The organism is Kocuria rhizosphaerae, from assembly GCF_044462265.1.
In the GTDB taxonomy this organism is placed as follows: Bacteria; Actinomycetota; Actinomycetes; order Actinomycetales; family Micrococcaceae; genus Kocuria; species Kocuria rhizosphaerae.
Window position 1 is genome coordinate 1 of record NZ_JBISWL010000146.1, and the last position, 53,917, is coordinate 53,917.

General features: G+C 72.6%; 57 protein-coding genes (1 of these 57 cut by a window edge). 20 read left to right on the forward strand and 37 right to left on the reverse strand.

Features of this window, described 5'->3' with window-relative positions:
- Window positions 1-4 precede the first annotated feature (4 nt).
- Genes ACH9EU_RS17280 through argC form a run of 6 tightly spaced genes read right to left on the reverse strand, consistent with a single transcriptional unit; the run spans window position 5 to window position 6,016 of the window.
- Entirely contained in the window at window positions 5-499 is a 495-nt protein-coding gene (locus ACH9EU_RS17280; protein WP_396415140.1) for an arginine repressor, read from the reverse strand.
- Window positions 496-1,476 carry an ornithine carbamoyltransferase gene (gene argF, locus ACH9EU_RS17285; RefSeq protein ID WP_396415141.1) on the reverse strand — a complete coding sequence of 327 codons (981 nt, stop codon included), beginning with the start codon at window positions 1,474-1,476 and terminating at the stop codon, window positions 496-498. The genes ACH9EU_RS17280 and argF overlap by 4 nt, the downstream gene beginning before the upstream one ends.
- The gene (locus ACH9EU_RS17290) at window positions 1,473-2,789 is read right to left on the reverse strand and encodes an acetylornithine transaminase (protein ID WP_396415142.1); all 1,317 of its coding nucleotides are present in this window, start codon (window positions 2,787-2,789) and stop codon (window positions 1,473-1,475) included. Before ACH9EU_RS17290 ends, argF begins: the two co-directional genes overlap by 4 nt.
- The gene (argB, locus tag ACH9EU_RS17295) at window positions 2,786-3,715 is read right to left on the reverse strand and encodes an acetylglutamate kinase (RefSeq protein ID WP_396415143.1); all 930 of its coding nucleotides are present in this window, start codon (window positions 3,713-3,715) and stop codon (window positions 2,786-2,788) included. Before argB ends, ACH9EU_RS17290 begins: the two co-directional genes overlap by 4 nt.
- 40 nt (window positions 3,716-3,755) lie before the next feature.
- Window positions 3,756-4,970, reverse strand: coding sequence for a bifunctional glutamate N-acetyltransferase/amino-acid acetyltransferase ArgJ (gene argJ, locus ACH9EU_RS17300; protein ID WP_396415144.1), 1,215 nt, complete (start codon window positions 4,968-4,970; stop codon window positions 3,756-3,758).
- Entirely contained in the window at window positions 4,967-6,016 is a 1,050-nt protein-coding gene (gene argC, locus ACH9EU_RS17305; RefSeq protein WP_396415145.1) for an N-acetyl-gamma-glutamyl-phosphate reductase, read from the reverse strand. Before argC ends, argJ begins: the two co-directional genes overlap by 4 nt.
- A 329-nt stretch (window positions 6,017-6,345) precedes the next feature.
- Here argC and ACH9EU_RS17310 point away from each other — a divergent pair, with 329 nt between their 5' ends.
- Both ACH9EU_RS17310 and ACH9EU_RS17315 read left to right on the forward strand, forming a co-directional pair.
- Window positions 6,346-7,314 carry a zinc-binding dehydrogenase gene (locus tag ACH9EU_RS17310; RefSeq protein ID WP_396415146.1) on the forward strand — a complete coding sequence of 323 codons (969 nt, stop codon included), beginning with the start codon at window positions 6,346-6,348 and terminating at the stop codon, window positions 7,312-7,314.
- Window positions 7,311-8,708: a M1 family aminopeptidase gene (locus ACH9EU_RS17315; protein ID WP_396415147.1), complete on the forward strand. Its 1,398-nt coding sequence runs from the start codon at window positions 7,311-7,313 to the stop codon at window positions 8,706-8,708. Before ACH9EU_RS17310 ends, ACH9EU_RS17315 begins: the two co-directional genes overlap by 4 nt.
- Window positions 8,709-8,784: 76 nt before the next feature.
- Here ACH9EU_RS17315 and ACH9EU_RS17320 read toward each other — a convergent pair whose 3' ends face one another.
- Together ACH9EU_RS17320 and ACH9EU_RS17325 are read right to left on the reverse strand one after the other, a co-directional pair.
- Window positions 8,785-9,210: a DUF302 domain-containing protein gene (locus tag ACH9EU_RS17320; protein WP_396415148.1), complete on the reverse strand. Its 426-nt coding sequence runs from the start codon at window positions 9,208-9,210 to the stop codon at window positions 8,785-8,787.
- A 69-nt stretch (window positions 9,211-9,279) separates the two neighbouring features.
- Window positions 9,280-9,537, reverse strand: coding sequence for a metal-sensing transcriptional repressor (locus ACH9EU_RS17325; protein WP_396415149.1), 258 nt, complete (start codon window positions 9,535-9,537; stop codon window positions 9,280-9,282).
- A gap of 131 nt (window positions 9,538-9,668) precedes the next feature.
- Here ACH9EU_RS17325 and ACH9EU_RS17330 point away from each other — a divergent pair, with 131 nt between their 5' ends.
- The 5 genes from ACH9EU_RS17330 (at window position 9,669) to ACH9EU_RS17350 (ending at window position 14,910) form a co-directional block, all read left to right on the forward strand.
- On the forward strand, window positions 9,669-10,262 hold the full coding sequence (locus ACH9EU_RS17330) for a rhodanese-like domain-containing protein (protein WP_396415150.1): 594 nt from the start codon (window positions 9,669-9,671) through the stop codon (window positions 10,260-10,262).
- Window positions 10,263-10,342: 80 nt separating this feature from the next.
- A complete protein-coding gene (locus ACH9EU_RS17335; protein WP_396415151.1) occupies window positions 10,343-11,206 on the forward strand; it encodes a TSUP family transporter in 864 nt (287 codons plus the stop codon).
- 221 nt (window positions 11,207-11,427) lie between these two features.
- A complete protein-coding gene (locus ACH9EU_RS17340) occupies window positions 11,428-12,780 on the forward strand; it encodes an MBL fold metallo-hydrolase (protein WP_396415152.1) in 1,353 nt (450 codons plus the stop codon).
- 122 nt (window positions 12,781-12,902) lie between these two features.
- Window positions 12,903-13,988, forward strand: coding sequence for a HoxN/HupN/NixA family nickel/cobalt transporter (locus ACH9EU_RS17345; RefSeq protein WP_396415153.1), 1,086 nt, complete (start codon window positions 12,903-12,905; stop codon window positions 13,986-13,988).
- Window positions 13,989-14,415: 427 nt separating this feature from the next.
- Window positions 14,416-14,910: a multicopper oxidase domain-containing protein gene (locus tag ACH9EU_RS17350; RefSeq protein WP_396415154.1), complete on the forward strand. Its 495-nt coding sequence runs from the start codon at window positions 14,416-14,418 to the stop codon at window positions 14,908-14,910.
- Between the two features lie 1,099 nt (window positions 14,911-16,009).
- On the opposite strand, the gene ACH9EU_RS17355 is transcribed toward ACH9EU_RS17350, so the two are convergent.
- Complete coding sequence (locus ACH9EU_RS17355; protein ID WP_396415155.1) at window positions 16,010-16,591, reverse strand: TetR family transcriptional regulator; 582 nt, start codon at window positions 16,589-16,591, stop codon at window positions 16,010-16,012.
- Between the two features lie 295 nt (window positions 16,592-16,886).
- On the opposite strand from ACH9EU_RS17355, the gene ACH9EU_RS17360 reads away from it, so the two are divergent.
- Entirely contained in the window at window positions 16,887-18,056 is a 1,170-nt protein-coding gene (locus ACH9EU_RS17360) for an MFS transporter (protein WP_396415156.1), read from the forward strand.
- A 250-nt stretch (window positions 18,057-18,306) separates the two neighbouring features.
- Here ACH9EU_RS17360 and ACH9EU_RS17365 read toward each other — a convergent pair whose 3' ends face one another.
- The 3 genes from ACH9EU_RS17365 to pheS all read right to left on the reverse strand — a co-directional run bounded on the left by ACH9EU_RS17365 (window position 18,307) and on the right by pheS (window position 22,748).
- Window positions 18,307-18,945, reverse strand: a complete 639-nt coding sequence (locus ACH9EU_RS17365) for a hypothetical protein (RefSeq protein ID WP_396415157.1) — start codon at window positions 18,943-18,945, stop codon at window positions 18,307-18,309.
- Window positions 18,946-19,121: 176 nt separating this feature from the next.
- The gene (pheT, locus tag ACH9EU_RS17370) at window positions 19,122-21,674 is read right to left on the reverse strand and encodes a phenylalanine--tRNA ligase subunit beta (RefSeq protein WP_396415158.1); all 2,553 of its coding nucleotides are present in this window, start codon (window positions 21,672-21,674) and stop codon (window positions 19,122-19,124) included.
- Window positions 21,675-21,677: 3 nt separating this feature from the next.
- On the reverse strand, window positions 21,678-22,748 hold the full coding sequence (gene pheS / locus ACH9EU_RS17375; protein ID WP_396415159.1) for a phenylalanine--tRNA ligase subunit alpha: 1,071 nt from the start codon (window positions 22,746-22,748) through the stop codon (window positions 21,678-21,680).
- Between the two features lie 194 nt (window positions 22,749-22,942).
- Between pheS and ACH9EU_RS17380 the strand changes: the two genes are divergently transcribed.
- Both ACH9EU_RS17380 and ACH9EU_RS17385 read left to right on the forward strand, forming a co-directional pair.
- Window positions 22,943-23,359, forward strand: coding sequence for a hypothetical protein (locus ACH9EU_RS17380; protein ID WP_396415160.1), 417 nt, complete (start codon window positions 22,943-22,945; stop codon window positions 23,357-23,359).
- 457 nt (window positions 23,360-23,816) lie between these two features.
- Complete coding sequence (locus tag ACH9EU_RS17385; RefSeq protein WP_396415161.1) at window positions 23,817-24,227, forward strand: VOC family protein; 411 nt, start codon at window positions 23,817-23,819, stop codon at window positions 24,225-24,227.
- Window positions 24,228-24,528: 301 nt separating this feature from the next.
- Here the strand turns inward: ACH9EU_RS17385 and ACH9EU_RS17390 are convergent, their stop codons facing one another.
- Both ACH9EU_RS17390 and ACH9EU_RS17395 read right to left on the reverse strand, forming a co-directional pair.
- Window positions 24,529-24,750, reverse strand: a complete 222-nt coding sequence (locus tag ACH9EU_RS17390; RefSeq protein WP_396415162.1) for a hypothetical protein — start codon at window positions 24,748-24,750, stop codon at window positions 24,529-24,531.
- 106 nt (window positions 24,751-24,856) lie between these two features.
- Window positions 24,857-25,141, reverse strand: coding sequence for a hypothetical protein (locus tag ACH9EU_RS17395; RefSeq protein ID WP_396415163.1), 285 nt, complete (start codon window positions 25,139-25,141; stop codon window positions 24,857-24,859).
- Window positions 25,142-25,316: 175 nt separating this feature from the next.
- On the opposite strand from ACH9EU_RS17395, the gene ACH9EU_RS17400 reads away from it, so the two are divergent.
- The 4 genes from ACH9EU_RS17400 (at window position 25,317) to ACH9EU_RS17415 (ending at window position 27,795) form a co-directional block, all read left to right on the forward strand.
- Window positions 25,317-26,108, forward strand: a complete 792-nt coding sequence (locus ACH9EU_RS17400) for a TetR/AcrR family transcriptional regulator C-terminal domain-containing protein (protein ID WP_396415164.1) — start codon at window positions 25,317-25,319, stop codon at window positions 26,106-26,108.
- The gene (locus tag ACH9EU_RS17405; RefSeq protein ID WP_396415165.1) at window positions 26,105-26,428 is read left to right on the forward strand and encodes a hypothetical protein; all 324 of its coding nucleotides are present in this window, start codon (window positions 26,105-26,107) and stop codon (window positions 26,426-26,428) included. The genes ACH9EU_RS17400 and ACH9EU_RS17405 overlap by 4 nt, the downstream gene beginning before the upstream one ends.
- A 31-nt stretch (window positions 26,429-26,459) precedes the next feature.
- Entirely contained in the window at window positions 26,460-27,395 is a 936-nt protein-coding gene (locus ACH9EU_RS17410; protein ID WP_396415166.1) for a diacylglycerol kinase family protein, read from the forward strand.
- Window positions 27,396-27,618: 223 nt separating this feature from the next.
- Window positions 27,619-27,795, forward strand: a complete 177-nt coding sequence (locus tag ACH9EU_RS17415; protein ID WP_396415167.1) for a hypothetical protein — start codon at window positions 27,619-27,621, stop codon at window positions 27,793-27,795.
- Window positions 27,796-27,844: 49 nt separating this feature from the next.
- Here ACH9EU_RS17415 and ACH9EU_RS17420 read toward each other — a convergent pair whose 3' ends face one another.
- The 4 genes from ACH9EU_RS17420 to ACH9EU_RS17435 all read right to left on the reverse strand — a co-directional run bounded on the left by ACH9EU_RS17420 (window position 27,845) and on the right by ACH9EU_RS17435 (window position 31,399).
- Entirely contained in the window at window positions 27,845-28,135 is a 291-nt protein-coding gene (locus ACH9EU_RS17420) for a GntR family transcriptional regulator (protein ID WP_396415168.1), read from the reverse strand.
- 178 nt (window positions 28,136-28,313) lie between these two features.
- A complete protein-coding gene (locus ACH9EU_RS17425; protein ID WP_396415202.1) occupies window positions 28,314-29,147 on the reverse strand; it encodes an ATP-binding cassette domain-containing protein in 834 nt (277 codons plus the stop codon).
- A gap of 87 nt (window positions 29,148-29,234) precedes the next feature.
- Window positions 29,235-30,206 carry an ABC transporter permease subunit gene (locus ACH9EU_RS17430; RefSeq protein WP_396415169.1) on the reverse strand — a complete coding sequence of 324 codons (972 nt, stop codon included), beginning with the start codon at window positions 30,204-30,206 and terminating at the stop codon, window positions 29,235-29,237.
- A gap of 164 nt (window positions 30,207-30,370) precedes the next feature.
- Window positions 30,371-31,399, reverse strand: coding sequence for a substrate-binding domain-containing protein (locus tag ACH9EU_RS17435; RefSeq protein ID WP_396415170.1), 1,029 nt, complete (start codon window positions 31,397-31,399; stop codon window positions 30,371-30,373).
- A 187-nt stretch (window positions 31,400-31,586) separates the two neighbouring features.
- Between ACH9EU_RS17435 and ACH9EU_RS17440 the strand changes: the two genes are divergently transcribed.
- From ACH9EU_RS17440 to ACH9EU_RS17450, 3 genes are read left to right on the forward strand one after another with little or no spacing between them, the layout of a single operon-like run.
- Window positions 31,587-32,615, forward strand: a complete 1,029-nt coding sequence (locus ACH9EU_RS17440) for a Gfo/Idh/MocA family oxidoreductase (RefSeq protein ID WP_396415171.1) — start codon at window positions 31,587-31,589, stop codon at window positions 32,613-32,615.
- Complete coding sequence (locus ACH9EU_RS17445; protein WP_396415172.1) at window positions 32,612-33,400, forward strand: TIM barrel protein; 789 nt, start codon at window positions 32,612-32,614, stop codon at window positions 33,398-33,400. The genes ACH9EU_RS17440 and ACH9EU_RS17445 overlap by 4 nt, the downstream gene beginning before the upstream one ends.
- A gap of 50 nt (window positions 33,401-33,450) precedes the next feature.
- On the forward strand, window positions 33,451-34,449 hold the full coding sequence (locus ACH9EU_RS17450) for a substrate-binding domain-containing protein (RefSeq protein ID WP_396415173.1): 999 nt from the start codon (window positions 33,451-33,453) through the stop codon (window positions 34,447-34,449).
- A gap of 208 nt (window positions 34,450-34,657) precedes the next feature.
- Here the strand turns inward: ACH9EU_RS17450 and ACH9EU_RS17455 are convergent, their stop codons facing one another.
- From ACH9EU_RS17455 to ACH9EU_RS17480, 6 genes are all read right to left on the reverse strand, one after another.
- Window positions 34,658-35,122: an NUDIX domain-containing protein gene (locus ACH9EU_RS17455; protein WP_396415174.1), complete on the reverse strand. Its 465-nt coding sequence runs from the start codon at window positions 35,120-35,122 to the stop codon at window positions 34,658-34,660.
- Window positions 35,119-35,994 (reverse strand): TrmH family RNA methyltransferase, encoded by an 876-nt coding sequence (locus ACH9EU_RS17460; protein ID WP_396415175.1) that lies wholly within the window; start codon window positions 35,992-35,994, stop codon window positions 35,119-35,121. Before ACH9EU_RS17460 ends, ACH9EU_RS17455 begins: the two co-directional genes overlap by 4 nt.
- Before the next feature lie 47 nt (window positions 35,995-36,041).
- Window positions 36,042-36,431 carry a 50S ribosomal protein L20 gene (gene rplT / locus ACH9EU_RS17465; protein ID WP_058858500.1) on the reverse strand — a complete coding sequence of 130 codons (390 nt, stop codon included), beginning with the start codon at window positions 36,429-36,431 and terminating at the stop codon, window positions 36,042-36,044.
- A 94-nt stretch (window positions 36,432-36,525) separates the two neighbouring features.
- Window positions 36,526-36,720 carry a 50S ribosomal protein L35 gene (rpmI, locus tag ACH9EU_RS17470; protein WP_017832891.1) on the reverse strand — a complete coding sequence of 65 codons (195 nt, stop codon included), beginning with the start codon at window positions 36,718-36,720 and terminating at the stop codon, window positions 36,526-36,528.
- A gap of 144 nt (window positions 36,721-36,864) precedes the next feature.
- Window positions 36,865-37,887, reverse strand: coding sequence for a translation initiation factor IF-3 (infC, locus tag ACH9EU_RS17475; RefSeq protein ID WP_396415176.1), 1,023 nt, complete (start codon window positions 37,885-37,887; stop codon window positions 36,865-36,867).
- 270 nt (window positions 37,888-38,157) lie between these two features.
- Window positions 38,158-38,454, reverse strand: a complete 297-nt coding sequence (locus ACH9EU_RS17480) for a DUF503 family protein (RefSeq protein ID WP_396415203.1) — start codon at window positions 38,452-38,454, stop codon at window positions 38,158-38,160.
- Window positions 38,455-38,540: 86 nt separating this feature from the next.
- Between ACH9EU_RS17480 and ACH9EU_RS17485 the strand changes: the two genes are divergently transcribed.
- Window positions 38,541-38,951, forward strand: coding sequence for a DUF1844 domain-containing protein (locus ACH9EU_RS17485; RefSeq protein WP_396415177.1), 411 nt, complete (start codon window positions 38,541-38,543; stop codon window positions 38,949-38,951).
- Here ACH9EU_RS17485 and ACH9EU_RS17490 read toward each other — a convergent pair.
- From ACH9EU_RS17490 to ACH9EU_RS17520, 7 genes are all read right to left on the reverse strand, one after another.
- Window positions 38,932-39,819 carry an SseB family protein gene (locus ACH9EU_RS17490; protein ID WP_396415178.1) on the reverse strand — a complete coding sequence of 296 codons (888 nt, stop codon included), beginning with the start codon at window positions 39,817-39,819 and terminating at the stop codon, window positions 38,932-38,934. The genes ACH9EU_RS17485 and ACH9EU_RS17490 overlap by 20 nt on opposite strands.
- 23 nt (window positions 39,820-39,842) lie before the next feature.
- Complete coding sequence (priA, locus tag ACH9EU_RS17495) at window positions 39,843-40,595, reverse strand: bifunctional 1-(5-phosphoribosyl)-5-((5-phosphoribosylamino)methylideneamino)imidazole-4-carboxamide isomerase/phosphoribosylanthranilate isomerase PriA (RefSeq protein WP_396415179.1); 753 nt, start codon at window positions 40,593-40,595, stop codon at window positions 39,843-39,845.
- 50 nt (window positions 40,596-40,645) lie between these two features.
- Window positions 40,646-40,807: a hypothetical protein gene (locus ACH9EU_RS17500; RefSeq protein WP_396415180.1), complete on the reverse strand. Its 162-nt coding sequence runs from the start codon at window positions 40,805-40,807 to the stop codon at window positions 40,646-40,648.
- Window positions 40,804-41,598, reverse strand: coding sequence for an imidazole glycerol phosphate synthase subunit HisH (gene hisH, locus ACH9EU_RS17505; RefSeq protein ID WP_396415181.1), 795 nt, complete (start codon window positions 41,596-41,598; stop codon window positions 40,804-40,806). The genes ACH9EU_RS17500 and hisH overlap by 4 nt, the downstream gene beginning before the upstream one ends.
- Complete coding sequence (hisB, locus tag ACH9EU_RS17510) at window positions 41,595-42,218, reverse strand: imidazoleglycerol-phosphate dehydratase HisB (RefSeq protein WP_396415182.1); 624 nt, start codon at window positions 42,216-42,218, stop codon at window positions 41,595-41,597. Before hisB ends, hisH begins: the two co-directional genes overlap by 4 nt.
- A 172-nt stretch (window positions 42,219-42,390) precedes the next feature.
- Window positions 42,391-43,494 (reverse strand): histidinol-phosphate transaminase, encoded by a 1,104-nt coding sequence (locus ACH9EU_RS17515; RefSeq protein WP_396415183.1) that lies wholly within the window; start codon window positions 43,492-43,494, stop codon window positions 42,391-42,393.
- Between the two features lie 132 nt (window positions 43,495-43,626).
- Window positions 43,627-44,052: a LysM peptidoglycan-binding domain-containing protein gene (locus ACH9EU_RS17520; protein WP_396415184.1), complete on the reverse strand. Its 426-nt coding sequence runs from the start codon at window positions 44,050-44,052 to the stop codon at window positions 43,627-43,629.
- 345 nt (window positions 44,053-44,397) lie between these two features.
- Here ACH9EU_RS17520 and lexA point away from each other — a divergent pair, with 345 nt between their 5' ends.
- Window positions 44,398-45,144, forward strand: a complete 747-nt coding sequence (gene lexA, locus ACH9EU_RS17525; RefSeq protein ID WP_396415185.1) for a transcriptional repressor LexA — start codon at window positions 44,398-44,400, stop codon at window positions 45,142-45,144.
- A 30-nt stretch (window positions 45,145-45,174) separates the two neighbouring features.
- On the opposite strand, the gene ACH9EU_RS17530 is transcribed toward lexA, so the two are convergent.
- Window positions 45,175-47,250 carry a helicase C-terminal domain-containing protein gene (locus tag ACH9EU_RS17530; protein ID WP_396415204.1) on the reverse strand — a complete coding sequence of 692 codons (2,076 nt, stop codon included), beginning with the start codon at window positions 47,248-47,250 and terminating at the stop codon, window positions 45,175-45,177.
- Window positions 47,251-47,278: 28 nt separating this feature from the next.
- On the reverse strand, window positions 47,279-48,931 hold the full coding sequence (hflX, locus tag ACH9EU_RS17535; protein WP_396415186.1) for a GTPase HflX: 1,653 nt from the start codon (window positions 48,929-48,931) through the stop codon (window positions 47,279-47,281).
- 109 nt (window positions 48,932-49,040) lie between these two features.
- Here hflX and ACH9EU_RS17540 point away from each other — a divergent pair, with 109 nt between their 5' ends.
- Window positions 49,041-49,703: a methyltransferase gene (locus ACH9EU_RS17540; RefSeq protein WP_396415187.1), complete on the forward strand. Its 663-nt coding sequence runs from the start codon at window positions 49,041-49,043 to the stop codon at window positions 49,701-49,703.
- A gap of 13 nt (window positions 49,704-49,716) precedes the next feature.
- On the opposite strand, the gene dapF is transcribed toward ACH9EU_RS17540, so the two are convergent.
- The 4 genes from dapF to ACH9EU_RS17560 form a co-directional block, all read right to left on the reverse strand.
- Window positions 49,717-50,679 (reverse strand): diaminopimelate epimerase, encoded by a 963-nt coding sequence (gene dapF, locus ACH9EU_RS17545; RefSeq protein ID WP_396415188.1) that lies wholly within the window; start codon window positions 50,677-50,679, stop codon window positions 49,717-49,719.
- 32 nt (window positions 50,680-50,711) lie between these two features.
- A complete protein-coding gene (miaA, locus tag ACH9EU_RS17550) occupies window positions 50,712-51,620 on the reverse strand; it encodes a tRNA (adenosine(37)-N6)-dimethylallyltransferase MiaA (RefSeq protein WP_396415189.1) in 909 nt (302 codons plus the stop codon).
- Window positions 51,617-53,140 carry a tRNA (N6-isopentenyl adenosine(37)-C2)-methylthiotransferase MiaB gene (gene miaB / locus ACH9EU_RS17555; RefSeq protein ID WP_396415205.1) on the reverse strand — a complete coding sequence of 508 codons (1,524 nt, stop codon included), beginning with the start codon at window positions 53,138-53,140 and terminating at the stop codon, window positions 51,617-51,619. The genes miaA and miaB overlap by 4 nt, the downstream gene beginning before the upstream one ends.
- 141 nt (window positions 53,141-53,281) lie before the next feature.
- A protein-coding gene (locus ACH9EU_RS17560; protein ID WP_396415190.1) for a RecX family transcriptional regulator crosses the window boundary here: on the reverse strand, window positions 53,282-53,917 show its 3' portion. Its footprint extends 9 nt past the window's final position; only the last 636 of its 645 coding nucleotides appear in the window; its start codon lies beyond the right edge, outside the window; it ends in the stop codon at window positions 53,282-53,284.

A 53,917-nucleotide genomic window follows, 5' to 3' on the forward strand; every position in this document is an offset into this window, starting at 1 on the left:
GGTCTCAGTCCGCGAGTTCCAGGAAACGGCGGGCCACGGCGTCGCCGCCGTCGGCCTCCCGGCAGACGACCATGATGGTGTCGTCGCCGGCGATGGTGCCGAGGACCTGCGGGAGCACCGAGCTGTCGATCGCGGAGGCGAAGTACTGCGCGGCCCCCGGCGGGGTGCGCAGCACCACGAGGTTGGCGCTGGCCTCGGCGGTCACGAGCAGCTCGCGGCACAGCCCGGTCAGCCGGGCGTCGAGGGCCTCCTGGGTGATGCCCGTCGCGGGCGACCGGTCGGCCCCGGCCTGCGGCACGGCGTAGACGAGCGCACCCGAGCCGTCGCGCACCCGCACCGCGCCGAGCTCCACGAGGTCGCGCGAGAGGGTCGCCTGTGTGACCTGCACGCCGTCGTGGGCCAGCAGGTCCGCGAGCTCGGCCTGGGAGTGGACGGCCCCACCGGTCACGAGCGCCACGATGCGGGCCTGCCGCGCGGTCTTGGTGGCGGGGATGCTCATGCCGTCGCCGCGGGGCCGCCGGGGACGGACAGGTCGTAGCGGCCGGACCGGGCCATGAGCCACACCAGCAGCCCCTTCTGGGCGTGCAGCCGGTTCTCGGCCTCGTCCCACACGACCGACTGGGGCCCGTCGATGACCTCGGCGGAGACCTCGGCGCCGCGGAACGCCGGCAGACAGTGCAGGAACAGGGCCGCGGGGTCCGCCCGGGCCATGGCCGCGGCGTCCACCGAGTACGGCCGGAAGATCTTCGCGCGGGCCTCCGTCTCGGCCTCCTGGCCCATGGAGACCCACGTGTCGGTGCACACCACGTCGGCGCCCGCGAGAGCCTCGGCGGGGTCGGTGGTCACGAGCACGGACCCGCCGGTCAGCGCGGCGCGCTCCTCGGCGGCCCGGACGACGTCGGGGTCCGGGAGGTACCCCTCGGGACCGGCCACGCGCACGTGCATGCCGGCCGTGGTCCCGCCGAGCAGGTAGGAGTGGGCCATGTTGTTCGCGGCGTCCCCGAGGTAGGCGAACACCCGGCCCGCGAGTTCGCCCCGGTGCTCACGGATCGTGAGCAGGTCGGCGAGGATCTGGCACGGGTGGTAGTCGTCGGAGAGCCCGTTGACCACGGGCACCTCCGAGACCGCGGCCATCTCCTCGAGGCCGGACTGGGCGTAGGTGCGCCACACGATCGTGGCGACCATCCGGGAGAACACCCGGGTGGTGTCGGCGATGCTCTCCTTCCCCAGCTGGGACTCCCCCGGGTTGACGACGAGGGGGTGGCCGCCGAGGTCGGCGATCCCGGCGGAGAAGGACACGCGGGTGCGCGTCGAGGTCTTGTCGAAGACCACCGCGACCGTCTGCGGACCGGCGTACGGGCGGTGCGCCCAGCGGTCGGCCTTCAGCGCGGCGGCGAGGTCGAGGACCTCGGCCTGCTCATGCTGCGAGAGGTCCGTGTCGACGAGGAAGTGGCGGGGGGTCGTGGACGGGTTCATGCTTCTTTCGGGGGGGTCTCGGCCGGCGTCGCGGCGGGGGCCGAGACGGCGGCGGTGGCGTCGCCCAGGATTCCGGGCAGGGCGTCGAGGAAGGTTCGTGCCTGCTCCTCGGTGAGGATCAGGGGCGGGGCGAGGCGCATGGTGCCCGGGCCGGTGGCGTTGACGATGAAGCCGGCCCGGCGGGCGGCGTCGACGACGGCGGGGCCGAACGGGCTCGAGGCCCCCTCCGGGATGTCGAGGTCCGCGCCGATGAGCAGGCCGTGCCGGCGCACCGCGCCGATCCCGGGCACGGCCCGCAGCCCGTCGCCCAGCACGGCGCCCACGGTCATGACGTTCTCCAGGAGGCCGTCCTCCTCGATGACCGTCACGGTCGCGAGACCGGCCGCGGTGGCCGGCGGGTTGCCGCCGAACGTGGTGCCGTGCTGGCCGGCTCCGAGCAGCCCGGAGACCTCGGCGCCGATGGTGAGCATCGCCCCGATGGGGAAGCCGCCGCCGAGCCCCTTGGCCAGGGTGATGGCGTCCGGCAGGTCGTCGCCGGTCAGCTCGGCGGCGGAGGCGAACCACCGGCCGGTGCGGCCCACGCCGGTCTGCACCTCGTCCACGATCAGCAGCGCCCCGTGCTGCCGGGTCAGCTCGCGGGCGCGCCGGAGGTATCCCTCGGGCAGCTCGCGCACGCCGGCCTCGCCCTGGACGGGCTCGACGATCAGGGCGGCGACCGTCCCGTCGAGGTGCTCCTCGAGCGCCTCGACCGTGGCGGGGATGTGCCGGACCCCTCCGGGCAGGGGCTCGAAGGGTGCCCGGTACGCCTCCTTGGCCGTCAGGGCCAGCGCGCCCATGGTCCTCCCGTGGAAGGCCGACTCGAGGGCCAGGACCGTGCCGCGCGGCCCCCCGTCCGGGCCCGGGTGCTCGTGGCCGTGGCGGCGGGCGAGCTTGAACGCGGCCTCGTTGGCCTCGGCCCCGGAGTTGGCGAAGAACACGTGGGACCCGGCGGGCGCTCCCGCGAGGGCGAGGAGCTTCCCCGCCAGGGCGATCTGCTGGGGCGAGGTGAAGAAGTTGGAGACGTGCCCGAGCGTGGCGAGCTGCCGGGAGACGATCTCCACCCACCGGGGGTGGGCGTGGCCCAGGGAGTTCACGGCGATGCCCGCGAGCAGGTCGAGGTAGTCGTTGCCGTCGGCGTCGGTGACCACCGCTCCCCGGCCGTGGGTCAGCACGAGCGAGGGCGCGCCGAAGACGCCGAGCAGCGAGTCGGCGTACTCCCCGAGCAGCGCGGTCTGGGCGGAGTACCGGGAGGTGGCGTGCTGGGCGGCGGTCATGGCGTGGCTCCGTGGTCGGGGACGAGCTGGGTTCCGATGCCGGTGTCGGTGAAGATCTCGAGCAGGCACGTGTGCGGGCTGCGCCCGTCCACGACGGACGCCCGGCGCGTCCCGCCCTCCACGGCCCGCAGGGCCGCCTCCATCTTCGGGATCATGCCGGCCTGCAGGCCCGGGAGCATCGCGCGCAGCTCGGAGACGGTGAGCGAGGCGATCAGCGAGTCCTTGTCCGGCCATTTCGCGTAGAGGCCCTCGACGTCGGTGAGGGCCACGAACTTCTCGGCCCGCAGGGCCACGGCCACCGCCGCGGCGGCGGTGTCCGCGTTGACGTTGAGGATCTCGCCCGTGGGGCGGCCCTCGTCGTCGACCTCGGGGGCCACGGAGGAGATCACGGGGATCCGCCCGGCGTCGAGCAGCTGGGTGACGGGCTCGGCGTTGACCCCGACCACCTCCCCCACGTGGCCGAGGTCCACCTCGGCGCCGTCGACGACGGTCCCCCGGCGTACGGCGCTGAACAGGGACGCGTCCTCCCCGGACAGGCCCACCGCGTACGGTCCCGTCGCGTTGAGCAGGGAGACGAGCTCGCGCTGGACCTGCCCGGTGAGCACCATGCGGATGGCGTCGACCGCCTCCCGCGAGGTCACGCGCAGCCCGCCGCGGAACTCCGACTCGATGCCGAGCCGTTCGAGCATCCGGGTGATCTGGGGCCCGCCGCCGTGCACGACCACGGGCTTCACACCGACGTGGCGCAGGAACACCATGTCCTGCGCGAAGGCGCGCCGCAGCGGCTCGGAGACCATGGCGTTGCCGCCGTACTTGAAGACCATCACGGAACCGGCGTAGCGCTGGATCCAGGGCAGGGCCTCCATCAGGGTGCCCGCCTTCAGCTGGGCGTTCTCGTAGCGGGTCGGGTCACTGGGGTGCGGCATGGTTCTCCTGCGCCGGGGTGCGGTGGGTGTCGGACGGGTCTCAGCTGGAGTAGGCGCTGTTCTCCTCGACGTAGTCGTGCGTGAGGTCGTTGGTCCACACGGTCGCGTCGGCGTCGCCGGCCCTCAGGTCGATCAGGACGGTGACCTTCCGGTCGCCGGCGAGGTCCACGCCCTCGCGGGGGTCGCCGATCCCGCCGTTGCGGCAGACCGTGACGCCGTTGATCGAGACGTCGATGCGGTCGGGGTCGAACGCGGCGTCGGTGGTGCCCACGGCCGAGAGCACGCGCCCCCAGTTGGGGTCGTTGCCGTAGATGGCGGCCTTGAACAGGTTGGAGCGGGCGACGGCGCGGCTCACGTCCTCCGCCTGCTGCTCGGTCACCGCGTTGACGGTGGTGATCTCGATGTCGTGGGAGGCGCCCTCGGCGTCCGTGATGAGCTGCTGGGCCAGGGAGTGGCACACGGCCGTGACGGCCTGGCTGAACTCGAACTCGTCCGGGGTGATCCCCGAGGCGCCCGAGCCGAGGAGCACCACGGTGTCGTTGGTCGACATGCAGCCGTCCGAGTCGGTGCGGTTGAACGTGACCTTCACGGCGTCCTCGAGGGCCCACTGCAGGGCGTCCGAGGAGAGTTCGGCGTCGGTCGTGAGGACGACCAGCATCGTGGCGAGTCCGGGGGCGAGCATGCCCGCGCCCTTGGCCATGCCGCCGACCGTCCACCCGTCGCGGACGTAGGAGGCCTGCTTGGAGACCGAGTCGGTCGTCATGATGGCCCGGGCCGCGGCCGTGCCGGCGTCGTCGTCGCCGTCCAGGGCCTCGACGACCGCGGGCAGGCCCCGCTCCATGACGTCCATGGGCAGCTGGATGCCGATCAGGCCGGTGGAGCAGACCACGATGTCGCCCCCGCCCACGCCGAGCGCCTCGCCGACGAGCTCCGCCGTGCGGTGGGCGGCCTGGAAGCCCTGGGGTCCCGTGCACGCATTGGCCCCGCCGGAGTTGAGGACCACGGCCGCTGCCCTGCCGTCGGCGGTCGCGGCCTTCGACCACTGGATCGGCGCGGCGGTGATCCGGTTGGTCGTGTAGACGGCGCCGACGTGGTGCTGCGGGCCGTCGTTGACGACGAGCGCGAGGTCGGGTCCGCCGGAGTCCTTGAACCCGGCGGCGGTGCCGGCGGCACGGAAGCCGTGCGCGGCGGTCACCCCGCGGGTGGCGTCTACCTGGAGGGCGCCGGCGGGCTGCTGGGACGGGTACGTTCTCACGGTGCGACTCCTTGGAGGTTCAGGCCGGTGTCCTCCGGCATGCCGAGGGCGAGGTTCATGGACTGGACGGCACCGCCGGCGGTGCCCTTCACGAGGTTGTCGACGACGCAGGTCACGACGACCCGCCCCGAGCGGGTGTCGAGCGCCAGCTGGAGCTGGACGTGGTTGGAGCCGGCCACGGACTTCGTCGCCGGCCACCGGCCATCGGGCAGGACGGTGACGAACTGCTCGGCCACGTAGGCCTCCTCCCAGGCCTCGCGGACCTGCCCGGCCGTCACGCCCTCGGCGACCCGCGCGGTCGCGGTCGTGAGGATGCCCCGGGGCATGGGCGCGAGCGTCGGGGTGAACGAGATCCGCACGGACTCCCCCGCGGCCTTCGACAGGCCCTGCTCGATCTCCGGGGTGTGGCGGTGCGCGCCGCCGACGCCGTACGGGGACATCGAGCCCATCACCTCCGAGCCGAGCAGGTGCGGCTTCACGGCCCTGCCCGCCCCGGAGGTCCCCGAGGCCGCCACGATCACCACGTCCTCGGGCTCGAGCAGCCCGGCGGCGAAACCGGGGCCGAGGGCGAGCAGGGCGCTGGTCGGGTAGCAGCCGGGCACCGCGATGCGGGTCGCGCCCCGGAGCTGGTCACGCTGTCGGGTGCCGTCCGGGTCCACGATCAGCTCGGGCAGCCCGTAGGGCCAGGTCCCGGCGTGCGGGGAGCCGTAGAACTGGTCCCAGTCCTCCGCGGAGTCCAGCCGGTGGTCGGCCCCGGCGTCGATCACCACGGTCTCCGGCGGGAGCTGTGCCGCGATCTCCCCGGAGGCGCCGTGGGGCAGGGCCAGGAAGACGACGTCGTGGTCGTCGAGGGCCTCGACCGTGGTCTCCACGAGCACGCGGTCCGAGAGGGAGTGCAGGTGCGGCTGCAGCTCCCCCAGCCGCTGGCCCGCGTTGGAATGGGCGGCCACGGCCCCGATCTCGATCTCCGGGTGCCCCGCGAGGATGCGGAGGACCTCGCCCCCGGCGTACCCCGAGGCTCCCGACACTGCTGCGCTGAACGTCATGCCACCCACTCTAACTCAAAGTTATGCAGAGTCTTCAATAATTATGCACCGTGACGGAGAGCGGCCCGCGGCCGGCGTCGAACGTGCTGATCCGTGGCGGCACGCCACGGCACCCCCCTGCGGGCTCGCCCCCGGCCCCGGCCGTCCCCCCGGACGGCCCTGTTCCGAAATCTACGCTTCCCGAGCGCAAACATCGACCGTGACGGCCCGTTCCCGTGCCCCCACTTGTGCTCACGCTACCCCCGCTGGGCCCGTCCCGGGAGGGGGAACGGTACGGTCCGTGCCTACGATGGCAGCAGTCGTGTCCCCGATCCCAGGAGGTATCCGTCATGGTCCGCTGCGTCATGGTCGAGCAGGCCGGAGGCCCGGAGGTGCTCACCCTCGGCGAGCGTCCCGACCTCGAGCCCGGTCCGCACCAGCTGCTCGTGGAGACGCGCGCCACGGGGGTGAACTTCATCGAGGTCTACCAGCGCGAGGGCGTCTATCCCGTGGAGCACCCCTTCACTCCCGGCTCCGAGGGGATGGGCGTGGTGCGGGCCGTGGGCGCCGAGGTGCGGAGCTTCGCCCCGGGCGACCGGGTCACGACGTCGCAGGCCTCCCGGACCTACGCCGACGCGTTCCTCGTCGACGACGACAAGGCGCTGCGCGTGCCCGACGGCGTCTCCGACGAGGTCGCCGCGGCCGTTCCCCTGCAGGGTCTCACCGCCCACTACCTGGTGCGCTCGACGTATCCGGTCCGGGAGGGCGACGTCGCCGTCATCACCGCGGGAGCGGGCGGGGTCGGAGGCCTCGCCGTGCAGCTGCTGAAGTCGCGCGGGGCCACGGTCGTCGCCCTGGTGGGCTCCCCCGAGAAGGCCGAGACGGCCCGCTCGCTCGGCGCCGACGTCGCCCTGGTGGGCTACGAGGGCTTCGCCGCGAGCGTCCGGGAGCTCACGGGCGGCCGCGGGGCCGACGTCGTCTACGACTCCGTGGGCAAGGACACCTTCGACGAGTCCCTGAAGGCACTGCGCACCCGGGGCACGCTCGTGCTCTTCGGCGGCTCGTCCGGACAGGTCCCGCCGTTCGACCTGCAGGGCCTGGCCAAGCACGGGTCGCTGTACGTCACCCGGCCCACGCTCAACGACTACCTCCTGAACGAGGAGGAGCGCAGCCGGCGGGCCGGGGAGCTGTTCGACGCGGTGCTCGACGGGTCGCTGCGCATCCGCGTCGCCGAGACCTTCCCCCTGGCCGAGGCACGGCGCGCGCACGAGGTCCTCGAGGCCCGCACCGCCCAGGGCAAGCTCCTCCTGGTCCCGTGAGCGCTTCGACGAAGGGTTCCTCGGGCGGTCCGGTGAGCGCCGCGCACCGGCACCTCGGAGCGGACGGCGACCCCGATCCCTACACACCCGGCGTCGGGTGCTGCGCGGTCACCGTGGAGCACTACGACCTGGACCTCGACTACGACGTCGAGGACAACGGCCTCGAGGGCCGGGCCATCCTCACGTGCCGGGCCCTGCGCGGCACCGACCGGGTGGAGCTGGACCTCACCGAGCTGGCCGTGACGGAGGCGCGGTTCGGCGGCGGGGGGCTCGGGGGGCTCCTGGGCGCTCGCAAGGTCGGCGTCCACCACAGCGGCAGCCGCCTCGTCCTGGTGCTGCCACGGGTCGTGGCCGCCGGCGAGGCCTTCACCCTCACCCTCTCCTACGAGGGCTGGCCCGAGTCCGTGGACGGTCCGTGGGGGGAGATCGGCTGGACCGAGCTCGACGACGGCGTGCTCGTGGCCGGCCAGCCGACCGGGGCCTCCACCTGGTTCCCGTGCGTGGACCACCCCTCCCACCGGGCGACGTACCGCGTCACGGTGCACGCCGACGCCGACTACGAGGTCGTCGTCCACGGGGAGCTGGAGTCGGTCGTGGAGCGAGACGGCGAGCGCCACTGGGTCTACGCGTCCCGGGTGCCGCTGCCGGCCTACCTGGCCACCGTGCTGATCGGACCCTACGGGCGCACCGAGCTGGGCGGCTCGCGCGTGCCCCAGTACCTCGTGTGCTCGAAGAAGCGGCGGAAGAAGGCCGAGAAGACCTTCGCCGACCAGGCCCGGATGATCGACGTGTTCACCGACTGGTTCGGGCCCTATCCCTTCCCCAGCTACACCGTGGTGGTGGTCGACGAGACGCTCGACGAGCCCTTCGAGTGCTTCGCGTGCTCCGTGTTCGGCAAGAACGAGCTGGGCACCGACTGGGACGAGCAGCGGCTCGTGGCCCACGAGCTGGCCCACCAGTGGTTCGGCAACAGCCTGGTCCTGGCGTCCTGGCAGGACATCTGGCTCAACGAGGGCTTCGCGTCCTACGCCGAGTGGATCTGGTCGGAGGCCTCCGGCGACCGGCCGGCACGGTGGCACGCGGAGAAGGCCCACAAGACCCTGTCCAAGATGCGCCAGGACCTCGTGATCGGCGACCCGGGCCGGGTGCGGCTCTTCGACGACGTGGTCTACGTCCGGGGGGCCCTCACCGTCCACGCCCTGCGCGAGGCCGTGGGCGACGACGCCTTCCGCGTGCTGCTGCGCAGCTGGGTGGCGGCCCACCGGGACGGGTGGGTCAGCACCGCGCAGTTCCGGGCCCACCTTCGGGAGGTGGTGCCCGAGCAGCGGTGGCGCGAGCTCGACGGCCTGCTGGACGCCTGGCTGATGCGACCCGAGCTGCCGGCGCTGCCCTGACCGGTTCGGCGCCCCNCCGGTGGTGGGGCGCCCCTGTGGTCGGCGGTGCTGTGAGTCGGCCGCCGTGGAAGAGCGCTCAGCCCGCCGCGGGGCCGGCTTCGCCGAGCGTGGTCAGCGCTGCGCGCAGCCGCGTGTCGGCGTCGTCGGCGACCTCGCGCACTTCGGGGTTGCCGCTGAGCTGGACCATGGTCTGCGGGTCGATGGTCTCCACGGTGGTGTGCTCGTCGTCGTTGCCGCGCCGGACCACGACATTGCAGGGCAGGAGGGCACCGAGCTGCGGCTCGGCGGCCAGGGCCTTGCCGGCCAGGCCGGGGTTGCAGGCACCCAGGATGATGTAGTCGCCGACGGCTTGACCGGCCTCTTCGCCCAGCTTGGTGGTGAGGGTGGCCTTGACGTCGATCTCGGTGAGGATGCCGAAGCCCTGCTCGGCCAGGGCTTCACGGGTCCGTTGCACGGCCTGCTCGTAGGGCAGGGGGACGGTGAGGGTGTGGGTGTAGGTCATGGTCGGCTCCTTCGACGGTTCTTCGACGGCGTTGAGGCTTCCGGATGTCAGACTGTCAGGTTCTCGGGGTCACGCCAGGGACAGGAACAGCTTCTCCAGGTCCTTCTTGTCCAGGGTCTCCTCCGGATTGGTCAGGCACTGCTCGAGGCCGCTGGCGATGATGGCGAACCCGGCGCGGTCCAGGGCCTTGGACACCGCCGAGAGCTGGGTGACGACGTCCTTGCAGTCCCGACCCCCCTCAAGCATCCGCACCACCGCACCCAGCTGTCCTTGGGCGCGCTTGAGGCGGTTGATTGTGGGGGTCAGTTCGGTGGTGTCCAGCTGCACGGGGTTCTCCTGACAAGAGTTCGGGGCTAGCCACCAGTCTATACCCCCAGGGGTGTCTTGCATACCCTGGAGGGTATCGGTAATACTGGATGCACACCCCCGCTCCTGTGAGTTCTTCCGAAAGGACCCCCATGACTTCCACCACCGCCACCGTGACCACCCTCGACCCGCAGACCCTGCGCCGGTGGATGGCCCAGCACGAGGACCTGGTGATCATCGACGTCCGCTCCGGCGCCGAGTTCGAATCCCTGCACATCCGCGGCTCCTACAACGTGCCCTTGCCCCTGCTCGCCGAGCACACCGCCGAGCTGGCCGCCCGCCTCGGTGAGCGGGTGGTGCTGGTCTGCCAGTCCGGGGTCCGCGCCGAGCAGGCCCGCCAGAAGCTGGCCGGGGCCGGCATCGGCACCGCCCACGTGCTCACCGGCGGAGCACCGGGCTTCGCCGACGCCGGCGGCGACGTCGTGCGCGGGGCCCAGCGGTGGGACCTGGAGCGCCAGGTGCGCATGGTCGCCGGCTCCCTGGTGCTGACCGGACTGGTCGGGGGCCGGTTCGTCTCCCCGAAGCTGCGCACCCTGGCCGGGGTCATCGGCACCGGGCTGACCTTCTCGGCCGCCTCCAACACCTGTGCCATGGGCAAGGCCCTGGCCGCCATGCCCTGGAACAGGACCGCCGCCGAGCCCACCGCCACCGCGGCCATCGACCGGATCCCCGTCCCCGCCGCCTGAGGATGCCGGCCAGGGGCCGGCATCCGCGCCGGCCCCGGCACACCCCGCCGGCACGGACCCACAAGGACAAGGACATCCTCATGACCCTCGCGCTCACCCTGACCCTGCTGCTGTCCGTGGTGATCGGACTCTCCCTGGGCCTGCTGGGCGGGGGCGGGTCCATCCTCACCGTCCCGATCCTCACCTACGTGGCCGGCCTGGATCCGAAGGAGGCCATCGCCGCCTCCCTGTTCGTCGTCGGAGTGACCTCTGCCGTCAGCGCCGTCAACCACGCCAGCCACCGGCGCGTGAAGTGGCGCACCGGGCTCGTCTTCGGCGCCGCCGGCATGGCCGGGGCCTTCGCCGGAGGCCTGGCCGGGGGACACATCCCCGGCACCGTGCTGATGATCGCCTTCGCCCTGATGATGGTCGCCACCTCCCTGGCCATGATCCGCGGCCGCAGGAACGGCACCGCCGAGGCCCACGACGGGGAGCTGCCAGTCCTGAAGGTCGTCGCCGAGGGCCTGGTCGTGGGCCTGGTCACCGGCCTGGTGGGGGCCGGCGGCGGCTTCCTCGTCGTCCCGGCCCTGGCGCTGCTGGGCGGGCTGTCGATGCCCGTGGCGGTGGGCACTTCCCTGGTGGTCATCGCCATGAAGTCCTTCGCCGGGCTGGCCGGCTACCTCACCACGGTCTCCCTGGACTGGGCCCTGGTCGGCGGAGTCACTCTGGCCGCCATCGCCGGCTCGATGGCCGGGGCGCGGCTGGCCGGACGGATCCCCGAGGCCGCCCTGCGCCAGGGCTTCGGGGTCTTCGTGCTGGCGATGGGCGTGTTCGTCCTCGTCCAGGAGGTGCCCGGTGCGGCCGGGAGCGCCGTCGGGGTCACCGCCGCAGCCGCGGCCCTGGCCGCCGCGATCTGCTGGTTCGCCGTCCCGAAGTGCCCGCTGCGCACACCCCTCACGGCCTGATCCGCACCGCGCTTCCCACACCCTCCGCTACTGCCCGATGTCCCGATCACCGACCGAGGAGGTCCCCATGACCACCGTCCACGTCCGGACCGCTCAGCACCGGGCCACCGCACAGCGCTGACCGCCCGCTCCGGACCCGCATTCACCGATACCCCGCACCACAGCGACCCGAACCGGGTGGTGCGCAGAACGCACCACCCACCACCACAGGAGGAAGAACCATGGACGTCACCGTCATCGACACCCCCCAGCTCGGGGACCGCAGCTACCTCGTCCACGACGGGCAGGTGGCCCTGGTCATCGACACCCAGCGCGACATCGACCGTGTGGAGACCCTGCTCGCTCAGGCCCGGGTGAAGCTCACGCACGTGGCCGAGACCCACATCCACAACGACTACATCACCGGTGGACTCGTTCTGGCCCAGAAGCACGAGGCCGCCTACCTGGTCAACGCCGCCGACGACGTCTCCTTCGAGCGCACCCCGATCGCCGACGGGCAGACCGTGCAGGTCGGAGAGCTCTCGGTGAAAGCCGTGGCCACCCCCGGGCACACCCACCACCACCTCTCCTTCGTCGTGGAGCACGACGGTCAGCAGGCCGTGTTCTCGGGCGGCAGCGTCCTGTACGGCTCCGTGGGCCGCACCGACCTGCTCGGTGCCGAGCACACGGTCGGACTGACCCACGACCAGTGGGCCTCGGCCCGGCGCCTGGCCCAGGAGGCGAAGGAGCAGGCGGCCCTGTACCCGACCCACGGGTTCGGGTCCTTCTGCTCCTCCGGCCCGGCCACCGGGGCGGAAGAGTCCACCCTGGGTGAGCAGCTGGCCACCAACCATGTCTACACCGAGGGCGACGAGGAGCGCTTCGTCGCCGAGCTGATCGCCAACCTCACCGCCTACCCGAACTACTACGTGCACATGGGTCCGGCCAACGCGGCCGGCCCCACCGAGCCGAACCTGGAGGTCCCCGACTCTCTGGACCCCGCCGAGTTGAAGGCGCGCCTGGGGGCCGGGGAATGGGTGGTGGACCTGCGCCACCGCGTGGCCTATTCCGCCGAGCACCTGAAGGGCACCATCAGCTTCGAGTACGGCGACGGGGGCAGCTTCACCACCTTCCTGGGCTGGCTCTTCCCCTACGACCGGAAGCTGACCCTGGTGGGCTCCCGCGGGGACGTGGAGAACGCGATCCGGGACCTCTCCCGGATCGGCATCGACGGCCCCGACGCCGCCCTGGGCGAGAACCCCGCCGAGCTCGCCCCGGGGGCAGTCGTGTCCTCCTACCCCAGGGTGGGCTGGGCCGAGGTGCTCTCCGACCGCCCGGTCCAGGAGATGATCCTGGACGTGCGCCGGGTGGAGGAGTACGAGGACTCCCACATCGACGGGGCGGTCAACATCCCGTTGCACGAGCTGATCACCCGCATGGACGAGGTCCCCGCCGGGCGGCTGTGGGTGCACTGCGGTTCCGGCTACCGCTCCGGAGTGGCCGCGTCCCTGCTCGAGCGTGCCGGCAAGGACCCTGTGCACATCGACGCGATGTTCGACGAGATCACCGACGCCGGCCTGCCCATGGCCCGCTGAGCACGCCCGGGCACCGTCCGACGAGGTCCGGGGGCGGGCAGGAGAACCTGATGCTCGCCCCCGGGCCACACCCGCACCGGCAACGCACATCGCCGCATCCCGCACACCCAGGAGAGGCCCGCATGGAAACCCGCACCGCACCGTCCCGCACCCGGGACGTGAACCGCAGCCTGACCGGCATGGGGGCCACCGTCGCGGCCCTGCACCTGGCCGGGTGGGGAGCCCTGTTCGCCTGGCTGCTGCCGGCCCAGGCCGGCGCCGGGGCCAACCCGGCGGTGCTTCTGGGGCTGGCTGTGGGCGCCTACGCCCTCGGGGTCCGCCACGCCTTCGACGCCGACCACATCGCGGCGATCGACAACGCCACCCGCCAGTTCCTCACACGGGGACGCCCGACCGTGACCACCGGGTTCTGGTTCGCCCTGGGCCACTCCTCCGTGGTCGTGGTCTCCGTGGCCCTGCTGGCACTCGGGGTGGAGACTTTCGCCAGGGGCCTGGCCGACGAGGACTCCACCTTGCGCCATGCCGCCGGGATCTGGGGCGGAACCGTCTCGGGGCTGTTCCTGCTCGCCACCGGGATCCTGAACCTGCCGGCCCTGCGGTCCCTGCACCGGTTGCGCCGCACCACGGACGACGCCCCGGTCGATGAGGCCCAGCTGCACACCCACCTGGATCGGCGCGGGGTGCTGCACCGGGCACTGCACCCGCTCACCCGCACGGTGGATCGTCCGGTGAAGATGTACCCGGTCGGGTTCCTCTTCGGGCTGGGTCTGGACACCGCGGCCTCCATCAGCCTGTTCGTGCTGGCCGGGGCCCTGGCCCCGGGGCTGCCTTGGTACGCCGCCATGGTGCTGCCGGTCCTGTTCACCGCCGGGATGACCGCCTTCGACAGCGCCGACGGGCTGATGATGGCCCGAATCTACAGCCGGGCCGCAGGCGATGCCCGCCGCACCCTCGACTACAACCTCCTCGTCACCGGAGTCTCCGTCTTCATTGCCTTCCTCATCGGCGGAACCGGCTTGCTCTCCGTGACTGCCGACGTGCTCCAGCCCTCCGGTGGGGTCCTTCAGGTGGTCACCGCCGTGGACCTGAACTTCCTTGGCGTCACCGTGATCGCCTTGTTCGTCCTGATCTGGGCGGCCACCGCCGCAGCTCGCACGGCCAGGCCCTCCGCTGCCGTCGTCCGGATCTCCGCAGGAGGGCAACGGTAAGTCGCCCCACCTGCTGGGGCCGTTGACCCCCCGGGGGCGACAGCACACGAGGCCGGGCCGACCACGCACGACGAGGGACGAGGAGAACGTTCGTGATGAACGATGGCCGTACCGGATCGATGGGGGACTTCGGGCTACTGGTGCTCGTGCGGGCGGACGTGCTGGTTGGGGGCCGGCCAGGGGTGCTGGCCGTGGGCGGGTGTTTCTCGAGGAGCGCTACGTCGGCGGGGAGCTCAGCACCGAGGAGTATCGGGAACGCTTGAGAGCTTCGGAGGAGGACAGCCGGTGAGCCCGATGGACCCCCCGTCAGCTGCCGGCATCGGACACGGCCTGAGCCGGTGCTACGGACCTCGGCGGCGCCGGGCTGTGGTGGACCGCCAGCGACGGTCCCGGCTCCATCGTGGGTGACGATCTCCTCGAACCTCGGGTGTCGACCAGCCGCGACGTCGGGCGCCTGCCGGTCCCCGAGGAGATCACCGAAGTGGTCATCGCCCCCGGCAACCGGATCGAGTTGCTCGTCGAGACCACCGAGCGCTCCTCAACGCTGGTCGCCGCACCGGTGGATCGCGGCGGCATGGACGGGATGATGGGCAGGAGCATGGCCGGTGACGGCCCCATGACAGGCTGTGCAGGCAGCGGGGAGGGCGCCATGATGGACTTCGCCGTCAACGCCCGGGAGTTCGACCCCGACCGCACCGACTTCCCGGCGGCGGCCGGGACCGTGGAGGAATGGACCCTGAGGAACTCCAGCCCCACGGACCACCCCGTGCACCTGCACGTATGGCCCGCGCAGATCGTCGAAGACGGTGACCGTGACGTCTCCCGGTCGAGGTGGCAGGACGTCGTCAGCGTCCCGGCCGTCGGGCACGTGGAGGTCCTCATCACCGTCGAGGACTTCCCCGGGCGCACCGTCTACCACTGACTCATCCTCGACCACGAGGACAAAGGCATGATGGGCACCGTCGAACCCCGCTGAACCTGCGGTCCCTGCAGCGACGACCACGGTGATCCGCCGATCCACGGCCCGGTGCTCTCATCCACCTCCTGATCAGGAGCAGCGGCAATCTCACCATCGAGAACCTTGCGTGGAAGCCGTAGGCGTCCGCAGCGACCGTCATCATCTGTGTGGTGTGCGGCGTCCACCACATGCGGCGGTGACGCAGGCAGGGTTCGGCCGGCAGGGTTCGGCCGGCAGGGTTCGGCCGGCAGGCCATCGGTCGGCGCAACACCTGAAGACGCGCACCACAGCCGTGTCTCCGGGCACAACACGAAGAACCGACCCGCGTTGCCTGTCCTGGCCCTGCCATCGTGCCGACGGCGCCTAACTCCCGTCCAGCGCACACGGTGGGGCGCGGATCATTCTTTCCGGCGAGTCGGCACGATCACCGGGCGGCTCTCGCCCTCGTTGGGCATGGCCTGTGAGACAGAGCCCATGAGCAGGCCCCGGAACCCGCCGTAGCCGCGGCAGCCGAGACCGAACCCACACGCCCGCGGACCCCGCGGCGGCACAGCACCATGGCCGCGGCCCTCTCGGACTCGTCGACCAGTACCCCCGCGGCGTCCCGGCGCTCTACGACCGCAACGGCCTCGATTCCCTTTTCCCGGGCGAGGCCACGGCGGACACGGCGGACTTCTCCGCCTACTCCTCGATGGCCTCCAGGTAGGGCCCGTAGAGGCTGGGGTCCACCGCTGGTGGTCGCCGGCTATATCCGTGTCCTCAACGCCCGGGCCTTGCACCGATCGGCATTCCAGATCCCGTTGTCGGCAACCGGCTGCTCACGGAAGGCGACCCAGCTGGCGTTCTTGTTGCATCTTGCGGTCACCACCTGGCCCGTCTGCGCCGCGGACTCGGGCCTCACTCCGATCGGTCCGAGGGAACAGCTCGTGTGTGCAGCCCTGGGCAGCACAGTCCTGGTGCTGGTGGAGATCGAAAACCGATACGCCGCGGCACGGCCGGTCCCCACTCCACCTCCATTGCATGAGAAGGGACTGTCCGGCGCTGCGTGCCGCAGGTGAAGAGTTCAGTCACGCATGTGGGCTTGAGCTGCTGAGCGGGCCAGCCGACGGCCGACGTCGATCGGCGACCGGGGGCAACCTCGGAGGAACGCGGCCAGGGTACCGCTGTAGGCCAGGAGGACCTCGTCGGCCAGGTCCTGGGCGCGCGCCCCGGCGAGAGGACGGGACAGGTGCAGGAGCCGCTCGGTGAGCAGGGCGGTGTCCCCGTCCAGGACATCGCTGATCTCCGGCGCGGCCTCGGGAAGTTCGGTGGCGGCTGCCAGGAAGGCGCACCAGCGTGACGGGTGGTTCCGGTCACCCCGGTAGGATGCCAGGGCGTCGAACACCGCGAGCAGCCGCTCCATGTCGTCGCCGGCCGCGACGACGTGCTGGTCCCAGACCGCCCGCCAGTCCGCCAGCCGGACCCGCAGCGCCTCGGCAACCAGGGCGTCCTTGCTGCCGAAGTGCGTGTACAAGGTGGCCGCGGAGACCTCCGCCCGGCGCAGCAGCTCATCCACGGGTGTGGCTCGGATGCCATGGTCGAAGAGCACGTCATCGGCTGCCCGGAGCAGCCGGGTGCGCGCGGGAGTTCGCTGGGCAATGGTCACCACTTCATTGTAGGGACCACCGGTTCAGAACTCCCGTTGTGGTGTAGTGTAACGATCGTTCTGGTGATGGTTCCAGGAGGGTGCAATGCGAGCTCTGGCGCTCAGCGGCATGGCGTCGACCGCGGCGACCCACGGGTCGGCGCGCCGCGGATACGGGCCCCCTCCCGCCCCGGTCCGCCGTGACCCTCCGGACGGAACTGCACCCCGACGAGCAGTCAGGCTCGGCGGACCGTGACGCCGATGTCGGTGGGGCCCGCGGCGGATCCAGGGAACGCCGCGCAACGAAGGGACATTCATGACACTCTCCACCGGCAGCCGGATCGGCCTGGCGGGAGCGGCGGTGGTCGGGGTCGCCTTCGGCATGGCCCGCTATGCCTACGGCCTGACGCTGCCCGGCATCCGGGAAGACCTGGGACTCTCCGAGCTGGTCCTCGGCCTGGTCGCGAGCGCAACGTTCGCGGGCTACCTCGCCGGCCTGCTGCTCGCAGGCCCACTCGCCGCTCGGCACGGTTCGCGCGCGCCCACGACCGTGGGCGGGGCCTGCGGCGTTCTGGGGGCGGTGATGGTGACCCTCGCGCAGTCCCCCGGGCTGCTCGCCGTCGGTGTCGTCCTGGCCGGCAGCGCCGGCGGCTGGGTCTGGGCGCCCTACTCCGACATCGTGACCCGTGCGGTGCCCTTGCGGCAGCAGCCCAGAGCGTTGGCGATCATCACGACCGGCACCAGCGGCGGACTGCTGCTCCTGGGCGGCCTGGCCGTCCTCGCGGCACTGGGTTCCTGGCGCCTGGTCTGGGCCGGCATCGCCCTGGCCGCTGTGGCCGCCGCGGTCGTGAACCTCCGCCTGGTGCCGCGAACCGGTCCGGCCCCACGCCCGGGCGGACGGCGCGGTGCCGCCTCGCTGACGGCAGCGCTGCGGGTCCCGGCCGCCTACTCCATCGTCTACTTCGCGGTGGTCGTCATCTACTTCACCTACGCCGCGGACGTCCTCGACCGCGGCACCCTCCCGGCGGCAGCCGTCCCGGCGCTCTACACCGCCATCGGCCTCACCGGCATGGTGGCTGTGGCCACCGGGACCCTCGCGCAGCGAGTGGGCAGCGCACGGGTCGCCGCGCTGTGCCTCGGAACGGTCGGCGCGGCGCTGGCGCTGCTCGGGCTGGCCAGCGACTCCCTGACCGCGACGATGGTCTCAGCATGCATCTTCGGGGCGGGGTACATGACAGGATCGGCGGTGCTCGCGGTCTGGACCGCCGAGCTGGTTCCCGCCCGGGCCGGCGCGGCGTTCACCGGCTGCCTGGTCGTGGGGGCCTTCACGTCGGTCGCGGCCCCCGCCCTGGCCGGTGCGGTGATCCCCGGCCTGGGGCTGGGGGGCCTGCTGGTCCTCACCGCCGCGGTGTCACTGCTCAGCGCGGTGGCCCTGTTGGTGCATGGCTTACCCCGAACGGCTTCCGTTGGCGGAACCGTACCGTGAACAGCGCCGCCCTGCTCGTCCTGCACGCGCACGCACTTCCGTGATCGGGGCACTCTCCCACGTCGCCGGCAGTCCCGCCGGCTGCGCCACACCGGGGCCACATCGCGCACGGGCCCACTGACGCCGGTGACGACTCGTGCACTGGAGGACGGACACGGCAGACGTCTGCACCCGTGTGCGCGCCGGCATCGCGGGCGCGTGCCTGCAGACCACCTCGGACGGTGACTTGTGGCCGTGCTCCCGGGCCGGGTCAGTCCTGCTCGCGGTAGAGCCGCCGGGCGAACCAGATGCCGCCGCCGGCCGCGGCGAGCCCGCCGAGCAGCAGCAGCACGGACTTGGCCCGCTGCCACGCGACGGTGCCGGAGGTGACGCCCTCCCCGAACTCACCGGCCTCCGCGGTCCGCACGACCTGGAGCGTGCCGTCCTCGACGGCGAGCAGGGCGTCGGCCTCGGCGTGGAAGTCGTCCTCCCTCGAGCCCGTCTGGGTGCCGCGGAAGACGATCTCCTCGCCGGCCTCCGGCACCCGCGGGTCGGCCAGGCCCGAGTCGAAGGGCTGCTCCGTGACGGCGTCGTCCGCGGGCAGGACCCCGCGGTAGATCGGGTTGTAGGTCTTCGTGCGCAGGTCGTTCGTGAGGTCCTGGTACTGCCCGGAGATCACCCAGGACCGGTCCGCGTAGGCCTCGAGCTTGCGGGAGTCGTCCCAGGCGAGGGCCGCGCTCACCGCGAGCACGAGGCCCACGACGAGCCCGAGCAGACCCACGGCCGTCGGCTTCCAGGCGATCGAGCGGCGCCGGCGGGCGCCCTCGTCCCCGCCGTCACCGCGTTCGTCGTCGCTCTCGTCGTCGAACGCGAAGAACGAGTCCGGCCGGTCGGTGGACTCCTCGGTCATGGTGAACTCCTGGAACGGGGTCGGGGAAGGGGGTGGGAGCGGGCGCGGCGGTCACCGCCGGGGCTCGGTGCCACAGTACCGAAGTTCCCCGGACGCCCCCTGGGCATTCGCAAGTGTTACCGCAGCGGGTGCGCCGCGTACGGCCCGCCCCGGCACGGGGCGGGCCGGCACGCACCTCAGCCGCGGAGCACCGCGCCGTGCCGCTCCGCGGCCACCGCGACGGCGGCCTCGCGGGCCGCGGAGGCCTCCTCGGCCGTCAGGGTCCGGTCCGGGGCACGGAAGCGCAGCGCGAAGGCCACCGACTTCTTCCCGGCTCCGATGCCCGTGCCCTGGTAGACGTCGAAGACGCGGAGGTCCTCGAGCAGCTCGCCGGCGCCGGCCCGCAGGGCCGTGCCCAGCTCGCCGGCCGCAACGGCGGCGTCCACGACGAGGGCGACGTCCTGCGTGGCCGCGGGGTAGCCCGAGATGGGCCGTGCCTGCACCACGTCGGGCTCCGCGTCGATGAGCGAGCCGAGGTCCAGCTCCATCGCCACGGTGCGCTCGGGCAGGTCCTGGGCGGCCACAAGCTTCGGGTGCAGCTCACCCGCCCAGCCCAGCGGCGTGCCGTCGGGGGCGCAGAGCACGGCCGTGCGGCCGGGGTGGAAGGCCTGGTGGGTCCCCTGGCGGACCGTCAGCTCCACGCCGATGGCCTCGGCGGCCAGCCGGGCCGCGTCGAGGGCGTCCTGCCAGTCGAACGGCCGCGGAGCTACCCAGGGCGCCTCGTCCGTGTCCTGGCCGGTGAGCACGGCCGCGAGGTGACGCGGCTGGTCCGGGATGCCGGCCTCCAGCTCTCCGAGCACCCCCTGCCCGGGACGGACGCCCAGCGGCGGGAGCTGCGGGGAACCGGGGTCGCGGACCGGGCGGAAGACCCGGCCCACCTCGAACAGCGCGAGGTCCCGGAAGCCGCGGGAGGTGTTGCGCCGGAGGACGTCCACCAGCCCGGGCAGCAGGGACACCCGCAGCATCCCCTGGGCCTCGCTGATCGGGTTGGCGAGCTTGACGGAGGGCACGGGAACACCCGGCTCCGGGGCGCCCCAGAGCTCGTTGTCCGTCTGCGCGACGAACGGATAGGCGAGCACCTCCGTCAGCCCGGCGGCCGCGAGCGCGTCGGCCACGCGCTTGCGGGCCTGCTGCTCGCCGGTCAACCCGCGGCCGGGGGGCGCCACGGGCAGGCGGGAGGGGATCGAGTCGTAGCCCACCAGGCGGGCGATCTCCTCGACGAGGTCCTCCTTGGCCACGAGGTCGGGCCGCCACGAGGGCGGCACGACGCGCCAGCCGTCGTCCGTGGCCCCGACCTGCGCTCCGAGCTCGGTGAGCACGGAGACGACCTGGTCGGCCGTGTAGTCCACGCCCACGCGGCGGCCCGGGTAGTCCCACGGCAGCTCGATGGGCGCCGGGGCGGTGGTCCGGTCCACGTCGGTCGAGCCGGGCCCGGGGGTCCCGCCGGCCAGCTCCACGAGCAGCTCGACGGCGCGCTGGGCCGCGACCGCGGCAATCCGCGGGTCGACGCCCCTCTCGAACCGCTTCGACGCCTCCGAGGGGAGCCGGTGCCGCCGGGCCGTGCGCGCGACGGAGACCTCGTCGAAGCGCGCCGCCTCCACGAGGACGTCGACGGTGGCGGCCGAGACCTCCGTGTCGACCCCGCCCATCACGCCGGCCAGGCCGATCGGCCCGGAGCCGTCCGTGATGAGCAGGTCCTCGGCGTGCAGGGCGCGCCGCCTGCCGTCCAGGGTGGTCAGCTCCTCGCCGGGAGCGGCCCGGCGGACCACGATGCCCCCGCTCAGCCGGCCGAGGTCGTAGAAGTGCAGCGGCTGGCCGAACTCGAGCATCACGTAGTTCGAGATGTCCACCGCCAGGGAGATGGAGCGGATGCCGGCCAGGCGCAGCCGCGCCGCCAGCCACGGAGGTGTCGGGACGGTGGGGTCGACGCCGGTCACCGTGCGCGCGACGAACCTCGTGCACCCCGGGTTGCCGTGGATGGGGGCGTCGTCGTCGACCGCCACGGGGAACCCGCCCTCCACGGGCGCGGGCACCCGGGCCGCCACGGCGTCGGCCGGGTCGGTGAAGGGGGTGTGCACGGCGTGGCAGTACTCGCGGGCCACGCCGCGGACGGAGAACGCGTAGCCGCGGTCGGGTGTCACGTTGATCTCCGCGGCCTCGTCGGTCAGCCCGAGCAGCTCGAGGGCGTCGGCGCCGACCTCCGGGTCCAGCCCCAGGCGCGAGAGCACCAGGATGCCGTCGTGGTCCTCGCCGATGCCCAGCTCCCGGACGGAGGCGATCATCCCGGCCGAGGTGTGCCCGTAGGTCTTGCGGGCGGAGATCCGGAAGTTCCCCGGCAGCACGGCCCCCGGAAGGGTGACGACGACCTTGTCCCCGGGCTCGAAGTTGTGGGCGCCGCAGATGACGCCCTGCACGCCGGAGGGGTCGATCCCCTTGCCGGTCAGTCTCTGCGGCTGCCCGTCGGGGACCACGCGGACCGTGCACCAGTTGACGGTCTTGCCGTTGGAGTGGGTCTCCGGCTCCTTGGTGAGCACCTGGCCGACCACGACGGGCCCCTTGAGCTCGTCCGTGGGCCGGTGGACCGCCTCCTCCTCGAAGCCGACGCGGATGAGGGTGGCCAGCACGTCCTCGGCCGTCGCGTCCGCGGGGACCGGCGCGTGCTCGCGCAGCCATGACAAAGGAACTCGCATGCTCTAGATCTCCATCCCGAAGTGCTGGCTGAAACGGATGTCGCCCTCCACCATGTCGTGCATGTCCGGGACGTTGTTGCGGAACATCAGGGTCCGCTCGATGCCCATGCCGAAGGCGAAGCCGGAGTGGACCTCCGGGTCGATGCCGGCCGCGCGCAGCACGTTGGGGTGGACCATCCCGCACCCGCCCCACTCGATCCACCGCGGACCGCCCCGGGCGTTCGGGTGCCAGACGTCCAGTTCCGCCGAGGGCTCGGTGAACGGGAAGTAGTTGGGGCGCAGCCGGATCCGCGCCTCGGGGCCGAACATCTGCCGGGCGAAGTGCTCCAGCGTGCCCTTGAGATCGGCCATGGACAGGCCCTCGTCCACGGCCAGGCCCTCCACCTGGTGAAAGACCGGGGTGTGCGTGGCGTCCAGCTCGTCGGTGCGGTAGGTGCGCCCGGGCACCACCACGTAGACCGGCAGGTCCCGGGTCAGGAGCGTGCGCATCTGCACGGGCGAGGTGTGCGTGCGCAGCACGAGGTGCGCCTCGGGCGGGTCGACGAAGAAGGTGTCCTGCAGCTCCCGGGCGGGGTGGTCCGGCTTGAAGTTGAGCGCGTCGAAGTTGTACCACTCGGACTCCACCTCGGGGCCGTCGGCAACCTCCCAGCCCATGGCCACGAAGGTCTCGCCGATCCGCTCCATGAGGTTGGTCAGGGGGTGGCGCCCGCCCAGTCTCCGGCGCCGGCCGGCGGCGGTGACGTCCACGGCCTCCTCGACGAGGATCCGGGCGTCCCGCTCCTGCTCCAGCACGGTGGTGCGCGCGGCGACCGCCTGGTTCACCCGGCCACGGGCCTGGCCCACGAGCTTGCCGGCGGCGGCCTTCTGGGTCTTGTCCAGGGAGCCGATCCTTCGGTTGGCCAGGGCGAGCGGGGACCTCTCCCCCGCGTGGGCCAGCCGCACCTCCTTGAGCGCGTCCAGGTCCTTCGCGGTCTCGACGGCGGCCAGCGCCGCCTCCACGGCGGCGGCGACCGCGGCCTCGTCGGTCGGGTCGACCGCGCGGCTCGCGGCGGTCTCGGGTGGCAGTTCAGGCATCGGCTGGTGGCTTCTTCGGCTCGGGGACGGCTTGTCCCGTGTCAGTGTGTGCGTGCAACACTTAACAGATTCCACGGGAAAGCCCGGATCGGCACGGATCGCGGGCGGATCCCAGTCTAGAACACGTCCTCGGAGGCCCCGTGCCGCCCGGATGCCCCGGCGGCACGGGACCTCCGCCGCCGTAGGCTGGGGGCATGGCCTCCCCACTGAGCCGGGGCGCTCGCGTGCGACGGGCGTGGAACACGGTGAACCTCTCGACCCCGCTGGGGCTGCTGATCGCGGCCGCGACCCGGACCAGGGTCGTGCCCGGGCCGGAGGGCCTGCTCTTCGGCTTCGGCTACCGCTTCCCCTTGCCGAGAGCCGGGGCCTTCACCGTGGGCAACGTCGTCCTCTTCCGCGCCGGGCCCGACGACGTCGCCGCCCGCCCCCGGCTCGTCGCCCACGAGTCCCGCCACGCCACCCAGTGGGCGCTGTGGCTCGGGCTGCCGTTCCTGCCCGCCTACCTCGCCGCGGCGGGATGGTCGGTCGTGCGCTGCGGCCACCCGGGGCTGCGCAACCCGTTCGAGGTGCGGGCGGGCCTCGCCGACGGGGGCTACCGCCCGCGCCCCTGAACCTCCTGCCTCCGGACCGCGGCTCCCGCCCCGTCCGCGCGCCGAGCTCGCCGTACCGGTCCGAGATGCAGACGTCGAGCCCGACCCGAGCAGACAGGGTGCGCCGACGGGACCCAGGCATTCCGACAGAGCGCGTGACGGTGGTTCCCGGGATGCTGCCGCGATCGGTGGAGGCTCGTCGGCCGACGCGGTGGAGATCCGAACCGCGGAGCAGCACCTTCCGCCTGACTCGAGAGGTGAGGGCACGTCCGTTCCCTTGACGGCGCACGAGCGGATGGTCACTCGGTGGATCGCGGCGCAGGTGCCGGTGCAGAACGTGGGGATCCAACAGGTGCAACCACTCGGAGCCTCCTCCGGGGACCGGCACTCCGCTGGCCGGTCGGGCAGCCGGCCATGTGTAAGGCCTGCAACCCCCGACACGCCGCGGAGGTCACTCCATACCGTTTAGGGTGGCCCCATGAAACCTGTGACCGTCGTCGTGTCCTTGCCCGTCGCGGATGCCGAGAGGTCGCTGCGCTTCTACCGCGACGGTCTTCAGCTGGCCGAACCCGAGGTGGACGAGGGGGTCGTCGCGCTGGAACTGCCGAATCTGTCGTTGTTCCTGATCGAGCGGTCCGAGTACGCGAAGTACATCGAGCTCGCCGGGGTCGGTCCGGTCACCTCTGCGCCGGGGGCGTGCATCATCTCGTGCGCGATCGGCAGCACGGAGGAGGTGGACGACATCCTGACGCGTGCCGAGGCCGCGGGGGGTTCGATCCCGGGCCCGGCCGAGGACAATGACGGTTCGTACATGGGGTACTTCAGCGACCCCGACGGCCATGTCTGGGAGCTGGTCGTCAACGCCCGTACCGAGGCCGCTGCGGGCTAGGGGGCGGCAGTACTGCATCTCAACCACTGGTTGATATGGGCGAGGCTTCCGCACGGGCATACCCCTGGCCGCAACGGGCCGGGCAGCCGGAGAATGATCACGGAGTCGGCACCGCTTCCCTTGCGGTGGCCGCCCCGGGTCGGGACTCTGACGACGTGGGTGGCCTTCGGAAATGGTGATGCCCGCCTCGGCACGGGGTGGCCGGGCCGAGGCGGGCCTCACGCATCGCACTGGTGCGTCTCTCCACCCGGAGGCTTCCTCCGACGGGGAAGCGCGGGTTGCGGGGGGATCTGTGACAGCCTCAGGTGGCGTGGGCAACCGGAGCGTGGCGCAGGCGGTGACCCTCGGTGGGGACCAGTTTGGGGAGCCCGCTGTCGGCCTCGCGTACCCACAGCACCCCGAGGTGGGCTGCCACCTGGCTCACGGTGCCGGCATGGCGCAGGTGGTGCTGGTCCCATACTTCGATCCGGTCCCCGGGGCGCACCCGAGTGAGGTCGTGGAGCCATGGATCAGTGGTGGTCATGATGCTTCCTGTCCGAATGCGTGCGGGGAGATTCGACGTGCTGCGCGCGGCCCCGGGAATCCGAGCCCGGGAACAGGACGCGGATCGCCGGGACCGTCGGGGGTGCTCAGGCGCTGTATGACTCGCGGCTGCCGGACTTGGCCAGCCCGCGGGACACCAGGTAGGCGATGGTCAGGTAGGTGATGTACTCCATGGCCTGACGGGCGTCGAACAGATCGGCGCCGTCCTCGGCCCCGCCGTCCCCGACCAGGATGGCCGTCACGACGATGGCCACCAGCACGCCGAGGTAGGCGATGAACTCGGTGGTCCTGGTCGCGGACTTCGCCTCGGTCGCGCGGCGGGTCGTGTGGTCGGCGCTGGTGGTGGCGGCGTGGGAAGCAGTGTTCGTCAAGGGATTCTCCTGAAGACGTCAAGGGGCGCCGGATTCGGCAGGGCGCCGGACGGCGGATCGCCGTCGGTGCCATCAGAGGGAGGCGTGGGGCGCAGTGTGCTCGACGCCTTGCCTACACCGTAGACTGTATGTGTAGACTACGGATTAAGCAAAGCCCCCTTATTGAAGGACCCTGATGCCCATGAACCCCCGTGCCGCAGACTCCGACACCGAGACCGGCCCGGTCGAGGACCCCTCACCGACCTCCGAGGCCAAGGCGCACAAGCCGCGGCTCAGCCGGGAGGTCATGCTCACTGCGGCCCTCAAGCTCGTGGACGCCGAGGGCCTGGAGGCGTTGAGCATGCGCCGGTTGGGCGCTGAGCTGGGCCGGGACCCGATGGGCCTGTACCGGTATGCGAAGAACCGGGCGGATCTGCTCGACGGGATCACCGAGGTGGTGCTGGACCAGCTGGTCATTGCCACCGACGGGGCGGACTGGCAGGAGCAGCTGCGCCGGACCGCCCACGACTTCCGCCGCCTGGCCCTGGAGCATCCGCACGTGGTGCCGCTGTTGGTGACCCGCCCGCTGTCCACCCCGCTGGGGCTGCGCCCACTGGGCACCCTGCGCCCGTTGGAGAACATCCTCGCCCTGCTCATCGATGCGGGTTTCGCCCCGGCCGATGCCCTGCACGTCTACCGGGCCTACTACGCGTTCCTCTACGGGCACGTCCTCAACGAGCTCCAGGAGATCGTCGTGGACGCCGAGGAGAACGAGGACCTGCTGCGCCTGGGGCTGCACCGGCTGCCCGCCCGCCAGTTTCCCCGCTTGCGCGCCATGGCGTCGTTGCTGGCCGACTACGACGGGGCGGCCGAACTCGACCAGGGCATCACCATCCTCCTGGGCGGACTCCACGCCCAGCTCCACCCCACCGCACCCAGCACCGCGAGCACATCGATGCCCGACCCCGGCCCACAGGAGCTCTCATGACCACCACCGCCGCTGACCACACCGGGCGCCACCAGCACTCCACGCCCCACGAGCAGACCGCCCCCGCCCTGGTGGCACCGGTCCCGGCCGCACCCATGGACCCCGCGCCCACAAGGACACCGGGCAGCCGCATGGACCCGCGGGAGGACTTCCCGGAAGACCTGACCGCACTCGGCATGGCGGACCTGCAGGTGCTGCACTCCCGGATCACCCGCCAGCTCGACCACGACTACCTCACCGATCCCGCCGGGCCCGATTGCTCGACCATGGACCGGCGCCAGGAACTGCAGGCGGAGCTCGACGCCCGCGACACCGCATGACCCTCCCCGGGCCATCACAGACAGGCACACCATGGACACCAGCCACGCCACAGACGCCACCGACACCACTGATCCGGCTGTCCGCCGGTTCGAGGCCATCTGTGTGATCTTCAATCCGCACAGCACCGGGGACGCTCCGGACCTGGCCGCGAAGGTGCGCGATCAGCTGAGTCAGGATCTGCCCTACACCCCGCGGATCCGGATGCTGCCCACCGCCCACGCCGGGCACGCCGTGGACCTGGCGAAGGAGGCGGCCGGCACACCGAACGCCCTGGTGGTCTCGGTGAGCGGCGACGGCGGCTACAACGAGGTCATCAACGGAGTCATGTCCGCCGGAACCACCGACACCGTGTGCGCAGTGGTTCCCGCCGGCAACGCCAACGACCACCACCGCACCACCGCCCGAAAGCCCCTGGCCGCAGCCATCGCCGAAGGCCGGGTGCGAGAGATGGACCTGCTGCACCTGTCCACCGGGGACGGTCCGGGGGCCCAGTCCGTCTACGCCCACTCCTACATCGGCTTCGGACTGACCCCGGTGGTGGCCATCGACATGGAAAAGGGCAACAAGGGAGCGCTCAAGGAGATGGTCTCGGTGGTGCGGACCTTCGCGAAGTTCCGTCCCTTCCGGATCCAGCACGCCGACGGCACCCGGGCCAAGGTCGACAGCCTCGTCTTCGCCAACATCTCCCGGATGGCCAAGTACGCCACCTTGAGCGAGGCGCAGGAGCGGCCGGCCGATGGGAAGTTCGAGGTGGTGCTCTTCCCGCACACCGCCAAGTGGAAGGTGCTGCTGAAGGCCTTCCGCGCGGCCACCACGGGGCTGGGGGACCAGCCCAGTGTGTCCAGCTACGAATTCACCGCCCTCAAACCGATGCCCTACCAGCTCGACGGCGAGGTCCGCGCCGTCCCGGCGAACACCGAGGTGAGGATCGAATCCGCGCCCTCGGCCCTGACCGTGATCGGCTGACCGGCAGCCAGCCGCTGCTCCGGTGCCCCGTCCGGCCTGGGGACCGAGTCCCCGAGTCCAGTCCCCAGTGATACGGACGCAACAATCCAGTCCTCCGCACCCGCCGAAGAGGGAACCCCTACTGCTACATCGCCCTCTGACCTGCCCCACGGTTCCGGCGGATCGGCCCCTTGGTCAACGGCGGAAGATCGACCCGATGGCCGGCCGGGGAGGTGCGTGACATGTGAACTCCTTTGTCGACGATCTGGTGAAGCCTGTGTGGATCGATAGCAGCACCGGCCGGATGATGGTTCGTCCGAGCACGTGGTTTCGCGGTTCGGCCGACAAGTCAGGACGCTGCGCGGTGCTGTGGCTCGTGCAGGTGGAGTGCGGTTCGATCGTCCGGGTGAACTTGTGGTGAGTCCGGTTCGTTGCCGCACCGCGGGTGCGTGACGGCTGCCGAGGAACCCTTACGAGGAGGTGGACGGCGCATCAGGGCACACCCACTGGTCCGGATCGGTGACGTAGGTACCGGCCCGTCGAGCGCGTACCACCAGACCGGCATCGACCAGGAGCTTCAGGGCACTGCGCACGGTGACTCGGGCGATGCGCAATCGGGCCGCCAGCACCATTTCGTTGTCGAGCCTCGTGCCCGGCGTCAGGGCTCCGCTGCGGATGGCCGCTTCCAGGACGAGAGCGAGTTGGTGGTAGAGCGGGACGGGCGAGTTCTTGTCGATCGGCAGGGGCAAGGTTGCGGTCATGTTGGACTCCCCAGGGGTTCGGGGTACGGAGCGTCAAACACCGTGAGGTGTGGTGGACGCGGGCTGGTCGAGGTGCAGCTCGGCCTCCACTGCATGCCTTGGACCCTGGGCCGAGTCCGGCGCCGCCTCCGAGCCCGTACGGAACTCNCGGAGGCGGCGCCCGGCGGGCGGGATTCATTCAGGCGCGGGGGCGCGCCCGGGACTCGGCCATGTCGGCTTGGACCTGCTGCATCTGCTGGGTGTGGCCGCCGAGCTGTTCGAGCTCGTGGGTGAGTTCCTCCAGCTCGGCGCCGCCGGCCATCTGGGCGGTGAGATCGCCCACGGTGATGTCCTGCTTCTCGTAGTAGCCGATGGACTTCCCGCGCTTGAGCAGCAGGAACCGGTCCCCCACCGGGTACGCGTGGTGGGGGTTGTGGGTGATGAACACCACCCCGAGGCCCCGCTCCTTGGCTTGGAGGATGTAGCGCAGCACCACCCCGGACTGCTTCACGCCCAGGGCCGCGGTGGGCTCGTCGAGGATCAGCACCTTCGCCCCGAAGTGCACCGCCCGGGCGATGGCCACGCACTGGCGCTCACCGCCGGAGAGGGTGCCGATGGGCTGGTCCACGTCGCGCAGGTCGATGCCCATGTCGGCCAGCTCCTGCTTGGTGATCGCCTTCATCGTCGCCACGTCCAGGTGCTTGAACGGGCCGAAGCCCTTCGTGAGTTCGGAGCCGAGGAAGAAGTTGCGCCACACCGGCATCAGCGGGACCACGGCCAGGTCCTGATAGACGGTGGCGATCCCGGCGTCGAGGGCCTGGCGGGGGGAGGTGAAGGTGGTGTCCTCGCCGTTGACCCGCAGGGTCCCGTCGGTGTGCTGGTGGAGGCCGGCGATGATCTTGATCAGGGTGGACTTCCCGGCCCCGTTGTCGCCGAGCACGCAGGTGACCTTCCCTGCCTCGACGGTCATGGTGACCTCGCGCAGGGCGATGATGTTGCCGTAGCGCTTGCCGACCTGTTCCAGTTCCACCAGTGGGCCGGGACCGGCGTCGGCAGCGGTGTGGGCGCCTGGGGCAGGTGTGGTCGTGTTGGTGGTCTTCTCTGTGGCCACGGGGCTCACCTATTTCCTCTCGATGCGCTTGCGCACGTACATGTTGACGATGGTGGCCATCAGCAGCATCAGGCCGAGGAAGAACTTGAACCAGTCCGGGTTCCACTCGGCGTAGACGATGCCGCGGGAGGCGATGCCGAAGATCAGGGCGCCCAGGGCCCCGCCGATCGCGGAGCCGAATCCGCCGGTGAGCAGGCACCCACCGATCACCGCCCCGATGATGTAGAGGAACTCGTTGCCCACGCCCTCACCGGACTGCACCGAGTCGAAGGCGAAGAGGTTGTGCATGCCCAGCAGCCAGGCGCACAGTCCCACGCCCATGAACAGCCCGATCTTGGTCTTCGCCACCGGCACACCCACGGCGCGGGAGGCGTTCTCGTCCCCGCCCACGGCGAAGATCCAGTTCCCGACCTTGGTCTTGAGCAGGATGAAGGTGGCGAGCAGGGTCAGGACGATCCAGTAGAGAACGGTGATCCGCACGTCCACCCCGAGGATGGTCACCGAGGAGGCGAAGATCGCCTTGGCCGAGGCGAAGCCGTCCATGGTGCTGATCGAGGGTGAGGAGACGGAGCCTCCGATCAGGCGGGTCAGGGCGAGGTTCAGACCGGTGAGCATCAGGAAGGTCGCCAGGGTGACGATGAAGGACGGGAGCTTGGTGCGCATCAGCAGTGCCCCGTTGATCAGACCGATCAGCAGGGAGGTCAGCAGCGCCATGCCCACTCCGACCCAGACGTTGACGGCGAAGAACCAGCTGAACAGCGAGGCGACCAGCGCGGAGGAGATCACCGCCACCCCGGTGGAGAGATCGAACTCCCCACCGATCATCAGCAACGACACCCCCACGACCATGATCCCGATGGTCGATGCCCCGTAGAGGACGGTGGAGATGGACTGGGCCTGGGTGATCGAGGGGGCGGCGATCGCGAAGAACAGCCCGACCACGATCGCCCCGACCAGCGCCCCGATCTCGGGGCGGGCCATCAGGGCGCCGAACAGGCCACGGGTCTGGATCCGCTCGTCGGCTCCCGCCGCAGCGGCGGAAGGCCGGGAGGCGCCTCGGGCTCCCCCGGAGGAACTGCGATCAGGCGCCGGAGCGGACGGTGTGCGAGTAGAGGACATCATTTTCTCCTGGTTTCCGGGCCCGCTCAGCGGATGCCCTCGTTGGCGTATTCGAGGACCTCTTCGGCATTGGACGAATCCACGATGGCGGGGCCGGTCAGGGTGGGCTGGCCACCGCCGATCTTGAAGGCCCCACGGTGGTTCTGCCACAGCGAATCCACGGACAGGTAGCCCTGCAGCCAGGGCTGCTGGTCGACGGTGAACAGCACGTCGCCGTCCACGACGGCCTGAGCCAGCTCCCCGTTCATGTCGAAGGAGGCCACCGCCACCCCACTGCCGGCCGACTCCTTGGCCCCGAGCAAAGTCATCGTGTACGGGGCGCCCAGGCCGATGATCGAATCGGCCGCCGAGGAGGTCTGCAGCTTGGCGGTGGCGGTGGAGGACACCTGAGTCATGTCGGTGCCCTGGACGTAGAGGATCTCCGTCTCCGGCAGGACCTCCTTCACGCCGGCGCAGCGGGCCTCCAGCCCAACGTGGCCTTGCTCCTGGATGACGCAGATCGGGTGTTCCAGCCCCTCCTCCTGGAGCCGCTCGCCGGCAGCCGCCCCGGCCAGTCGCTCGTTGGAGCCGAAGTGGGCGAAGGCACCCACGTCCTGGAACTCGTTCTCCCCGGCGTTGAGACTCACCACCGGAATCCCGGCCTCCTCGGCCCGATCGAGCACATCGCGCATCGCGTCGGGCTTGGCCAGGGTCACAGCGATGCCGTCCACACCCTGGTCGATGTACTGCTGCACGAGCTGGGCCTGCCGACCGCCCTCGGGGTCGGAACCGTAGAGGAACTCCACGTTGTCCTTCGCCGAGGCCTCCTCCGCCCCCTTGCGGATGGTGTCCCAGAACGTGTCACCGGGAGCGGCGTGGGTGACCATCGCGATCTTCATCGGGTCGGTCTGGGCCACCTGACCGCCGCCCTCCCCACCTCCCTGGGCCTCGGTGCGGCCGCCCTCGGAGGAGCATCCTGCCAAGGCCATGGAGGGGACGAGCATTGCCGCCGCGACCCAGGGACGCAGGGCTGCCCGCCTTGCGCGCTGCGGGCCAGGAATGCGCGGTGCAGTCATGAGAATTCTCCTTTTCTGGCCGGGACCCTCGCGCTTCGATGCGCTGTGCTGGAGACCCCGTGCCGCTGTGTTGTCGATCACACTAATACGTACTAGGCTTTCTGCCAAGGGTTTGTCAGGACACATTGCTACAGCCGGTCCTGGACAACCTCTACCGCCCTCCCGTCATGACCCGAAGGAGAATTCCTTGTCCGAAAACCGCACTCTGAACATCGGCTTGATCGGCGCCGGCCGCATCGGCTCCAGCCACGCCGAACTGATCGCCCGCACCGTGCCCAACGCCCGGCTGGTCGCGATCGCCGATCCGGTCGAGGGCGCCGCGGCGCGACTGGCCACCGCGCTGCACGTTCCTGCCGCGTACACCGACCCGGCCCAGATGCTGGCCGACCCGGCGGTGGAGGCGGTGGTGATCACCGCTCCGGCCCGCTTCCACACCGGGCTGGTGGAGCAGGTCGCCGCCGCGGGCAAGGCGATCTTCTGCGAGAAGCCGGCCGGGATGACCCTGGAAGAGATCGACCGGGTCCGGCAGGCCGTGGAGACCCACGGGGTGCTGTTCCGGATCGGGTTCAACCGCCGCTTCGCCGACGGCTTTCCGCAGGCGAAGGCTGCGATCGAGGCCGGGCGGATCGGCACCCCGCAGCTGCTGCGCTCGGTCACCCGCGACCCGGGACTGGCAGATCCGGCGGCAGTGGCGCCGTGGACGATCTTCCTCGAGACCCTCATCCACGACTTCGACACCCTGAACTTCCTCAACCCCGGAGCCCGTGCCGCGCAGGTCCACGCGGTGGCCGACGCCCTGGTGGCCCCGGAGTACAAGGACGCCGGGCTGCTCGACACCGCCGTGGTCACGATCCGCTACGACAACGGGGCGATCGCCACCGCCGAGGCCAGCTTCTCGGCCGCCTACGGCTACGACACCCGAGCCGAGGCCTTCGGCTCCGCCGGGATGGTCACCGTGGGAGACCTGGCGGCCTCGAGCCTGCGCTGTTACGGGCCCGAGGGCATCAACGCCGACACCGTGCGCGCCGACACCCAGTCCATGCGCGGCGCCTACACCGGGGAGCTGCAGGCCTTCACCGACACCGCCCTCGGGCACCTCTCGCAGGGCCCCGGCGTCGAAGCCGCTCGGGATGCGCTGCGGATCGCCTTGGGTTGCATCGAGTCCTGCCGCACCGGCGCGCCGGTGGCCCTGGACCTGACGGGGGCCACCCGATGAACGGGTTCGTTCTCGCGGCCAATGCGGAGATGCTCTTCGTCGATCTCCCGTTCGAGCAGCGGGTGCGGCGACTGCACGAGGCCGGGTTCGAGGTGGAGATCTGGGACTGGACCACCAAGGACCTGTCCGCCCTGGCCGCCACCGGGGCCCGGTTCGGGTCGATGACCGGCTACGTCTCCGGAAGCCTGGTCGACCCGGACGGGGCCTCGGAGCTGCTGCGCACCGCCGAGGACTCCCTGGAGGCCGCAGCCGTGATCGACTGCCCGCGGCTCAACGTCCACGGCACCGGCCTGGACCCTCAGGGACTGCCGGTGGTGCCGCAGCAGGTCGTGACAGGCGCGGACTGGCTGGCCGCCGCCCGCACCCTGGAGCGGCTGGCCGCGCTGGGAGAGCGCCACGGCCGGGTCTTCACCCTGGAGAACCTCAACACCGTCGTCGACCACCCCGGGGTGCCCTTCGCACGGGCCGAGGACACCCTCGCCCTGGTCGCCGCCGTGGACAGCCCCCACCTGCGCCTGAACCTCGACCTCTACCACGCCCAGATCGGGGAGGGGAACCTCGTGGAGCTGTGCGCCCGGGCCCTTCCGTATATTGGAGAGGTCCAGGTGGCCGATGTGCCCGGACGCTGCGAACCCGGAACCGGGGAGATCCACCACCCCCGGGTGGCCACCGCCCTGGCCGAGACCGGATACGAAGGAGTGATCGCCATGGAAGCCTTTGCCGCCGACGACCCCGAGGTGGCTCTGGAGCGTTTCCGCGCCGCCTTCACCATCGCCTCCAGATGACCCCTGTCTCCACGAACCGGGATACTCCCGGCCGCCCGCGGCGCGTCACCATGCGCGATGTCGCCCGGGCGGCCGGGGTGTCCCAGCCGCTGGTCTCGATCGTCTTCCGCGGGGCGTCAGGGGCCAGTGAGGAGACCCGCGCCCACGTCCTGGCCGTGGCCGCCGAGCTCGGCTACCGGCGGGACGAGCGGGCCCGGCTGCTGCGCCAGGGCCGCTCCCGGTTGCTCGGGGTCGCCTTCGAACCGGTGCAGCCCTTCCACGGCGAAATACTTGACGGCCTCCACGCTGCCGCCCTGGACCACGGCTACGACGTCGTCCTCTCCGCCGTCACGCCGCACCGTGGGGAGAGTGCCGCGGTGGAGGCCCTGCTGCGCGACCGGTGCGAGGCCCTGATCCTGCTCGGCAGCGCCCTGCCACCGGAACATCTGGAGCGCACCGGCGCGACTCTCCCCATGGTCTCGGTGACCCGCGCGCTCACCACCCGGACCTGTGACAGCGTGGCCACCGACGACCACCACGGTGCGGTACTGGCCGTGGAGCACCTCGTGGGCCTCGGCCACCGACGTATCGCCTATATCGATGCCGACCGCGAAGCCGGCGGACAAGGCCGCCGCGCCGGCTTCCGAGACGCCATGGCAGCGGCCGGACTGTCCGACCGGACACTCATCGTGCCCGGCGGCGCCTCCGAGGCCGAAGGAGCTGCCGCCCTCACCTGGCTCCTGAGCCAGGACCCAGCCCCCAGCGCCGTGATCGCATTCAACGACCGGTGCGCGATCGGGGTGATCGGCCAAGCCCGAGGCCTGGGGCGCTCCGTACCCGAGGACCTGTCCGTGGTCGGCTTCGACAACTCCGAACAAGCCTCCTTGCCCTATATTCGGCTGACCACCCTGGCCCAGGACCCCCGGCTCCTCGCCGGCACGGCCGTCGACATGGCCCTCCGTCGTCTGCAGAACTCCACCTCGGACCCCGCTCCGGCGGCCGAACACGCAGTGCTGCCGACCCAGCTCATTCAGCGCGCGAGCACGTCCCGGGCGACCACCGCCGCCTGACCACCCGGCACCGGAATGTCCTGCTGGACCGAGCACCTCCACCGTGCCGGCATTGAGCTGTTCCGCGGCTTGGATCGCCGCAGGCCGCTCCGCAGGTCCGACCGTGGAGCCGATGTCGGAGAACGACAGATGCGATCTCTCGGGACGAGACGTCTCGCATCCCGTGCACGGGGGATCGTCGCGCTCGGTGATGGGACGGGTACGGCGGTCAGGCCCGGGGCCGGGGAGCGAGCCCCCCGAGCAGCGCGCGCACGATCGGCAGGTCCGCCGGGATCCACGGGAGGCCGAGCACGGCGCCGGGATCCGCGAGCGGCACCCACCGGACGGCGAGGTGATCCTCCCCCGCCGCCGCGGCGGGCGACCCGCCGCGCACGGCGGCCGTCCACACCCGCATCGCGGCGGTGTCCGTGAGCGGCCAGCCCTGCGGGTGCGGCCCGGGTACCTCGGCGAGCAGTTCGACGTCGACGCCGAGCTCCTCCGCGCACTCCCGCACCAGGGCGTCCTCGCAGGACTCGCCGGGTTCCTGCTTGCCCCCCGGGAACTCCCACAGTCCGCGCAAGGCCTGGGGGTAGGCCCGCTGGGCGGCGAGGAGAGCGGTGGGGCGGACGGCGTCGTCGAGCAGGGCTGCGCCGACCACCTGGGTGCGGAAGGTGGTGGGCAGGGAGGCGGTCACCGGTCGGCGCCCCGTCGTTGCGCGCGCGCCGAGGCGTAGAGGCACACGGTGGCGGCGGTGCCCACGTTGAGGGACTCGGCCCGCCCGTGCACCGGCACGGCCACGCGGTGGTCGGCGAGCTCCTTCTCTGCCTCGGACAGGCCCCGGGCCTCGTTGCCGAACAGCCAGACGGTGGGACGGGCGAGGTCGTAGGCCACGTCCTCGACGTCGGGGGCGCCCGCGGCGCGGGCCGCCGAGGCGTCCTGGAGCCGGTCGAGGTCCAGGGCACCGTAGCCGTCGGCGGCGAGGATCCCGCACCCGGCGGACCGGGCCGCCGCGACGAGCTCGGGCAGGTCCGCGCCGACGGTCACGGGGAGGTGGAAGAGGGAGCCGGCGGTCGAGCGCACGGTCTTGGGGTTGTAGAGGTCCACGCTCCCCGCGGTGAGCACGACGGCGTCGGCGCCCGCGGCGTCCGCGGCCCGCAGCACGGTGCCCGCATTGCCCGGGTCCTGCACGCGGGCCAGGACGGCCAGCAGCCGGGGCCGGGCGGCGAGGACGTCCGCCACCGGCACGTCGAGGGCCCGGCACACGACGACGACCCCCTGCGGGGTCACGGCGTCGCTCATGGCGCCGAGCACCTCCCGGGTGGCCAGGCGCACGAACACGGACCGGTCCGCGACCACCCGCTCGAGCAGCGCCGCGATGTCCGGGTGGTGGTCCAGTGCCTCCTCGGTCACGTAGACGGCGTCCACGCACGGCTGCGCGAGGTGGCGGGCCAGCGCCTCACGGGCGTTCTGCGGTCCCTCGGCGAGGAACAGCCCGCGCTTGGAACGCGCGGAGCGCCCGGCCAGTCCCGCGACGTCCTTCACCCGATCGGCTCGGGGGTTGGACATCGGACGGTCGGCCAGGCGCTCCGGGAGAGTCACTGCGGCGGCAGGGCTCAGGCGGCGGCTTCGCGCGGCGCCGAGGTGTCCTCCGGCAGGGCCTTCTTGGCGACCTCGACCAGCGCGGCGAACGCGGCCTGGTCGTTGACGGCCAGCTCGGCCAGCATGCGGCGGTCGACCTCCACCTCAGCGGCCTTGAGGCCCTGGATGAAGCGGTTGTAGGTCAGGCCGTTGGCGCGGGCCGCGGCGTTGATGCGCTGGATCCACAGCCGGCGGAAGTCGCCCTTGCGCTTGCGGCGGTCGTTGTAGCTGTAGACGAACGAGTGGGTGACCTGCTCCTTCGCCTTGCGGTACAGGCGCGAGCGCTGGCCGCGGTAGCCGGAGGCCTGCTCGAGGATCTCCCGGCGCTTCTTGTGGGCGTTGACCGCCCGCTTCACACGTGCCACGTGTGTACTCCTTCACTTCGGTCCCGGCCGATCGGCCGGGAGGTCACATCTGTGCGGGGCGGGGAGCGGCGCTCCCCGGGGAATGCGTGCGGGCCTACTTGCCCAGCATCTTCTTGATGACCTTGGCGTCGCCGGGGGCCACGATCTGGTCGGAGGCCAGGCGGCGGGTCAGCCGGGAGGACTTGTGCTCCAGGTAGTGGCGGCGGTTGGCCTGCTGGCGCTTCACCTTGCCGGTCCCGGTGAGCTTGAAACGCTTCTTCGCCCCGCTGTGGGTCTTCATCTTCGGCATGTGTGCCGCTCCTTACGATTCGTCCGGTGGTCTCCACCGGAGGGCACGACGACGTCCGCCGTGCCTCTTCGGTGCCCCGGAGCGCGACCGGGTCCGGTCGCACCCACGGGGCGCTGTCAGTTCTGCTGCCCGCTCGAGACGGGATCAGGCCTTGGCCGGGCCCGGCCGGGGGCCGGGGGCCGGGCGCGAGGCCGGCGGCTTCGGCGCAGGAGCGGCCTTCGGCTTCGGCACGGCCGGCCCCGCCGGAGCCGGCTGCTGCTCCGGTTCCGCCTTCGGCTTGGGCGCCGCCTTCGGCTCCGGCGCCGCTTTCGGCTCCGGCGCCGTCCGCTGCTCCGGTGCCGCCTGCGGCTCGGGGGCCGCCTGCTGCTCCGGCGCCGCCTGCTGCTCCGGTGCCGTCTGCTGCTCCGGTGCCGTCTGCTGCTCCGGTGCCGCCTGCTGCTCGCCCTGCGCGGCCCGCTCTCTCAGCTCGGCCGGGAACGCGTCCCCGATCGACTGGGTCACGGGCTCGGCGGAGGAGGTGTCGACCTTCTCCTTCGCCTTGCGCTCGTTCTCCGCACGAGCCTCGTCGCGCTGCTTCTGGCGGCGCGCCTCGGCCTTGGCCTCGGCCTTGTTCTTGAGCGGTCCCACGACCATCACCATGTTCCGGCCGTCGACCCGGGGGTTCGACTCCACGACGCCGACGTCGGCGACGTCGTTCGCGAAGCGCTGGAGCAGGCGGACGCCCATCTCCGGGCGCTGCTGCTCGCGGCCGCGGAACTGGATCATGGCCTTGACCTTGTCCCCCGCGCCCAGGAACCGCTTGGCGTGGCCGACCTTGGTCTCGTAGTCGTGCGTGTCGATCTTGAGCCGGAACCGGACCTCCTTGAGGACCGTGTTCGTCTGGTTCTTGCGCGACTCGCGGGCCTTGACCGCGGCCTCGTACTTGTACTTGCCGAAGTCCATGAGCTTGGCCACCGGCGGCTTGGCGTTGGGCGCCACCTCGACCAGATCGAGATCCGATTCGCGGGCCAGCCTCAGTGCGTCCTCGACGCGGACGATGCCGACCTGCTCGCCTGCGGGTCCGACGAGGCGGACTTCGGGGACTCGGATTCTGTCATTGATACGTGGATCGCTGATGCCGTGCTCCTGTGTTCTGCGTGATCTCCCGGAGGTTTCCGGGGACCTCATGGTCCGGACCTGTCCGCAACGACAAAGAGCCCCCGCTGCGGTCGGCAAGCGGAGGCTCGTCGTGCGGCACCCCGAGGGGCACCCCACTGCGTGACGGCTCGGGCGGACCCGGGAGCCGTCGTGCGGACGATGGTCGTCGCGAACCCGGCGGCCCCAGGGTCCGCACCCCGTGTGGGGCGAGGCGACCGTGGCCGGCGCGGGTGGGAGTCTCCTCCACTTGCACACTGCCGACGAGTCTAGCGCATCCCGGGCGCGGCGGGGAACCCGGGGTCAGTCGTCCCCGGTGCTGTGCAGGCCGCGACGGGCGGAGAGCAGTTCGATCTCCGGTCGGGTGGCCACGGACCGTTCGACCTCGTCGAGCACCTCCACGACGTAGGACGCCTCACCGGTGACCACGGACGCCCCGACGAGCGCCCGCCGGTGCAGGTCGAGATGGCCGACCTCCGCGACGCTCACCGGGAAGCGGCGGCGCAGCTCGGCCACGAGCGGGCGCACCACGGAGCGCTTGCCCTTCAGGGAGTGGACGTCCCCCAGCAGGACGTCGAACTCGATCCATCCGATCCACACAGCCACCCGCACCTCCCGCCGGACCACCCGGCCGGCCTTCCCTGCAGGATAGGCCTCGCGCACGGGGGGTGTGGCAGAGTTGCACCATGACTTCCGAGAACACGTTCCGCTACGACGACGACACCGCCCCGTCCGGCCAGGACATCCCGCAGGAGACGGTGAGCGCCGTCGACGAGCAGATGCGGGACATCGCGGAGGTCCCCGCCATCGAGGTCATCACGACCGCGGCCGTGCACCTGATGAGCGCGGCCGCCGTGAAGTGCGGTCTGGCCGCCGGCGAGGACGCGGACGAGCTCAAGGACCTCGACGAGGCCCGCAAGCTGATCACCGCGCTGGCCGGCTTCGTGACGGCCGCGGCCCCGGAGATCGGTTCTCAGCACGCCGCCCCGCTGCGCGACGGCCTGCGCACGCTCCAGCTGGCGTTCCGCGAGGCGTCCCTCTACCCGGACGCCCCGGGACAGGGGCCCGGCGAGAAGTTCACCGGCCCGGTCGGCTGAGCCGGTCCCGACCCGTCGCGGCGCCGCCGGCCGCCCCGGCTCCACCCGCCGTCGTGAGGCGCAGCTGCATCGAGTCCACGTCCTCGGCGAGAGACCGCTCGGTGCTCAGCCGGGCCTGGAAGCGGGCCACGACGTCGTCGAGCCGCGCGCGGTCGAGGCCGGGGCGCAGGGCGAGGACGACCGCGAGCTCCGGGCCGGCACCGCCGCCGGGAACCTCGGTGCCGTCGGCGTCGCGCACGGCCACGCCGCTGCCGGGGGCGGTCGCCGCCGAGACCACGCCGGGCAGGTCCGCGGCGCAGCGCCGGACGGCCTCCTGCACGGCGGGACTGCGGTAGGCCGGCGTCCACCCCCGCCCCTGGGCGAGGGCCCACAGGGCGGGACGGCGGACCACGAAGGGCAGCGCGCTCCCCGGGTCCAGCACGAGCTGCTGCGTGCCGTCCTTGACCGCCGCGAGCGCCGCCCGCCGGACGTCCGTGGCCACCGGACGTGCCGAGCCGTGCCAGGCCCCGAGTGCGTCCGTCGACGTGAAGACGGGCAGGACCGCCCGGCCGTCGGCCGCGCGCAGGGAGACGAGTGCCATGTCGGCCTCCTTGTCCGCGACGAACCCGGCATCGGTGACCGTCGACGAGGAGACCTGGGCGAGCACGGGCACGAAGACCCGCGTCCCCGCGAGGGCGGCGACCACAGCGGCCTCGTCCCCGGTCCCGGCGCGCAGGGCCGCCAGGGCCCGGACCACGGCGGGGACCGCGGCGCCGTCGTCGTCCGGGAACAGGTGGGTGTGGCTGGTGCCCTCCCCCAGGTTCCGCCCGGCCCAAGCCTGACCGCCGGTGTCCTCCGCGCCGCCCGCGCTCGCGAGCTGGGCGGCCACGTGCGGCGGGAGCTCCCGCCCCGTCACCGGGATCCCGGCCGGCCCGCCACGTCGAGCGCCTCGGGGAGGGTGAAGCGGCCGGCGTAGAGGGCCTTGCCCACGATGGCCCCCTCCACGCCCGAGGGCACGAGCGTGCGCAGGGCCGCGAGGTCCTCCAGGGACGAGATCCCGCCCGAGGCGACCACGGGCTTGTCGGTGCGCACCGCGACCTCCTTGAGCAGGTCCAGGTTGGGGCCCTTGAGGGTGCCGTCCTTGGTGACGTCGGTGACGACGTAGCGCGCGCACCCGTCGGCCTCGAGCCGGTCGAGGACCTCCCACAGGTCGCCGCCCTCCTGGGTCCAGCCGCGGGCCGCGAGCACGGTGCCGCGCACGTCCAGGCCCACGGCGATCACGTCCCCGTGCTCGGCGATGACCCGCCGCGTCCACTCCGGGTGCTCCAGGGCGGCCGTGCCGAGGTTGATCCGGGCCGGCTCCAGGGACAGCGCCCGCTCGAGCGAGGCGTCGTCGCGGATGCCGCCGGACATCTCGACCTTCAGGTCGAGCTCGCCGGCGACCCGGCGCAGCACGTCGATGTTGTCGCCGCGGCCGAAGGCGGCGTCCAGGTCCACGAGGTGGATCCACTCCGCGCCGGCCTCCTGCCAGGCCAGCGCCGCCTCGAGCGGGTCGCCGTAGCCGGTCTCGGAGCCGGCCTCGCCCTGGACCAGGCGCACGGCCTGTCCGTCCGCGACGTCGACGGCGGGCAGCAGCTGGAGGCGGGGGGTCTCGCTCAGGGGCATGGAATCTCTCATCTCGGGATCGGGATCGGGGTGGTGGTCGGGCGGAGGGGTCAGCGGGCCTGGAACCAGGAGTACCAGCCGTAGCCGACGAGCAGCGCGGCGATCAGGGCCAGGAGGCCGACCGTCCAGGCCGGCTTGTGCTGCCGCTGGAAGGAGATGGCGCCGCCGACGAAGAACGCGCCGAGCGCCATCAGGACGACGGCCGCGCTCACGCGCCGTCCTCGTCGTGGCCGAGCGTGGGCCGGCCGGCCAGGGTGTCCCCGTGCAGCGGGTCCCCGCTCTTGAGGTGGTCGAGCCGTCCGGTGCGCGGCAGGGTGGCCAGCCAGTTGCGCAGCAGCTGGATGCCGGCGTCGGAGGACTTCTCGGGGTGGAACTGCGTGGCGCACAGGGCGCCGTTCTCCACGGCGGCGACGAACCGCCCGCCGTGGTCGGACCAGGTGACCTGCGGGGGTTTCATCCTCCCGATGGACTGCGGGAAGTTCCACTCCTGCACCCCGTAGGAGTGCACGAAGTAGAAGCGCTCGTCCTCGATCCCGCGGAACAGCACCGTGTCCTCGGGCGGCTCCACGGTGTTCCAGCCCATGTGCGGCACGACGTCCGCCTTGAGCCGTTCGACGACGCCGGGCCACTCCGCCATGCCCGCGGTCTCCCGGCCGTGCTCGACGCCGGCCTCGAAGAGCACCTGCAGGCCCACGCAGATGCCGAGGACGGGACGTCCCCCGGCCAGGCGCCGGCCGATCAGGCGCAGTCCGTCCACGGAGCGCAGCCCGTCCATGACGGCGGCGAACGCGCCGACGCCGGGGACGACGAGCCCGTCGGCGTCGAGCACCGTCTGCGGGTCGGCGCTGAGGACCACGTCGGCGCCGGCCGCCTCGAGGGCGCGCACGGCCGAGCGGACGTTGCCCGCACCGTAGTCCAGGACGGTCACGGTCGGCCGGCCGGCCGGGCCGTCGCCGGGCCGCGCCGTGGCCTCCGGCACGCCGTCGTCGCGCCCCGCGCTCACAGGGCGCCCTTCGTGGACGGGATGCCGGTGACCCGGGGGTCGGGCTCCACGGCCTGCCGCAGGGCCCGGGCCAGCGCCTTGAACTGGGCCTCGGCGATGTGGTGCGGGTCCCGGCCCGCCAGGAGCGTCACGTGCAGGCAGATCCCCGCGTGGTGGGCGAGGGACTCGAGGACGTGCTGGACCATGGACCCGGTGAAGTGCCCGCCGATGAGGTGGTACTGCTGGCCCTCCGGCTCCCCGGTGTGCACGGCGTAGGGGCGCCCGGAGATGTCGACGACGGCGTTGGCGAGGGCCTCGTCCAGCGGCACGGTGGCCTCGCCGAAGCGGCGGATGCCCGCCTTGTCCCCGAGGGCCTGGCGCAGGGCGTCGCCGAGGACGATCGCGGTGTCCTCGACGGTGTGGTGGACGTCGATGTGCGTGTCGCCGGTCGCGCGGATCCGCATGTCGATCAGCGAGTGCTTCGACAGCGCGGTCAGCATGTGGTCGTAGAACGGCACCGAGGTCTCGATGTCGTTCGCGCCGGTGCCGTCCAGGTCGATCTCGACGGACACCGAGGACTCGCTCGTGCGCCGTTCGAGGGACGCGCGGCGGGGGGCGCGGACGGGGGTCTGGTCGGTCATGCGGGTGGAACTCCTCGCGGGCGCGGCGCGGCCGTCGGCGGGCCGCGGGTGGTCCGGACCGGGCCGCCCGGCAGGGGCGGCGCGTCGGCTCCGGTGGTGGTCTGGCTCCATGGTATCCGGGCCCGGCGGTGCGGGCCGCCCCGGGTGCCGGACGGTGCGGGCCGCTCCCGCCTCAGCCGGTGGCGACGACGCGCTCCATGGCGCTCAGGAACGCGGTGGTCTCCGCCTCGGTGCCCGCCGTGACCCGCAGGTGCCCCGGGATCCCGACGTCCCGCACGAGCACGCCGTCCTCGAGCAGCGCCTCCCACATGGCCCGGGAGTCGGCCATGCCGCCGAAGAACACGAAGTTGGAGTCCGAGGCGGCGGGCTTCAGGCCGAGGCGCAACAGACCGTCCACGATCCGGTCCCGCTGCCGTTTGATGTCCTCGACGTCGGCCAGCAGGGTCGCCGAGTGGCGCAGGGCCGCGAGCGCGGTCGCCTGGGTGACCGCGGAGAGGTGGTACGGCAGGCGCACGAGCCGCACCGCGTCGGCGACCTCGGGCGCGGCCGCGAAGTAGCCCAGGCGCGCTCCGGCGAGGGCGAAGGCCTTGCTCATGGTGCGGGAGACGACGAGGCGCGGCCGGCCCTCCAGCAGCGAGAGCGCGGTGGACGTGCCGCCGTGGGAGAACTCGGCGTAGGCCTCGTCCACGACCACGACCGTGCGGAACGGCTCCCCCGCCTCGTAGACGGCGGTGACGACGTCCGCCCCGAGGGCCGTGCCCGTGGGGTTGTTGGGCGAGCACAGGAACACGACGTCGGGGCGGTGGCGGCGGACCTGCTCGGCGGCCGACTCGGCGGAGAGGCCGAAGTCCGCGGCGCGCTCCCCCGCCACGAAGCCGGTGTGCGTGCCGGCGGCGAGCAACGGGTACATGGAGTAGGTGGGGACGAAGGTCAGCAGGTTCCGCCCGGGCCCGCCGAAGGCCTGGAGGATCTGCTGCAGGATCTCGTTGGACCCGTTGGCCGCCCACAGGTTCTCGGCGGTCAGTCCGTGGCCGAGGTACGCGGCGAGCTCCTCGCGCAGCACGGTGAACTCCCGGTCCGGGTAGCGGTTGAGGGTCCGGGCCGCGGCGGCGACCTCCTCGACGATCGCGGCGTGCACGTCCTGCGGGACCGGGTGGGTGTTCTCGTTGGTGTTCAGGGCCACGGCGACGTCGAGCTGCGGGGCGCCGTACGGCGTCCGGCCGCGCAGGTCGTCGCGGAGCGGGAGGGCGTTGAGTCGGTCCAGGTTCTGCGTCACCCGGACAGTTTAGTGCCCGAGTTCGGGTCCCGGCGCCGCACCGGCCGCCCGGAGTTCGCACCGGCCGCCCGGGGTTCGCGCCGGGGCCCGGGTCCGGCGTCCGGGCCCCCGCCCGGGGGCCGCGGAACGGGCTCAGACCGCGGGGACCTCGAGCTGCTGGCCGGCGACGAGGCGGGAGGTGCGCAGGTCGTTGAGCTCCACGATCTCGTCCACGACGTCCCGCGGGTCGCGGTCCGGCTCGGCCGCCAGCGCCAGCTCCCACAGGCTCTGACCCGGGAACACGGTGACGACCTCCGTTCCCGCGCCCGGAACGGGCCCGCTCGTGGCCGTGGCGGTGGACGGCACGAGGAAGACCACCGCGAGCACCACGAGGGCCGCGGAGCCGGCCAGCACGGGAAGGCCCAGCAGGACGAGGCGGCCGCGTCGGGTGAGCGTCAGCGGGGCACGCGGCGCCGGAGCCTCCGCGGCGGGGCGCAGGAGCAGGGCGGGCCGGCCCCGCGGCGGGCCGGCGGGGTGACGGTGCGGACGGACGGCGCCGAGGGTGGTGCTGGCACTCATGACTTGACCTCCTTGACGTTCCCGCACGAGGCGGACGATCTCGGACTCCGGGTCGCCCGGCCGGGATCGTGATCCGGCAGGCGTTCGAAGATGTGTTCGAATCGTGGAGTTCCATGTCTAGCACGGGTCTGCGAAGAATGTCGAGACCCGTTCGTACAAGTGTTTGAAGCCACCGGGGGTCTCGCCTAGGCTGGGAGCACGTCCGGGCCTCCGGCCGGCACGCTCCGGGCCATCCGGCGCCCTGGCGCTCCGGGAATCATGGAACCACCCGGGTCCGACATCGGAACCGGACCGGTGTGCGCCGACGGCGGCACCACCATCCGGACGGGAAAGGACGACGCTCCCATGGCCCAGCGCCCCACCCCCGAGGACCCCCGTCCGCGGCCCGTCCGCAGCAGCGGCCGCGGTCTCACCGTGCGCCAGCGGACGATCCTCGAGGCCATCCAGCGCTCCATCGCCGAGCACGGCTACCCGCCGTCGATGCGGGAGATCGGCGACCTCGTGGGCCTGGCCTCGCTCTCGAGCGTCACCCACCAGCTCTCCCGGCTGGAGCAGCTGGGCTACCTGCGCCGCGACCCCAAGCGGCCGCGGGCCATGGAGGTCCTGACCCCCCTGCGGCTGCACGACGCCGGGACCTCCGACGCCCCCGCCCAGGACGCCGCCGCCGCGCCCGCGGCCGGCGCACCGGGCCCCGTCGCCGAGCTGTCGACGTCCTCGGACGTCACGATGGTCCCGCTCGTGGGCCACATCGCGGCCGGCGGTCCCATCACGGCCGAGCAGGCGGTCGAGGACGTCCTGGCCCTGCCCCGCCAGCTGGTCGGGCACGGCGAGCTGTTCATGCTCCGGGTCAGGGGCGACTCCATGATCGACGCCGCCATCTGCGACGGCGACTGGGTCGTCGTGCGGCGGCAGAGCTCCGCCGAGAACGGCGACATCGTGGCGGCCCTGCTCGACGAGGAGGCGACCGTCAAGACGTTCCGCCAGCGCGACGGCCACACCTGGCTGCTCCCGCAGAACACCCGCTACGAGCCGATCCTCGGCGACCACGCCACGGTCATGGGCAAGGTCGTCTCGGTGCTGCGCAGCCTCTGACGCGGTCTCCGGCCGGACGCCGGGCCGGGGTCAGGCGCCGGCCAGCCGCTGCAGGGCCCCGAGCACGGTCGCCCGGTCCGTGGTGGTCCACAGGGGCGGCAGCGAAGCGCGCAGGAACCCGCCGTAGCGCGCCGTGGCGATCCGGGAGTCCAGGATCGCCACCACGCCGCGGTCCCCGCCCGAGCGGATGAGCCGCCCGGTGCCCTGCGCCAGGCGCACGGCCGCGTGCGTCGCCGAGACGGCCATGAAGCCGTTGCCCCCGGCACGCTCCGTGGCGCGGCTGCGGGCGGTCGCCAGGGGGTCGTCCGGCCGCGGGAACGGGATGCGGTCGATCATCACGAGCCGGCAGGAGTCCCCGGGCACGTCCACGCCCTGCCACAGGCTCATGGTCCCGAACAGGCTCGTGGCGGGCTCGTCCGTGAACTGCTGGACGAGCCCGGGGAGGGAGGAGTCCCCCTGGCAGAGGATCGGCAGGTCGGTGCGCTCCCGCAGCGCCTCGGCGGCCTCCTCGGCGGCGCGCCGGGACGAGAAGAGTCCCAGGGCGCCGCCCCGTGAGGCCTCGAGCAGCGCGAGCATCTCGTCCAGCTGGGCCCCGGTGGGCCGGCGGCCCGGCTTCTCGAGGTGCTCGGCCAGGTAGAGGATGCCCTGGCGCGGGTAGTCGAACGGGCTGCCGACGTCGACGCCCTCCCAGCGTGGAGCGCCCTCCCCGCGCAGGCCGAGCGCCCCGGCGGCGGAGTCGAAGGACGAGCCCACGGCCAGGGTCGCCGAGGTCAGCACGACGGTCCGGCCGTCGAACAGGCCCTCCCGGAGGGTCCCCGCGACCGACAGTGGCGCCACGTGCAGGGTCGCCGGGTCCGTCTCCGCCGCGGGCACGTACCCGCGGCCGGGCTCCCAGCCGCCCTGCCGGGAGATCCACAGCACCTCGCGCTGCTCCGGGGCGGCGAGGACCCGCTCGGCGAGCTCCAGCACGTCGCTGACCCGGGAACGGGCCATCTGGCGCCCGGCGTCCCCGTCCCGCTCCCCGCCGGAGCCTCCCGCACTCGCCTTGGACTCGGTCATGGCCGTGCGTGCGGCGTCGCGGACCTGCGCCACGGCGGCGGCCTGGGCGTCGTCGAGGCCGCGGTGGAGCAGCTCGGCGGGAGCCCCCGCCAGGGCGCCCTCGAGGTTCGCGGCCGCGGCGGTCAGAGGGTCGGGGGCGGCGCTCGTGTGCTTGCGCAGGGACGCGGCCGCCGCGCGCACCATCGCGGCCGAGAGCTGGCCGGTGACGGCCCCGGTCACCCGGTCCTGGAGCTCGTGGGCCTCGTCGATGACCACGACGTCGTGCTCGGGCAGCACGGTGATCCCCTCGAAGGCGTTGATCGCGAGCAGGGCGTGGTTGGTGATCACGATGTCGGCCTCCGCGGCCCGTTCCTTCGCGAGCTCCGCGAAGCAGTCCTCGAAGAAGGGGCAGCTGCGGCCCAGGCACTCCTTGGCGGTCACGGAGACCTGCCGCCAGGCGCGCTCACCGACCCCAGGCAGCACCTCGTCCCGGTCCCCGGTCCCCGTGGAGCGCGCCCACTCGCGCAGGCGCTGGACCTCCTGGCCGAGCCGGCCGGGGCTCCCGGAGGTCTCCGGCGCAGCGGCCCCCGGGTGCGGGGCCGCGTCCGGCGGCGCGAACAGCGCCCCGGGTTCGTCGTCGGACGGGTACCCGCCCTCGAGCTTGTGCCGGCACACGTAGTTGCTCCGGCCCTTGAGCAGGGCGACGTCGACCTCCCGCTCGAGCTCGCCCTCGAGGGCGGCCAGCAGCCGCGGGACGTCCCGGCCCACGATCTGCGACTGCAGCGCGAGGGTCGCGGTGGCCACGACCACCGGCTTGTCCGCGTGCTGGGCGTGCTCGACGAGCGGGGCGAGATAGGCCAGGGACTTCCCGGTCCCGGTCCCGGCCTGGACGAGCAGGTGCCGGCGGCGGTCCAGCGCCTCGGCGACCTTGGCGGTCATCAGCCGCTGGCCGTCCCGGACCTGACCGCCCATCGCGGTGACCGCGGTGTCCAGCAGGTTCAGCGCCTCCGCGGCGCCGGGGAGCGTCTCGGGGCGCACCCGGGCACCGTCCCGCCCGGCAGCGTCCACGGCGGCGTCCACGACGGCGGCCACGCCCTCAGGCGCTCTCGGCGCCGAAGCCGGGCGCGTTCTCGGGGGCGAACGGGGCCAGCTCCGCCGCGAGGTCCTCGCGGACCTTCACGAGCAGGTGCGTGCCCTCGGGGAGGTGCTCCGTGCGCAGGATCTCCGCGTCCCAGTCGTGCAGCCGGCTCACCACGTCCCCGCGCTGGTACGGGACGACCAGGTCCAGCACCGTCTCCGGGCGCGGGATCGACTCGCTGATGCGCTCCCGCAGCTGCCCGATGCCCTCCCCCGTGCGGGCGGAGACCACCACGACGTTGCGCTCGCGCTGCTTGATCCGCTCCACGACGAAGGGGTCGGCGGCGTCGGCCTTGTTCAGCACGATGATCTCGGGGATGTTCTGGGCGTCGATGTCCGCGAAGACCTGGCGCACCGCCCGGATCTGCCCCTCGGGGTCGGGGTGGGAGGCGTCCACCACGTGCAGGATGAGGTCCGCGTCGGCGACCTCCTCGAGGGTCGAGCGGAACGCCTCGACGAGCTGCGTGGGCAGGGAGCGGACGAAGCCGACCGTGTCCGAGAGGGTGTAGCCGATGCCGTCCGGCGTCTGTGCGCGGCGGACGGTGGGGTCCAGGGTCGCGAACAGCGCGTTCTCCACGAGCACGCCGGCGCCCGTCAGCCGGTTCAGCAGCGAGGACTTGCCGGCGTTGGTGTACCCGGCGATCGCCACGGACGGCACGGAGTTGCGGCGGCGGTTGAGCCGCTTCGTCTCGCGGGCCGGCTTCATGGCCGCGATCTCCCGGCGCAGCTTGGCCATCCGGGTGCGGATGCGGCGCCGGTCGAGCTCGATCTTGGTCTCGCCCGGGCCACGGGAGCCGATCCCCTCGCCCGCGGCGGCGCGACCGCCGGCCTGACGGGACAGGGACTCGCCCCACCCGCGCAGGCGCGGGAGCAGGTACTCGAGCTGGGCCAGCTCGACCTGGGCCTTGCCCTCCTTGGACTTGGCGTGCTGGGCGAAGATGTCCAGGATCAGCGCCGTGCGGTCGATGACCTTGACCTTCACGACGTCCTCGAGCCCGCGGCGCTGGGACGGGGCCAGCTCGGAGTCGACCACGACGGTGTCGGCGCCCGTGGCCGCCACGATGTCCCGCAGCTCCTTGGCCTTGCCCGAGCCCAGGTACGTGGCGGGGTCCGGCTTCGTCCGGCGCTGCACGATGCCGTCCAGCACCTCGGAGCCGGCGGTCTCGGCGAGCGCGGCGAGCTCCCGCAGGGAATTCTCCGCCTCCGCCAGGGTGCCCTCGGTCCACAGTCCGGCCAGGACCACGCGCTCGAGCCGCAGCTGCCGGTACTCGAGCTCGGTGACGTCCTCGAGCTCGGTGGACAGCCCGGCGACGCGGCGCAGGGCGCGGCGCTCCTCGAGGTCCTGCTGCTCGCCGTCGTGCACGGAGTGCTCGTCCTCGGCGTCGGCGATCTCCCGGGCCCGGCCGGTGAGCCGTCCCGCGTCCGCCGCGGTGTCGTGCGGGGCCGGCGCCGCGGCGCCGTCCCGGAGGGGTTCGCCGGCCGACTGCTCCCGGGCGCGCGCCCGGGACAGGACGCGCTCGACGACGTCCTCCAGCTCCTGCCGGCTCAGGCCGTTCCCGGCCTCCGCCGTCTCGGGGCGGGGCTCGGCAGGGGTCTCACGGGGATGCGTCATGGTTCCTTTCGCGGGCATGTGGTGCGCCCATTCTAGTCCGGGTGGCCGACACCCGGTCGGCCCGTCCCGGCGGCGGGCCGGCCGGTCCCGGTCGGTAGCATGAGGAGCTATGGCTTCGCGTTCCGAGACCCCCGACCCCGTGGCCGGCCCGGCGACCCCGAACCCGGGGACCGAGCACTACTTCTCCGAGGAGCCCACGGGGCCGGAGCAGCGTCGCACCGTGGCCGTCCTCCTGCGGGGACGGGAGGTGGCCCTCCAGACCTCCAACGGGGTCTTCAGCCCCCGTGGTCTGGACAGGGGAACGTCCGTGCTGCTGGAAAATGTTCCCGACCCCACCGGGGCGGAGCTGCTGGACCTCGGGTGCGGCTGGGGGCCGATCGCGCTGAGCATGGCCGGCGCCGCGCCCGGTGCCCGGGTCACGGCGGTGGACGTCAACGAGCGCTCCCTGGGCCTGACCCGGGACAACGCGGCGTCCCTGGGCCTGACCAACGTCGAGGTGCTCCTGCCCGAGCGGGTGCCCGCCGGCCGTCGCTTCGACACGATCTGGTCCAACCCGCCGATCAGGATCGGCAAGCAGCAGCTGCACGAGCTGCTCCTGCACTGGCTGCCCCGTCTGGCCCCGGGCGGGACGGCGTGGCTGGTCGTGCAGAAGAACCTGGGCGCCGACTCCCTGCAGAAGTGGCTGGGCGCGGCCCTCGGGGCCGAGTACGCGGTGTCGCGGCACGCGACCGACAAGGGCTTCCGGGTGCTGCGGGTCGGGCGGGGGTCCTGACCGGCCCTCCGGTTCAGGCGAAGGTGCCGTGGGCCACGATCACCGCGGGGCCCGCCAGCACGACGTGCTCCGCCCCGTCCGGGGCGGGGACGAAGGTCACGGAGACCACGCCCCCCGGCACCTGCACCAGCCACTGGTCGGGGGCGGTGACCCCGCCCCAGAACCGGGTCGCGGCCGCCGCCGCGCAGGCGCCCGTGCCGCAGGACTGGGTCTCGCCCACGCCGCGCTCGTGCACCCGCATCCGCACCCGGCCCACGCCGTCGTCGTCGCCGTCGGCCGGGACCACGAACTCGACGTTCGTGCCCTCCTCGGGGACCGGCCGGACGGTGGGGGCGGTGAACAGGTCGAGCTGGTCCAGCTTCTCCCCCTCGGCGAGCGCCACCACCGTGTGCGGGTTGCCCATGCCGATCGACAGCGCGGGTCGGGCCACCTTGAGCCCCCGGGCGGTCACCACGGCGTCCGATCCCCGCGAGCGTGCGGCCTCGCCGTCCAGGAAGGTCCACGGCCCCATGTCCACCGCGTAGCCGGCGTCGGTGCGGGCCACGGCCCTGACCCCGGCGCGGGTGCCGATGCGCAGCACCTCTCCCTCGGGAACCTCGGCGAGTCCCTCCTGGATCAGGTGGTGGACGAACACGCGGACGCCGTTGCCGCACATCTCGGCGACCGAGCCGTCGTTGTTGCGGTAGTCCATGAACCACTCGGCGTCCGGGGCCCCGGCCAGCAGATCGCGTCCCTCCGGCAGCGCCTCCGAGCGCACTGCCCGGATCAGCCCGTCGCCGCCGATGCCGCGGTGGCGGTCGCAGGCGAGCGCCACGAGCTCGGGGTCGAGCTCCAGCTCGCCCTGCGGGTCGGTCAGCAGCACGAAGTCGTTGCCGGTGCCGTGGCCCTTCGAGAAGCGGCGGCCCCGCAGTCCGCCCCAGGGGGACGGGGTGTCGTCGGAAGCGGTCAGGGGGGTCCGGGGCTGGGCGGAGGTCACCCCGACATGATACCCGGCGCGGCGCGGGGGGCTCAGGCCCGGGTCCGCGCCACGGTCGCCAGCGCGTGCTCCACGAACCCGGGTCCGGCGGCGTCCAGCCAGTGCACGCGCGGATCCGCCCGGAACCACGTCAGCTGACGCCGCGCGAACTGCCGGGTGGCCACCACGGTCGCCGCGGTCGCCTCGGCCACCGTGGCGCGCCCGTCCAGGACGTCCAGGAACTGGCCGTAGCCCAGCGCGCGCGACGCGGTGCGTCCCGCGCGCAGCCCTCGGCGGGCGAGCTCGCGCACCTCGTCCTCGAGCCCGGCCGCGACCATGGCGTCGACCCGCCGGGCCAGCCGGGAGTGCAGCTGCGCCCGGTCGAGGTCCAGCCCGAGCTGCACGGTCGGCCCCACGTACTCCCGGCGGGGCATGAACGAGGTGAAGGGGCGTCCGGTCAGCTCCCACACCTCGAGGGCGCGCACCACGCGCCGGTCGTCCCTCAGCCGGTCCGCGGACTCCGGGTCCACCTGCCGCAACCGCTCCCGCAGGGCTCCGGGTCCCTGCGCGGCGAGCTCCTGCTCGATCCGGGCCCGGACCGCGGGATCCGTGCCGGGCAGCTCCAGGACGTCCAGGGCGGCCCGCACGTAGAGCCCGGAGCCGCCCACGAGCACGGGCACCCGCCCGCGGGCGCGGATCTCGGCGAAGCAGTCGCGGGCCCGGCGCTGGTAGTCCGCCACCGAGGCCTCCTGGGTGACCTCCAGGACGTCGAGCAGGTGGTGCGGCACCCCGCGCCGCTCCTCGGCCGTGGCCTTGGCGGTGCCGATGTCCATGCCGCGGTAGAACTGCATGGAGTCGGCGTTGACCACCTCCCCGCCGAGGCGCAGCGCCAGCTCGACGCCCAGGGCCGTCTTGCCGGTGCCGGTGGGCCCGACGACGGCGACGACCGGCCGGTCGCTCACCGCGGGGGCAGCCCGGGCATGCCCAGGACGACGGGCCCCGGGACGGAGCCGCCCGTCGCGGCGGGCGCACCGCAGGACTCCGCCTGCCGGCGGTCCCAGGCGTCCCCGGCCCGGGAACGGCGCAGCGCGTAGTCCTGGGGGCCTCGCGGGTCGGCCACGAGGTGGTAGGCGGCGGCGTCGGTGACCGTCACGGTCACGAAGTCGCCGGGCCGCGGGGCCGGTGCTCCCCCGGGGACGGAGAAGTGGACGAGCCGCTGGTCCCGGGCGCGGCCGGAGAGCCGGTGGGTGGTGCCGGACTTCCGGCCGGCCTCCGCGGTGACGAGCAGCTCCACCTGCCGGCCGACGATCCGGCGGTTCTCCTCGGCGGAGATCCTGTCCTGCAGGGCCACGAGCCGCTCGAAGCGCTCCTGCACCACGGCCTTGGGCACCTGCTCGTCCATCTCGGCCGCCGGGGTGCCGGGGCGGATGGAGTACTGGAAGGTGAACGCGGAGGAGAAGCGGGAGGCCTCGACGACGTCCAGGGTCGCCCGGAAGTCCTCCTCCGTCTCCCCGGGGAAGCCCACGATGATGTCGGTGGTGATGGCGGCCTCCGGGATGCGCTCGCGGACCTTCTCGAGGATCCCCAGGAACTTCTTCGCGCGGTAGGAGCGCCGCATCTGTTGGAGGACGCGGTCCGAGCCGGACTGCAGCGGCATGTGCAGCTGGGGCATGGCGTTGGGCGTCTCGGCCATGGCCTCGATCACGTCGTCGGTGAACGCGGCGGGGTGGGGGCTCGTGAAGCGCACGCGCTCGAGGCCCTCGATGGCCCCGCACGCGCGCAGCAGCTTCGCGAAGGCTCCGCGGTCCCCGAACTCCACGCCGTAGGAGTTGACGTTCTGCCCGAGCAGCGTCACCTCCACGGCGCCGTCGTCGACGAGCGCCTGCACCTCCGCCAGCACGTCACCGGGCCGGCGGTCCTTCTCCTTGCCCCGCAGGGACGGGACGATGCAGAAGGTGCACGTGTTGTTGCAGCCCACGGAGATCGAGACCCACCCCGAGGAGGCGCTGTCCCGCTTGGTGGGCAGCGTCGAGGGGAACACCTCGAGGGCGTCGAGGATCTCCAGCTGCGCCTCGGCGTTGTGCCGGGACCGCTCGAGCAGGGCGGGCAGGGACCCGATGTTGTGGGTGCCGTAGACGACGTCGACCCACGGCGCCTTCTCGAGGATCGTGTCCTGGTCCTTCTGGGCCAGGCACCCGCCCACGGCGATCTGCAGGTCCCGGTTGCGCTTCTTGGCGGGCACGAGCTGGCCGAGGTTGCCGTACAGCTTGTTGTCCGCGTTCTCGCGCACGGCGCACGTGTTGAACACCACGAGGTCAGGTTCCCCGCCCTCGGCGGGGACCCAGCCGGCCGCCTCGAGCAGGCCACTGATCCGCTCGGAGTCGTGCACGTTCATCTGGCAGCCGAACGTGCGCACCTCGTAGGACCGAGGGGCGGCGGACGGCGCGGACGGGTGCGGGGAAAGGGCTGCGGGGCTCGACATCACCGGACGATTGTACGGGGCGGGGCGGGGCCCCGTCCCGTTCGCGTCGCCGCGGGACAGGCGTCCGGCCCGGAGCCCGGGGACGGAGAGCCGGCCCCGGTGCGGGGCGCGGCCGACGACGCGCACCGGCGCCCTGCCGGCTCAGGGCGTGTCGAGGTCGGGTTCGTCGTCCGGCGCCGCGTCCAGGGCCCCGGCCGGGCCGGCGGACCCGGTGCGGGCCGCCAGCTCGTCCTGCACGACGGCGAAGGCCAGCCCCGGGGCGTAGCCCTTCCGGCCGAGCATGCCCACGAGCCGGCGAACCGCCCGGTCCCGCTCGGCACGGTCCGTGAGGTCCGCGGCGGCGGGGAACCTGCGCCGCACCAGCTCCGCGGCGTCGGCCCGTTCGTCCTCGTCGGTGCGTTGCTCGAGCGCGGCCTCCGCGGTCTCGCCGGTCACACCCCGGGTCGCCAGCTCCCGCCGGATCGCGGAGCGGGAGAGCTTGCGCGAGCTCGCGCGCGAGCGGACGTACACCTCGGCGAACTGCGCGTCGTCGACGAGGTCGACCTCCTCGAAGCGGTCCAGCACCTCCCGGGCCACGTCCTCGGAGACGTTGCGGTCTGCCAGCTTCTCCTCGAGCTGCTGCCGGCTCTTCGGCGAGGCGGTGAGCTGGCGCAGGACGATCGACCGTGCGACCTCCCGGGGGTCGGGCTCCGGGTCCCCGGCGGCGGACGACGCCGCCGGGCCCTCCGGCCCGCGGTGACGGGAGGCGGACCGCCGGCGGCGGCGTGCGTAGGGGCT

Bases quoted from the DNA above. Each gene is read 5' to 3' on its own strand.
- ACH9EU_RS17280 (WP_396415140.1), bottom strand. From the start codon at position 499: ATGAGCATCCCCGCCACCAAGACCGCGCGGCAGGCCCGCATCGTGGCG.
- argF (WP_396415141.1), bottom strand. From the start codon at position 1,476: ATGAACCCGTCCACGACCCCCCGCCACTTCCTCGTCGACACGGACCTC.
- ACH9EU_RS17290 (WP_396415142.1), bottom strand. From the start codon at position 2,789: ATGACCGCCGCCCAGCACGCCACCTCCCGGTACTCCGCCCAGACCGCG.
- argB (WP_396415143.1), bottom strand. From the start codon at position 3,715: ATGCCGCACCCCAGTGACCCGACCCGCTACGAGAACGCCCAGCTGAAG.
- argC (WP_396415145.1), bottom strand. From the start codon at position 6,016: ATGACGTTCAGCGCAGCAGTGTCGGGAGCCTCGGGGTACGCCGGGGGC.
- ACH9EU_RS17310 (WP_396415146.1), top strand. From the start codon at position 6,346: ATGGTCCGCTGCGTCATGGTCGAGCAGGCCGGAGGCCCGGAGGTGCTC.
- ACH9EU_RS17320 (WP_396415148.1), bottom strand. From the start codon at position 9,210: ATGACCTACACCCACACCCTCACCGTCCCCCTGCCCTACGAGCAGGCC.
- ACH9EU_RS17330 (WP_396415150.1), top strand. From the start codon at position 9,669: ATGACTTCCACCACCGCCACCGTGACCACCCTCGACCCGCAGACCCTG.
- ACH9EU_RS17335 (WP_396415151.1), top strand. From the start codon at position 10,343: ATGACCCTCGCGCTCACCCTGACCCTGCTGCTGTCCGTGGTGATCGGA.
- ACH9EU_RS17340 (WP_396415152.1), top strand. From the start codon at position 11,428: ATGGACGTCACCGTCATCGACACCCCCCAGCTCGGGGACCGCAGCTAC.
- ACH9EU_RS17345 (WP_396415153.1), top strand. From the start codon at position 12,903: ATGGAAACCCGCACCGCACCGTCCCGCACCCGGGACGTGAACCGCAGC.
- ACH9EU_RS17360 (WP_396415156.1), top strand. From the start codon at position 16,887: ATGACACTCTCCACCGGCAGCCGGATCGGCCTGGCGGGAGCGGCGGTG.
- ACH9EU_RS17365 (WP_396415157.1), bottom strand. From the start codon at position 18,945: ATGACCGAGGAGTCCACCGACCGGCCGGACTCGTTCTTCGCGTTCGAC.
- pheT (WP_396415158.1), bottom strand. From the start codon at position 21,674: ATGCGAGTTCCTTTGTCATGGCTGCGCGAGCACGCGCCGGTCCCCGCG.
- pheS (WP_396415159.1), bottom strand. From the start codon at position 22,748: ATGCCTGAACTGCCACCCGAGACCGCCGCGAGCCGCGCGGTCGACCCG.
- ACH9EU_RS17380 (WP_396415160.1), top strand. From the start codon at position 22,943: ATGGCCTCCCCACTGAGCCGGGGCGCTCGCGTGCGACGGGCGTGGAAC.
- ACH9EU_RS17385 (WP_396415161.1), top strand. From the start codon at position 23,817: ATGAAACCTGTGACCGTCGTCGTGTCCTTGCCCGTCGCGGATGCCGAG.
- ACH9EU_RS17390 (WP_396415162.1), bottom strand. From the start codon at position 24,750: ATGACCACCACTGATCCATGGCTCCACGACCTCACTCGGGTGCGCCCC.
- ACH9EU_RS17400 (WP_396415164.1), top strand. From the start codon at position 25,317: ATGCCCATGAACCCCCGTGCCGCAGACTCCGACACCGAGACCGGCCCG.
- ACH9EU_RS17405 (WP_396415165.1), top strand. From the start codon at position 26,105: ATGACCACCACCGCCGCTGACCACACCGGGCGCCACCAGCACTCCACG.
- ACH9EU_RS17410 (WP_396415166.1), top strand. From the start codon at position 26,460: ATGGACACCAGCCACGCCACAGACGCCACCGACACCACTGATCCGGCT.
- ACH9EU_RS17420 (WP_396415168.1), bottom strand. From the start codon at position 28,135: ATGACCGCAACCTTGCCCCTGCCGATCGACAAGAACTCGCCCGTCCCG.
- ACH9EU_RS17430 (WP_396415169.1), bottom strand. From the start codon at position 30,206: ATGGCCCGCCCCGAGATCGGGGCGCTGGTCGGGGCGATCGTGGTCGGG.
- ACH9EU_RS17435 (WP_396415170.1), bottom strand. From the start codon at position 31,399: ATGACTGCACCGCGCATTCCTGGCCCGCAGCGCGCAAGGCGGGCAGCC.
- ACH9EU_RS17445 (WP_396415172.1), top strand. From the start codon at position 32,612: ATGAACGGGTTCGTTCTCGCGGCCAATGCGGAGATGCTCTTCGTCGAT.
- ACH9EU_RS17450 (WP_396415173.1), top strand. From the start codon at position 33,451: ATGCGCGATGTCGCCCGGGCGGCCGGGGTGTCCCAGCCGCTGGTCTCG.
- ACH9EU_RS17460 (WP_396415175.1), bottom strand. From the start codon at position 35,994: ATGTCCAACCCCCGAGCCGATCGGGTGAAGGACGTCGCGGGACTGGCC.
- rpmI (WP_017832891.1), bottom strand. From the start codon at position 36,720: ATGCCGAAGATGAAGACCCACAGCGGGGCGAAGAAGCGTTTCAAGCTC.
- infC (WP_396415176.1), bottom strand. From the start codon at position 37,887: ATGAGGTCCCCGGAAACCTCCGGGAGATCACGCAGAACACAGGAGCAC.
- ACH9EU_RS17485 (WP_396415177.1), top strand. From the start codon at position 38,541: ATGACTTCCGAGAACACGTTCCGCTACGACGACGACACCGCCCCGTCC.
- priA (WP_396415179.1), bottom strand. From the start codon at position 40,595: ATGCCCCTGAGCGAGACCCCCCGCCTCCAGCTGCTGCCCGCCGTCGAC.
- hisB (WP_396415182.1), bottom strand. From the start codon at position 42,218: ATGACCGACCAGACCCCCGTCCGCGCCCCCCGCCGCGCGTCCCTCGAA.
- ACH9EU_RS17520 (WP_396415184.1), bottom strand. From the start codon at position 44,052: ATGAGTGCCAGCACCACCCTCGGCGCCGTCCGTCCGCACCGTCACCCC.
- lexA (WP_396415185.1), top strand. From the start codon at position 44,398: ATGGCCCAGCGCCCCACCCCCGAGGACCCCCGTCCGCGGCCCGTCCGC.
- hflX (WP_396415186.1), bottom strand. From the start codon at position 48,931: ATGACGCATCCCCGTGAGACCCCTGCCGAGCCCCGCCCCGAGACGGCG.
- ACH9EU_RS17540 (WP_396415187.1), top strand. From the start codon at position 49,041: ATGGCTTCGCGTTCCGAGACCCCCGACCCCGTGGCCGGCCCGGCGACC.
- miaB (WP_396415205.1), bottom strand. From the start codon at position 53,140: ATGTCGAGCCCCGCAGCCCTTTCCCCGCACCCGTCCGCGCCGTCCGCC.